The organism is Paenibacillus alginolyticus DSM 5050 = NBRC 15375, assembly GCF_000422905.1.
Lineage (GTDB): Bacteria > Bacillota > Bacilli > Paenibacillales > NBRC-103111 > Paenibacillus_E > Paenibacillus_E alginolyticus.
In genome coordinates, this window is record NZ_AUGY01000016.1 from 1 (window position 1) to 57671 (window position 57671).

Here is a 57671-nt window from a genome sequence, read left to right on the forward strand (position 1 = left end):
CAAGCTCGGTGTGTGCTTGGAGTTGCTCAGACAGTTCGCAATACGATTTCAGTTGCAACAGCTGAGCAACGACATGAAGCCCTATGGCTGAACCCGCAAACAGCTTCTTTGACCGATGATCCTGAAAAATAGACCGATAATCTAGGACATTGAGCACTTTGAGACATTGACAAACTACTAAAAATTCCTTATCGTTATCCATGGTTTGCTCCTTTGTTTGGGAGAATGATGGATAGCGCGTCATTCCCTAAACATAGGTGCTTTTTCTTTGTTTGTCTAGATTAATAAATACTTTATATTACAAATTAAGTAAATATTTGATGTGAGGTTTGATGCATCGGTAATGTATTTTTTACAACAATTCACACGCCAAAAGGCTATTTCTCAACTTGAAGTTGCATTTCGTACAACATTTTGAGCACTTTTGTTGCGAAATGGTCTATATTGGGCCAAATTGTTGTACACTATGCAACAATGAAGGGAGCAAGGCGAGATTTAGGCATAAATTGTTGCACTTACTACAACATCATTCAACAGCGAATATGAGAATTCATTCATCCAGCAACCTAAATTCTGCCTATAAGACGTTTGATCTCGACTTAAGACAAATCAATGTAGAGCAAGCGAATGAATCGACGGTCTCGCTTACTCAACCTCGAAACCCTGGGAGCTTAGGAATGGTTTCATGTGCTCTCGCGGCCGCTGCGCTTTGGCTGCCATATCCTTGGACCAGGTCGTATCGACCTTGCCGCCCGATCGGACCTTCATATAGTCGCGGATGCTCTCGTCGTATACGTCGACCGCTCCTTCGTTATCCGTATACCGATTTTCATGGTATACGGCTTCTCGCGGGAGCCGCGGGCGCAGCAGCGGCTCTTGATCCGGCATGCCGATGCACATGCCGAAGACCGGATACACCAGCTGAGGCAAGCCCAGCAGCTGGGAAACCTCGGCGGGCTTATTACGCAGCCCGCCAATATACACTACGCCGAGTCCGAGTGACTCGGCGGCAATGGCTGCATTTTGCGCAGCTAATGCAGCATCTACCGTGGCAACGATGAAATTCTCAGCGTTGCCAGTAACCGGAGTGTCCCCGTGACGGTGGACAGCCTGCGCGTATCGGTGCAAATCCGCGCACCACACAAGGAACAGCGGACACTCGCTGACGTAAGCTTGATTGCCGGCCAGCGCGGCAAGTTGGTTCTTCAACCCGTTATCCGTAATGTGGATAACGCTGTACGCTTGCATATTGCTGGATGAAGATGCAGCTTGAGCCGCTGCCAGAATAGCATCCAGCTGTTCTGAGCTTACTGGCTCATTCGTAAACTTACGAATTGAGCGATGCTTTTGCAATAAAGAAATGATTTCGTTCATCCTTCAACAACCTTTCTTCTATATGCAGCTTATATTTAGAAAGTCTCCACCGATGTGGTCGACAAACTGTCATGATTTGAGCAAGCTGACCTCGAACTCGACTTCATTGGACCCGATTGTCCAACATTCCGTCTCTGCAATTATCCGATACTCGCGTGGAATTTTCAAACAACTAGCATCTAATGCTTGCCAAAAGTGTGTATTGCCACGAAAACTCAACAGCGAAGCCAAGGATAAACGACTCCGTCGTCCTTCAGGGACGATCGCGTTTGTCAAGGTAGATGCGAAGCAAAAGTATATAACTTATACTTTCTTATCTACAAAATAAAAAAAGACCCAACCAACTGGGTCTTTTTCTTTATATCGACAACAATTTCCGTACTTTTCTATACAACAGCGTAAGTACCCACGGTATCGCAACAATCAGCACAAAAACGATCCCATTGTACACGTTAAAAAGCAAAATCGAACCGGGCATATTTACTTTATATTTCCATAAGGATAACAACGCTGGATGCATCAAGTAGACACCAAATGACACCGAGCCTAGCGAGATGAAGAAGCTTGCCAATTTGGTAGATTTCTGGAGAAGCCATTTCGCAAGCCAGATAAAGCTTACACCAATGCCAATGCTGTAGAGCAGCCATAAAATTTCGTACCACGTATTTTCAAACTTATAACCTTTTAGTCCCAATAGGTAAAGCATCACATAGGCCAAACCACTGAGGAATGCAGCTGGCAGCACCCAGCCCTTATTCCGATCCATCCAAGAACGAAAGGCCCCGTAGTTCATGCCAATTGCACCGCCAACGAGGAAATACCCGAAGTACGTTATGCAAAGCTCTGGTTTATGATCAATCGTACCGAACCAGTGGGTGTAAATGTAAACGCCCGCTTGAATGGCTAGCCCCCAAAGTGCCAGCGTTCGGCGAAACCATGGCGCATTTCTAACAGCCCATACTAACAGCGGAAACAGTAAGTAGAACTGTACGATTATGATCATAAAATACAAGTGATAACCGGAATCTGCCCATTTTAACTGTTCCAGAAAAACACGTAGATCAAACTTAATGGGATGCCCTGGCGTCCAAAGCCAAGGGTTATATATATAGTAGAAGAAGGACCAAACGATATAAGGAACTAACACTTGGCGGACACGTTTCCAGTAGAAAATGCCAGCCTGTTTCGCGCTCCAATTATCCGTATAAATGTAGAACAATACGATGCCGCTCAAAAAAATAAACAGCGGAACGGCGAAATAACTGATTTTGTTCAAAAATAAAATAACTAGCTCTGTGCTACTCCCCTTCAAAGCCGGATCCACTGTCCAGTCCGCGGTAACATGAATCAGAACGACGGCAAGGATGGCGAAGGCTCTAACGATATCGAGCTCCGTGATTTTTGCTTTTGCCATAACGGTTTCAAGTCCTCTTTTCCTAATAAATACCCTTTTTACTATAGACAGTTTCGAGCTATTTCGCAACAGTGTGCCTAGCAAAAAGATATCTCTCTTCCTCGATTGTTTACCAAGGATAAACGACTCCGTCGTCCTTCAGGGACGAGCGCGTTTGTCAAGGTAGATGCGAAGCAAAAGTATATAACTTATACTTTCTTATCTACTAAAAAAAGAGTGTATCCCAGGAGTAGACTTCTAGACGGCTAGACTTCTACAAGGGATACACTCTTTTATTTCAGCATTGCTTGTAACGGCTCGGCAATAATCCGCTGCACATCTTCCAGCACGATCGACAAACGGCGCTCCGCATCGAATAACTGGTTAATACGTGGATTGCGGGCGAGCTCCTCATATTGTTTCTGCAATTGTTCCATATGCTCCTGCGGCGGCATCTCGCCTCCAGCCATTTTCTGCTGCAGCTCATTTTGGCGATTGCGGAAATCTTCCAACATGCTTTTACTGGATGCATCGCCGTCAATGATGGAGCGGAACTCCTTCATATCCTTGTATTCGCTGCTTTCCTTAATTGCTTTTGCCAATTCGTAAGCCTTATCATGGACATTCATTTTATTTCCTCCTCATTTTCTATTAGTACGTCCTACCTACTTTCTCAACGAATAAATGGGCACTTTCGGACAGATGCCTAGGCACCAAGGGAAATATGTCCTCATATGATGGAGTAGTTTACTTTGCTTAAGCAAACAATGCCATTTTTGATGCTGGAAGGAGTGTTCGCTATTGACCCGGACGAAAGTTGGAATATCCATTCAAGGCACCAGCATCTATTTGGATGATCGGACCGTTGTTCTAAGTGAAGCCATTGCAAAAAAATGGAAAGTTCCGTCGAATCAAACGATTACTATGCGATTTGGCTCTGTCAAGCAGGATATCAAGGTTGTCACTGCCTCAACGTCGAACAGTTTACGTGTAAACCCTGCTCTCGCTTCCAAAATCGGACTGCATCATGGCGCTCAACTCAATCTCCATTATAGACAAAATACAAGAACCTTGTCGATTGGACCTTTGATTGGCGTAATGATTAGCCGTGTTTATGCAGGCTCAAATGATCGTCCATTCGGTGCTATCACCGCTTTTTGTAAAGAAATGACGGACGCGTGTGACCTTTTTGGGGCTATTGTGTGCTTTTTTCCGCCTGAAGAAATGCATGCCAATGCCCAATCCATATCTGCATATTCGTATTCCAATGGTTCCTGGAGCAAAAAAACGTATCCGATTCCCAATGTTATCTATAACCGGCTCACCTCGCGCAAATTCGAGAACAAGTCGAATGTTCAACAATTCATGAATGATGCCAAAGCACATTTTGCCACTGAAATCTTCAATGAGAAATATTTGGACAAAACGGAAGTATTCGAAGCTTTGCGCAAAAATAACAGCCTCCATGGATATTTACCCGAATCTTACCTCTTCAAAAACTATCAGATGCTGAAATCCATGGCTGCCCGCCATAGTGTCCTATTCCTCAAACCGATTACCGGAAGTCTAGGTAAGGGGATTATTCGCATTCGTAAAGAGGCAGGGGAAGCTTACACCTGTCATTATACGAATCTCGCCGGAGTCCGCAAACAATCCTTCGCTTCATTAACTGCTGTGTTCCAGGCTTTATCCGGCAAGCTTAAGACGCAACGTTATCAATTACAACAAGGACTTGATCTCATCACTTCCGACGGTAATCCTGTTGATTTCCGAGCACTTGTGCAAAGAGGGGCTTTAGGCGAATGGGCTATAACCTCGATTGTTGCCCGTATTGCAGGAACACAGCATTTTGTTTCTAACCTGGCACGAGGTGGAAGTTTAACAACTGTGGCTGAAGCACTGACCAAATCACCTTTTTCGTCAGCTATTCGCGTCTCTGTCATAGGACGTTTGCGCAAGGCATCTCTGGATATTGCCAAAGGTATTGAAACGAATATCCCTAATCATTTTGGAGAGCTTGGGATCGATCTTGCGGTAGATAAAATGGGGAAGGTTTGGTTGCTCGAGGTGAACTCCAAACCATCTAAAGACGACAATACCCCACTTAACAATGAACGAAAAATTAGGCCATCTGTGAAACAAATTGTGCAATATTCGCGTTATTTAGCGAAGTTCTGAGGTGAAAGCATGCAGCAAAGATCACATCGTCCCTTGTTAGGGATTATGGTTACGGAATTGAATCGAGAGTTGCCCTTTGGAAGTTCAGAGTTCTATGAGCATCTCACCTACCATGGTGCCGCCAAGGGTCTTGACGTGTTCGTTTTCTCACCGAATCGAATCGATTGGAAGCAAGAGCTGGTGCGGGGGTACGCCTATTTAAGTAAAAAACAAGAATGGGTGATGAAGCTCTTTCCTCTTCCCTCGATCATCTATGATCGATGTTTCTTTACCAACAAAAAGGACTATCGACAATACCGTAATCATGTGCGCAAGCTGCGTGAGACACCTCATATTCGCTTTCTCGGTTATGGCTTGAGCGGAAAGTGGGAAGTGGATCAAATCCTACAAAAAGATCCCACTTTGCAACTATATTTACCTGAAACGAACTTGCTGACAAGCGGCACTGAGTTGAGGAATTGGCTTCGTACAAAAAGCGATGTCTTTCTCAAACCACAGGGAGGCAGTCAAGGCAGGGGGGCATTGCACATTCACAAGATAAGCACAAAAGACGATAACCGTTCTTATCATATAAAAGGGCGCGATGCCCACAATCTCCCTTTAGAGCGTGAATTTGAAGATTTTAATTCGTGCTGGTTTTGGCTTCGCAGCCTGATTGGTATGCGACCCTATCTAATACAAGAATACCTACCTCTCCATTCAACAGAGGGAATGGCTTACGATGTACGCTCCCTCGTGCAAAAAAACGGCCGTGGTTTATGGGAAAGTACCGGCATGGCTGTACGTATTGGCAAACCCGGAAGCATCACCTCCAATCTACATGGCGGGGGTACTGCGGAAGATGTGTTATCGTTCCTTACCAAAGAGTTTGGTGACTCGAAGGCAAATGAGCTAATAACCACACTCGCCATGCTTTCAAGCCGGATTCCCCCTTTTCTGGAAGCTCATCACGGGCGGCTCGCTGAGCTTGGCATTGATTTTGGCATCGATACGTGTGGTCGCGTGTGGATTCTTGAAGTGAATTCGAAACCGGGAAGATCGATTTTTGCGCGAACGCGCAACGAAAAAGCACGCACAAAATCCATCGCAAACCCTATCCATTATGCTGGATTTTTACTTTGCAAAAGACTGAGCTAGCTTGGTTTATTGTGAAGTGCCCGAGCAGGCAGAAGGTTATGTCTGCCTGCTTTGACACGGAAAGCCCCGTAGGGCAACAAGTTTAGGAGGGTAACCTAATGAGTTTGACAACGTGTATGCTCCACGCCGTACAACGAACAGATAGATCGGTCTACTTAACAAGTGAACTCGTCAAAGCTTTACGGTTAACCGGCAATAAATCGATTACTGTAAAGGTCGGCAGCAAAAGCTCAACTCTACCGATTCGTTTGATCAAGAAGAGTGGTCAGCATATGTATATACCGCTTTCCCTGATGGCCTCTTTACGCATTCCTCGAATAGGGAGTGTACTAGTCGCCAATAACAGTAATAAAGAACTTCGCATCGGTCCACTTATCGGTATCTTAACTAACGTAGTGAGCGGTTCATCTCCATTTGGTACAAAAACCGGATTCATTCGCCAAATTATGAATACCGGCTCTAACAAGTCTTTTATTTTTGCTTTTAGCCCAAGTAGTGTGAACTGGGTCCAAGAAACCGTTACTGGGATTATCCCAAAAGAAGATGGAGGCTGGAGTCGTAAAACATTCCCTTTGCCTGATGTCGTTTATAATCGTCTGTCCAGCCGTAAAGCTGAGAAATCCGCAGGGATTGAGGGCTTTAAGGACCGATTTGTACGCAGAGGAATTCCCCTCTTTAACTGGAGCTTTTTTGATAAATGGGATGTTTACAAAATGTTAGATGGCGATGATGCTTTCCGTTTCGTCCCAGAGTCCAAGATCAATCCGTCTGCTGATCAAATTAAAGAAATGCTTGATAAACATAAATTCATTTACCTGAAACCTACGGCAGGGAGCTTAGGCATCGGTATTTTCCGTGTAACGTACAATCCCAAACGGGGTTACTTTGTTCGGTATCGCAAAGGCGGTAAAAATGTTCTCATCCGTTACGGAAAATTCGAAGGTTTAATGCAAATGCTTGGAACTGGACGTGGCCGCCTCACGAATTATGTCGCCCAGCAAGGCATACGTCTCATTGAAATTGACAGCTGCCCTATTGATTTCCGCTTCCATTTAACGAAGAACGGCAATAACAATTGGGTCGTAGCTGCGATCGGCGCAAAGAAATCCGGGAAAGGCAGCGTCACAACCCATATCCGCAATGGCGGTCAATTGATGACACCCGAACAGGTGCTTCGTCAAATTTACGGAACTCGTGCAGAGCAGATACTTGCTAATGCCAAGGAGACAGCCATTAAGCTTGCCGAAGGCATTGAGAATAACTATAATCATTTGCTTGGTGAGCTTGGTTTCGATATAGGGATTGATCAGAGCGAAAATATTTGGATGTTCGAAGCTAATGCTAAACCGGGGAGATCCATTTTCAAACACCCCTCGCTGAAAGAAGGAGACACTGCCACCTTACAAAATATTTATGAGCACTGCCTCTTTTTGAGTCGCTTCCGCTCTAGGAGGGAAAATTAATGGGCTTCTTCCTTCATGAGATCCGACAAAAGCCTACTCTTGCCATTCTCACAGTAAAGGATAGTAATCGTGTATTTCGCGGCAATCTGGACAATTTCCGGGATTTAATTCAAACTGGCGAACGATTTGGTGTTGATGTTTACATCGTGACTACGAAGGACTTCAACTTAACCAGTCCTGAAATATATGGCTATCGCTTTAATGACGAAACCAAAAAATGGAGCAGGGAACTCGTTCCCGCTCCACAAGTTGTATACAATCGTATTCCCTACCGCAAGATGGAAATGAAGCCTGAAGTCCAGCAGACCATACAATCATGCAATCGCAGCTCCAGCATACAGTTATTTAATCCTTCCTTCTTCAACAAATGGACCTTGTTCGGATGGTTAAGCAGTGCCAAAGAAAGCAAACCTTACATGCCCGATACGCAGCAATTGAACTCGGCTAATGATCTCACTCAGCTATTGCGTAAACATGCCGTTCTCTACTTAAAACCAGTAAAAGGTAAAGCTGGAAGAGGCATTATGCGCATTGATCGATTAACAACTGTAAATGGCCGCCGTAATTATCGGCTGAGCCGCCAAGAGGATAAGAAGATGGCTTATAGTTACCATCATTCCACAGATGAACTTTGGAATGAATGGAATAAACACCGTGGCACCCATGACTACATCGTGCAGCAAGGTATCGCTTTAACGAGATACAAAGAGCGCGCTTACGATTTACGCGCTTTGGTCCAGAAGACGTCCAAAGGTGTCTGGAGTGTGTCTGGTATTGGAGCTCGTGTAGCAGGTAGAGCCAGCATCACGACACATGTACCACGAGGCGGATCCATTGACGAGCCGCGCAAACTGCTTGCGAGTGTGTTTGGTGCTACGGAAGCCAAGAATATTTTGAAGCGAGTTCGCAAAGCCGCTGTGACACTCGCTGAACAAATTGAGAAGTCATCCGGCAATCAACTAGGTGAAATGTCTATGGACATTGGTGTCGATACCGCTGGTCATATCTGGTTCTTCGAAGCTAATTCGAAACCAATGAAATTCGATGAACCAAAAATTCGTCAAAAATCCCTTGAACGCATTATCCGTTACAGCCTTTACCTGATTAATAATGGGAGAAGAAGGTGATTATGCTTGTCTTCGAAACGACTGGGCGTACTCGCTATCTATTTAAGTAAGTCTCGGCTCGAAGAGCTTTCTTACTTTCAGCGGCTAAGTAAGGAAGGAAAGAAACTCGGTGTTCAAGTTGAGGTCTTTACACCGGATGACGTCGAAGGCGACAACGCCGTTCGTACGTTGACTTATGATTCCGGTCTGGGGAAATGGATTCGGAAGCGAACTTCTTTCCCCCCTGTTATTTATGATCGTTGCCGGTATAAAGCGGCAGCTAATTATCAGATGCTTAAAGCATTTCGTAATCGACATGCCAAGCTTATCTATTTAAGTAAACCTTTAGCTAACAAATGGTCGATGCATCAAATCCTTTCAGAGAATGAGAGCATCCGCCCCTATTTACCAGCTACAGTACGATTTAGCTCTGTGCAGGATCTGCTGAAGGTTCTAAAGAAGCATAAGCTAATCTACGTAAAACCGAAGAATGGCACGGGTGGAAGAGGAATATTACGAATTGAACAGCTCGGTTCAGATCTTTATCTATTGCAAGGAAGGAACCAGCAGCGAACCATCATCGCTCCATTCCGCGCTACGGAAAAACAGCTTGCGATCAAGCTGCACACCCTGAAATTGAGCCCAGATTATGTGGTGCAGCAAGGAATCCACTTAACTCTTAGGGATGGTCGTGTGCATGATTATCGTTTGCTGATACAGAAAAATGGCAATGGCGAGTGGGAAGTGACGGGGTGTGCGGGTCGTATTGGGCCTCAACGCAGCATCACTTCGAATCTTCATGGCGGCGGAAGTGCGGTAACCCAGGATAAATTGTTAGCCTACCGTTTTTCTTCTGAAGAAAAAATGAATGAAATTAAAAAAGAGATGAACAGCTTCGCGTTTACGCTCGCTAACTATTTGGAAACGAAATTCGGAAAGTTGTGCGAGTTAGGCATGGATATTGCCGTAGATCCCAAAGGTCATGTTTGGCTGCTTGAGGTCAATCCTAAACCATCACGAGAAGTTTTTCGCAAAATTGGCCAACATTCGATTTATCAGAAGGCGGTTACAAGGCCGCTTGAATATGCTGTCTGGATGATGAAACAAAAGAGAATAAAAAGAGAAGAACAAAAAGAACAAGAAAAGACCGAAGACAAACAAGCCGAATCTTAACGTAAACGATCGGAAGCGTCAGCTAAAGGCTATAGCCGGCTTCCGGCCTACATATGCTGAAGATGTCCCAAAGTTTGAACAAAAATTTGCTCAATATGGTCATCGTCTAGCGAGTAAAAAACTGTTTTTCCCACTTTTCGTCTTTTGACAATGTGCAGATCCCGCAAGTAGCGAAGCTGATGTGAGACTGCCGACTGCCCCATCGCAAGCAGCGTTGCAAGATCATGCACGCATAGCTCCCTTTGCAGCAGGTAATAGATCATTTTAACCCTGGTCGGATCGCCTAAAGCTTTGAATACCTCCGCAATCCCTACCGCTTGCTCCTCCGTAATTTGAGCTTCCTGACTAAGCTGTACCGAGTCAACACCTGTACAAGTACATGTGTCCTCGCCTTCACTTGCTTCTATCCATATTTTTTCCATCATCATCCCTCCTTCGTGTTTTGCTTTAGCTATACTTGTAGTTCCGGATGGACGTTAGTCGAATTTTCAATTTGAATAGTAGCATGAGTGATATGAAATCGTTCCTCTATTTGATGAATAGCTTCCTGAAGGACTACCTGACTATCACGATCATCTGCAATGAGTAAATGGCAGCTCAGAGAATCAAGGCCTGAAGTAATCGTCCAAATATGTAAATCATGAACATTGATAACACCATCAATGCCCTCAAGTACGCGTTTGACATCTTCATAAGAAACAGCGGCGGGAGTGCCCTCCATCAAGATATGAATCGTCGATTTCAGGACGGTCCAAGCCCCCTTAAGTATTAATAGAGACACAAGGATGCTAATGATTGGATCAGCAACATACCAACCGAAGATCAGCATAGCCCCACCGGCTAAAATAGCCCCTACAGAGCCTAAAGCATCACCTAGGATATGCAGATATGCGCTGCGCAGATTGAGATTGCCATGCACATCCCCTTTGCGCATAAGTGCCCAAGCACTAAGTAAATTAGCTAGTAAACCGACGAAAGCAATGAGCATCATTGAACCACTGGCAACAGCAGGAGGATCCATAAATCGCCCAACTGCTTCCCAGATAATGAGCCCGGCTATTACAAAAAGCGTGACAGCGTTGAAGAGAGCCGCTAAGATTTCAATTCTATGAAAACCATAGGATTTATAAGCTGAAGATGGCTTGGCCGCGAACCAAAGGGCGGTGAGACTTAATACAAGAGAGCCAGAATCACTTAACATATGGCCAGAATCAGAGAGAAGCGCCAAACTATTGGTCCATAATCCCCCTACGAACTCTAATATCATGATGCTCGCTGTTATACATAGCGCAATAAGGAGACCTTGTTTATTCCCGCTGTGACCATGGTGATGATGTCCATGATGATGCCCATGGTGAGCGTGATCGTGTCCTTGGTGACCAACATGACCGCTGCAATTAGCGTGATCTTTGTGTTGATGTGATTGTACTTCAGACTCATGATGCTGCATAGAATTCCCTCCCTGTGTCTCAACCCTTTAAAATGTTGTGCTGCCATTTGATTTATGATTGACATTTAATATATGAGCATTCACTCATATATCCATAATAGTGAGTAAAACAGGCTGATGTCAATACAGCTCATGCAAAAAAAAGATCGATTCATTGCTCAATTTCACATGAGCCTGAATCGATCTAACAAATGATTGTCTAATTGCTATGTCCCTGTTGCGACTTTGTTCGCGCCTGCATCTACTACATCCGGGTCAAACGTGATCGTTGCACTAAATAGCGAAGTGGATACCCCGAAATCTCCCGTTATTCCGCCGCCTGCACCTGTATAGGTTTTGGATGCGGATGTCGGAGCAATGACAGCAGTGTCGCCATTCACCAGATTTCCTTCATTCCTAATAACATTGAATATTCCTATAAAAGAAGGCATTTCTGATCAGCACCCTTTATCTATCAAAGTTCTACAGTGTATGCCCAACTCCCCATATTTGCGACAGCCTACGCTTAATTACAATATTCAAGCAGTTCAGCGAAGCTGCGGATACGTATATGCGCACCCTCCAGCTCTCCCGACTCTCGAAAACCTGCATAATCGCAAGCGACTACGGTTAGGTTGTTCTGGAGTCCTGCCTCTACGTCGGATGAGCGATCGCCAACCATCCAGGCTGATTGGATTTGATGTGTTTCCAGCAGTATTTTTACTAAATCCACCTTGGATCTCGTTCGATATTGCCCTGCACTGTACAATCCTTCGAATAAATGCGCTACACCTTTGGCTTCAATCACATGCCGCACATAATCTTCGAGTCCATTGCTTGCGACAAATAAACGAATTCCTTTATTATGTAAAGCTTGTAAGGTTTCAGCCACTCCTGTATAAAGATCGCCGTGCCCCTGCTGCAGTCCCTCCACTTGATACTTGATCAGCAGTTTATCTGCTTCCTGACGAGTTGCCATCTGCTCATTCGGCATAACCCGCTCCCAGATATGCTCAAGAAGCATACCTAGCGCCCCTAAGATTCGTTCTTCCGGTGGAGTTTCCCCAGTAAAAAGGCCTTTAGCTCGAAGCTCATCGAACGTCTTATGGTAAGCAGGCAGAAGTAAGGTCTCCGTCTGAAATAATGTTCCGTCCAAGTCAAAAAGCATCGCTTCGGGTAGATTTCTCTGATTACTCATAATCAAGCTCCTTCTATGCTCAAAATAATTATTATGATCTTAGATAAGAATGGCAAACATACCCATGTAAGTCAATATTCATATTTAGGAAAAAGCCTGTTGCCGATAAGAAAAAATTCAGTTATGATTGAAATGAGAGTAATTTGTTTTCAAAATGATATTTTTATGCAAAATACCATCATAATTAATCAAAATAGGTATCACATCTTGCAAAAACCCCTATTCGATAACTTATCTATGAAAGTGAGGAAGACGATTATGAATCTTCATATTTTTCAAAATCAACAAGAGCTGAATGAAGCTGGAGCTGGCATTATTACCTCGCTTGTCCAAATGCAGCCTAAAGCAGTATTGGGGCTAGCCACTGGTGGAACACCTGTTGGCATTTATGAGGAGCTTGTTAAGGCTTACGATAAAGGACGTGTTAGCTTTAAATCTGTCACTACCTTTAACTTAGATGAATATGTCGGCTTACCGGTAGATCACCCAGAGAGCTATCACGCTTATATGCAGCAGCATTTGTTTGCACATATTGACTTACCTGCTGCTGCGGCTCATATCCCCAACGGAAATTCAGCAGATCTAGATGCCGAATGCGAGCGTTACAACCAACTTTTGGAAGAAGCAAAACAGATCGATTTGCAAATTCTCGGCCTTGGCCATAACGGGCATATTGGTTTTAATGAACCTGATCATTCCTTAATCAGCGGTACACACCGCGTAGAATTAAAAGCAGAGACTCGCGAAGCGAATGCACGTTACTTTAATTCCATCAACGAGGTTCCGTCTCATGCCTTAACCATGGGAGTAGGCACCATTTTGAAAGCCAAAACGATCCTGTTGATCGTTCGTGGAGCCGATAAAGCTGAAATCGTGCATCGCGCACTTACGGGTCCGATTACAACGGAAATTCCGGCAACTCTTTTGCAAACTCACCCACACCTTGTCGTTCTTCTTGATGCTGAGGCGGGGAGGTTTTTTGAATGAGTGAACTTGTAATTTCGGGGGCAAAGATCGTAACTGAGCAGGGAATCATCGAGCAAGGCATCCTTCATGTGAAGGATGGCTTTATCGCTTTTGTTGGCGAAATGTCCCAATGGGACCCGTCCAATGCCGGTTCTGCCGCTAAGTTCTTCGATGCCCATGGAAGCTGGTTGTTGCCAGGATTCATCGATGTTCACGTTCATGGTGGATACGGCGCCGATTTCATGGATTCAAATCCAGAGACACTTGACATTATTACTCGGTTTCATGCCTTACACGGCACAACCTCCATGCTAGCTACGACGATGACAGCGACTCGAGATGCGATTGATCGGGTACTTGGTGAAGTGGACCGCTATAAGAGCCAGGAGATGCCATACGCTCAGCTGCTCGGCGTACATCTGGAGGGTCCATTCATTTCACCCAAGTGGGCAGGCGCTCAGGATCCGAACCTCATGGTACCTCCTCAGCTCTCATGGATCGAAGACTGGCACGCGCGCTACCCGCAGCTCATGAAGCAGTTAACCCTCGCCCCCGAACGCGAGGGAGGGCTTGAGATGATCGCGTGGCTGCGCGACCATGGCATCGTTGCCGCCTGCGGCCATACCGACGCGACTTACGCCGACATTCAGTCGGCGATTCGCGAGGGGCTATCGCATGCGGTGCATACCTACAACGCGATGAGGCCGCTGCATCATCGCGAACCTGGAACCGTCGGTGCGATACTCACCGACGAACGCATCAGCGGCGAAGTGATCGCTGATGGGCACCACGTGCACCCAGCAGCGATTCGCCTGCTGGCTAAGGTGAAGCAGCCGCATGGCTTGCTGCTGATCACGGACGCCATGTCAGCCGCGGGACTCGGCGACGGGCAGTACGAGCTTGGCGGGCAAGCCGTGACCGTACAGTCGGGCGTAGCCCGGCTGACGGAAGGCGGCGCGCTCGCCGGCAGCACGCTGACGATGATCGAGGCGCTCCGCTTTATGGTGCGCGAGGTCGGTGTCAGCGTCGAAGACGCGAGCCGCTTCGCAAGCGGCAATCCTGCGAGGCTGCTGCGCCTTGAGGCGTCGCACGGCTCGATTGCGCAGGGCAAGCAGGCTGACTTGGTGCTTGTCAGCCCTGAATTAGAGCTCGAACATGTTTGGGTATGCGGCAAAGAAATGACAGATTAATTTGGCTGATGAAGACCGTCGATTCATCGCCCCATCTTACTCCACATAGATTTGTTTTAAACCGGGATCAATCGTCATATATGCAGAATTTAGGTTGCTATATGATTGAATTCATATTAGCTGTTGAATGATGTTTCGCATCAAATGAGCTCAAAATGTTGTACGAAATGCAACTTCAAGTTGCAAAATAGCCTTTTGGTGTGTGAATTGTTGTAGAATATACAACATTGGTAACAACGATAGCCCTTCAGCCCTCACGAAAGCTGAATGTCTCTAAAATACTAGCCCCGACTTCGTTCTAATTGCGAAGACGGGGCTTTTTCAGTAGATAAGAAAGTATAAGTTTTATACTTTTACTTCGCATCTACCTTGACAAACGCGCTCGTCCCTGAAGGACGACGGAGTCGTTTATCCTTGTCTCACTTCTTTGAAGCTCTTGTAAATTGGCAGGAAAGTACCAACATTTGTCGAAAATCCCTAACACCATACTTGAGCTCGTACAAGAAAGGGTTTGACGCCTGACATGATTTATTTGATAAAAATCGCTTACACCCTATTATTCCCTCCTGGAATTATCATACTTCTCCTCCTGGCTGTAGCTTTATGGCTGAAGCAAAAAAAGGAGTACCTCGGTGCGCTTCTAGTAGGCCTATCCGTATTACTTCTAGGCGTATCCTCTATGCCTTATTTCGGCAATACGTTACTGAATTCCATTGAAAGAAGGTACACACCACCGGTTCAAGTGTCTGGCGATGTACTAGTTCTACTAACTGGAGGCGCCACCCTAGATCATGCAGACCCTCTTACCAAAGGGGAGGGATATCTGACAGGGAACACGGCTGCGCGTGTTTTAACAGTTGCTGAGCTATACCGAAGCACAAAGCTGCCTATTCTTTTGTCTGGCGGCCAAGTGTTTCGTGACACAGGCAATGAATCTCAGATTGCCAAACGGCACCTTCTCGCGCTCGGCGTTCCCGAATCGTCCATTTCCATGGACGATAAGAGTCGCAATACCGAAGAAAATGCTGTGAATACAACAGCTATTCTCACAGAAAAAGGCTGGAAGGCTCCCATTCTCATCACATCAGCCTTCCACATGGCTCGATCCGTTAAGCAATTCCAAAAACTCAAAATTGACGTAGTACCCTACCCTACCGACTATATTTCCCAGCAGAATCAGCAGCTTAGTATCAGTAAATTCATTCCATCTTCCAGCGGCTTATCCACCACAACGATAGCGCTGAAGGAATTCTTAGGCTTGTTTGCAGCCAGGAACAATTAAAAGGATAGCCTCTTGTCCCTTTCAGCCGAGGATGATACTCAGAATTGGCGAATAGGCTCGGATACCGCGCTTTCTTACATAAACAAAAAGCAGGCCGTCTCGGCCCGCTTTTTGTTTCCCTAATTCTTTCGACCTCGACGTCCTCGTCCTCACTACCTGCTCAAAAAACCTTCTGTGCCTCCCGATCGTCCTTCAAAATCTCAACAGCTTCTCTAAAACGCAGGGAATGTACAATCTCCCGCTCTCGGAGGAACTTTAGACTGTCCTGAAGATCAACATCGTCGGTTAGATCAATCAACCATTGATAGGTTGCTCTTGCCTTCTCCTCGGCGGCAATGTCCTCATAGAGATCCGCGATGGGGTCGCCTTTGGCTTGTATGTAGGTAGCCGTCCAAGGTACACCGGATGCGCTCTGATAGAAGAGCGCTCTGTCATGTGCTGCATAGTGGTCACCCAGACCCGCGGCTTTCAGTTGATCGATGGTTGCATCTTTTGTAAGCTTATACACCATTGTTGCAATCATTTCTAAATGGGCGAATTCCTCCGTCCCAATATCTGTTAACAGCCCCACCACCTTGTCTGGGATCGTATACCGCTGATTTAAGTATCGCAATGCCGCAGCAAGCTCCCCGTCAGCACCCCCATATTGTTCAAGGAGCAGTTTAGCCATCCGAGGGTCGCACTTATTGACTCTGACCGGATACTGCAGCTTTTTTTCATAAATCCACATGCGCTCTCCTCCTTCTCAGACTTGCCATGGCCATGGAGGTTCACACCACTGCCAAGGATGTTTGGTATAGCTTTGACCGAAATGCATGAGGGGGCCGAATTCCATTTCAAACTGTTCAGCAATTTGTTTCCTCTTTTGTGCGAATTGATTGTACTGTTGAATGGCACCCAGATCATCAGGATGAGTATCTAAATACAGCGTCAGCTCCACTAAGACGAAATCTACGGCTTGCAGATCGTGAAGCTGTCTGTAATACGAGTCTGGCAACATGGGTTCACTCATGTCAATGGGCCTCCTTCTACCGCTTTAGACTCATAAGGCCCGTAAAGCGCCGGCCAGAGCGTTCCTATTTTCAGTGCTTCATAGGGGCTATACTGTGGCATGCCCGGCGGTTGAAAGTGGATATATAATTGTGGCGCTGTGTTATAAAGCTTCACTCGAATGGGTGGACAAGGATCAAAGGGACCGATAAATGGATAATATTTTTTAAATTGCGAATGCGAATGCATATGCATATGCTTATCTCTCCTCCTCTTCAGTATTGGGAGCAAATGAATTCTAGCCTAGCGACAAAGGTCTATATGCTCGTTATATGCGGCATGACTTGGCCAAAATCACATGTTTTCCAACATTTCCATATTGGTTGGGTTAAACGTTGACGGCAACGATGAAATCAATCGTCCAGATATTGAAAAAAAATCCCTGCCGCATTGCCATTTGGCAACAAAGCAGGGACTTCTAATTTGGAAGCAGCTATCGAGGGCGCATTAATTTAGATAAGGAATAAGTTCATGAAGTTGACTAACAATCGCTAACGGTTTCTTATCGGAGGCTGGTGCAGTTTTACCATATTTATTGAGCCAAACGGCCTTCATGCCTATTTGCAGCGGGCCAGCTACATCTGCCTCCCAATTGTCACCTACGAATAAGGTGTCCTCTGGCAGCACATTGAAATAATCAAGCGCCAGTTGATAAATTCGCGGATCAGGCTTGGCGATTCCAACGACATTAGAGATCCACACCTGCTCGGGAGGAAACAATTCCTTCAGACCTAAACGCATTATTTTACCCTCTTGCATATCGTGGGGTCCATTCGTAATGATTCCTAGCTTATAGCGTTCCTTAAGCTTCATCAGCAGTTCCAGCACGTGAGAATCGGGCGCTAAGCTATTTGCATATTGTTGGATGTATTGGAGGTTGAAAGCATCTGCCTCATCTTCCGACATCGTGTACTGATGATCAGCTAATGTTTCGATCAGCCTTCGGTTACGATACGCTTCAACCGTGCAAATGCGCTGCTCATATAGGTAGTATAGCTCGTCGCTTTTCTTTTGAAATGCAGTGAAGAACACCTCGTTGTCATACTCTTTGGTCACTTCATGTTCCGCAAACATCTTTTTCATCACGACATTCCACGTACTTGAGAAGTCAAACAGCGTATCATCCAAATCAAATAAAATTAACTTCATACCCTACCACCCTGTTCATATGCTGTGGCTCAATCCAACTTAATATTTAAGTTCAACAGGCCAGCTTTACGCATAGCTTGATAAATAATAACAACCAACGGCCCTAGAAAGAGACCTGTTATTCCTAATAACTCGAAGCCAACGTACAAACTGATTAGAGCAGCGAGCGCATTAATTCCTACAGCATCACTAAGCACTTTAGGCTCTACAATACGGCGGAATATCGTCAAAACAAGGAATAGGACTAATAAACCTATACCCATTCCGGTGTGTCCAATCAGCAGTTGATAGACGAGCCATGGAATAAACACAAGTCCGGTGCCAATCACAGGAACGAACTCCATAACCATCACTAATAAGGAAATGGCTAGCGGATATTCTGCTCGTAAGACCAATAAACCAACAAAAGTGACCAAATAGGTCAACACGGCCATGATAAGCTGCGCTCGAATGAAGCCAAAAATAGCTTCCCGCAGGTAAGTCAGCACGTTTTCCATCTTTCTTTTGGAATACTCTTCAAACATGGACAGAAAAGACAACCTGAGCTTTGGTAAACTAAACATAAACAAGTATAAAGCAATGACATACATGAGCATTAAAATAAATAAATTCGGGATTTTTCCAGCTATATTTAAAAAGAAGCCAGAAATACCGCTTAATGCATTGGTTAACGCTCTGGTTAAGGTTTCCGTACTGCTTGCCAACCAAGTTTGCACTTGTGCCGCTATATCTGGTGACAAGGAATCATAGAACAACTGTGTGCGGTCGACAGCTTGATCCATGTACTTATTCACTTCATCCATATAATTTGGCGCTTTGCGGCCTAGGTCAATAAGCTCTGTGACGACATTTAACCCAATGAAATAAAATAAGGTCAGCGTCAGCAGCGTAAACACGGTACAAATGATCGTAGCTGCAATTAATCGGTTCACTCTGGCAGCACGCATGAGAAGCACGGTTAAAGGGTCCAAGAAAATAGCTGTCACGAGCGCTAGTAAGAATGGCAAACCTATGGTGAACAATCCGTACAATAGCAGCAATCCAAGCACCATGATTATGATCGACTTAGGCGACATCAGGACTCCTCCGATTATTCTTCTACTGGTTTGATAGGGTTGATTTTCGTTATGTGAATGCGCACGATACGCAGTCGATCTACTTCGGATACTTCAAACACGTGATTACCGAAAGCCACTCTTTTGCCTTTTACAGGCGCACCTTCAAGCTTCTTAAACAACCAACCGCCAATAGAGTCCACATCATCGTCTTCGATGTCCAAATCCAGCATATCGTTCAAGTCTTCAATCAGGACACGGCCATCTACGGACGTATACTTTTCTTTCACCTCAACACCGGGCCGTTCATCGATATCGAACTCATCGTGCATCTCGCCAACGATCTCCTCCAGAATGTCCCCTAGTGCTAGAAGTCCTGCAGTACCACCGTACTCATCAATGACGATAGCAAGTTGAGAATGTTTTTTCTGCATTAATTTCAATACGCGGCTGACTTCCATCGACTCTGGAACATTGAGAATTGGACGTATAAAGTTTTTAATTTCCTGCTCTTCATCCGGATCTGCTGTTAGTAAATCAGCAATATGAACGAAACCGACTATGTTATCCTTATCTTGATCAGCCACAGGGTAACGTGTATGCTTCGTCTCATGAACCATACGCAAATTATCAATGAAGCTTAGCTCAAGGTATAGACAATCCATATCTGTCCGCGGCAGCATCACCTCACGGGCAATGCGTTCTGAGAATTCAAAAATATTATCGAAAAGCACCATTTCATCTTGATCGATATGGCCGCTTTTGACACTCTCATCCATTAAGATACGAATTTCTTCTTCTGTATGTGCAGCCTCATGCTCGCTTGCCGGATCTACACCAATCCATGAAAGAAATTTATTTGCTGCACCATTCAGCACCCAGATAATCGGGCGAAACACCCTGTAGAAGAAGAGTAGCGGCGCTGAAAGCCATAGCGAGGTCAATTCCGCTTTTTGAATCGCGAATGATTTCGGAGCCAGCTCGCCAAGAACAATGTGGAGGAACGTAATAAATCCAAATGAAACAATGAAAGACAAGGTCGTTGTATAAACCGAAGTCTCTACTTGAAGCTTATGTAAGAGGGGCTCCATAATCAACTCCGCGATGGCAGGTTCACCAACCCAGCCTAGTCCCAGAGAGGCAAGAGTAATCCCCAATTGTGTTGCTGATAAATAAGTATCTAACTGCGACGTTACCTTGATGGCATACTTTGCTTTGCCGCTGCCTTCATTGACTAACTGCTGGATGCGCGATTGCCGAACCTTCACAAGCGCAAATTCAGCAGCAACGAAGAAACCATTGAGCAGGACTAATATAATGACGACTATCAGGTTAAGAGCAATGGAACCGAAATCAAACGAAGTGTGTGGCAAGCGTATATCTCCTTCAGTAAAATGATTAGATGATAGCTTTGCGGCTTTTGAAATCAACAGAACGGTAATACGAGTCGGCTACCAGCAGGTTAGGGCCACAACAAGAAGCGCTGCTGCAGAAGCAGTTTACGCGCTGGTTCAGCGGATTGTTTTCCCAACGGGCAAAAATGGTATCTAACGGGTCATCATGGATGTTGCCGAGAGGTGGTTCATTTGCAAAATCTGTAACGAACACCTCGCCTGTAAAAGTGCTAACATTCAAGCGATTGCGTCCATCCGGATCATTACGAACTGTTACATTCGGCTCCTCGCGAAGCCTTTTAACCAATATTCTGTCCTCTTGTAGATCGTTGCAAGCAAAGAATGGCAGTGTGCCAAACAGCATCCACATGTCACGATTCCGGCTGTCTAACAACCGATGAATGCTCGTTCTTAACTCGTCCAGAGATACCATGGGAAGATGAGAAGCGAAGGAACTGGCATACATCGGGTGAACCTCATGGCGCTTGCAGCCCATTTCGTCAATCAGCTTGTGAATCTGCGGTAATTTCTCATGTGTGCGTGTATTAATCATCGATTCCGCTGAGACATAAAGTCCGCCTTTGCTGAGCGCGACCGTGTTATCAACCATTCGTTCATACATCCGTGCCGCGGTGTCTTGACCAACCGGATGGCCGCTATTCACAAAGCCGACTTGATGGAAATCGTCAGCATTCAAATAATTGAAAGAAATATGCATGACATCCAGATAAGGAGCGAGAAGCTCATACCGGGCTAAGTCAAGCGTTAAATTGGAATTGATTTGTGTACGGATACCGCGCTCTCGTGCATATTTAAGAATTGGCAGCATATAGTCTTTGACGATCTTGATGTGATACGAAGGCTCTCCGCCGGTCAAGCTGATCGTTTCTAAATGCTCAACCTGGTCGAGCTGCTTCAGAATGATGGGCAAGGGAATACGAGGCCCTTCCGTCATGGTTAACGAATCCCCAACCGCGCAATGCTCACATCGCATATTGCACAAATTCGTTATCGTAAGCTCTACACTTGTTAGTACGTGTCTCCCGTATTTGCGATAAGACCGAATCGGGTCCCATGGATCGTAAGCGGGGGTTAGCTCCTGTAAGATGGAGCTTGTTCCATTCATATTCATGCTGTTTACACCTGACCTATCATTTCCTATTCACTAGCTAATTGTTCCTATCATGCCTATACCTATGCCCTTTATTGTAACTTATGATTCGCAAAAAAGGAAACGGCTGCAAGTTAATGAGAAGCTCCGCTACTCCTTCTCTGCTTTCAATTGCGATCTCATTCGCAGCCACTTAGGTGCCCACCAGTTCGCATCCCCAAGCAGTTTCATAAGGGCAGGAACGAGCATCACTCGAACGATAGTCGCATCGATCAGAACAGCGAGCCCTAGACCGAGCCCCAACGCCTTCATGATTTCAATATCTGTAAAAATAAAAGATCCTACAACTACAACTAAGATGAAAGCTGCACTTGTAATTAAGCTTCCCGTTTTCTTAAGTCCTTCAGCCGTACTCTTATCATTGTCTCCGCTTGCCTCATACTCCTCCATAATGCGAGAAATCAGGAATACTTCATAATCCATGGATATGCCAAACACGACACAAAAAATGATAACTGGCAGCGTTGCGCTGACATAGCCAATAGACGTTATATGCAGCAAATCAGCCAGGTAGCCATGCTGGAATACTAGCACAACAACACCGAGGCTCGCGCCAAGACTGAGCATATTCATTAATACAGCTTTGAGCGGAAGCAAAACGGACCTAAAGGCAAGCAATAAAACGATGTAGGTAATCCCCATCACAAAAGTTAATACTTTAGGTATCTCTTTCTGAATTCGATCTATAATATCCAGCCTATAGGCCGGTCCGCCTGTGACTGCAATACCAAGTCCATCCTTACTTAAGCTGCGAAGTTCTCGGACAAGGCTATCCGTCGAAGGATCATCGGTATCTTTCTCAGGCACCACAACCATCAGAGCTGTGTGATCTTTTGCCAATTTATTGCCTTCAATTTGTGCTTTGACACTTGAATCCCTTAGCATAGCTGCTAACTCAGCATCCGAATGTTGACCTAGGGAACTGATGAAACTCTGTACTTCTTTTACACCGGATACCCCTTTAACCTGCTCACTATAAGCCCGAAGCTGACGAATCGAACCCTCTTCCCATACTTCTCCTTCCGTATGAATAACAATTTGGATGGGACCCATCATCCGCGGATCATAGGCTGCCTTCAATAATTCCGAGCCATATCGGGACTCGTAGCTGGGAGGCAGCACTTCCGCATTCGGTACATTTAACTTGATATGACCCATAGGAGTCATGGTGTAGATTAGGGCACCGCCGACGATGACAACCAGCAGCACGGGCCGTTTCATTACAGCATAAGCGATTCGTTCCCAAAAACGGGACGTTTCTTGCTTGCGAAAGCGTTTAGGAACGACCTGAAGAGAGTTAATCCGTTCACCCAGTATACCGAGAAGCGAAAGCAGCATCGTATTCGCGACGATAACAGATATTGACACGACAATTACGCCGCCCAAACACAAGGAGCGAAAGAAGGTGAGGTCTACGAACAGCATGCCAAGCAGCCCAATCAGCACGGCTATACCAGAAAAAAAGATCGATTTCCCAGCCGTTTGACAAGTCATGGCCACTGCTTCAGCCACATTCTTCTGTACCTTGAGTTCCTCTCGAAAGCGACTGACTAGGAACAAGGCGTAATCAATGCCTACGGCAAGACCGAGCATCGTCACCATATTCGGGAGGAAGTTCGATAAGGATTGGTGCTGGGCGATAAAATAGGTTATCCCTAACGTAAGGGTAACGCTCATAAGCCCTACAATCATAGGCAATAGCGCCGCGACAAGAGTGCCAAACACGATTAATAAGACAATCAGTGCAATCGGTAAACCAATCGCTTCTGATTTGGCAATATCATGCTTACTCGCCTCCTGCATATCATGCAAAATAGCAGGTCCGCCAGTCACATATACTTTCATACCCGTTGGCGGATGCACGTGCTCTTTAAGCTCCGGATATTTCTCTAGAGCAGGGTCGGTATCTAGATTTAACGATACGGTAACGGCGAGTACATCCAAATGACCTTCGTTACGAGGTGTCCCGACAAATCTCACACTTTCCACATACGGCAGCTTCTTCAAATCGCTAAGCGAATCCATGACGGCTTGCTGATGGTCTTTGGCCGTCATATCGAGCCCTTCCCCTGTATAAACCAGGTTCAGCATCGTAAGTGGGACACCAAGCTCATCCCGCAGTTGAATGAAGCCGCGATCGGACTCACTGCCTTTAGGCGTAAAGCCGTTGTCTTTGAGCATTCCCGGTGTTTTCTGAGCAAAAATAGCAAAGCTGAGAAGCAGAAGTACGCCAATAACCAGCACGAGCCATCGGAAACGATGCATCGCATATCCCCATCTCCAAAACTTCCCTTTCACAGCTGATTCTCTCACACGCATCCCCCTAATTTGCAAAAAGAACCTGGAATCCCAGGTTCTTCATGCTTGTAATCTATATTTTATCTTAAAATATGGTTGGCATACTTTCATCCGGATCAAATTCGCCTACTTTAATTTCCCCAATTTCTGAAATTAATGTAGAAAGCTTCGTTGACAGGTCAATTTCGTACGGCTCCTTGAGCTCTTGACCGGATTGATCCTGCAGCACGCGAACGATCGGCCTATGAGGTACGGTTACGTTTAACTTGGATACAATGCCAAACTCCCCCGTATTCAATCGAACAGTTATGCCCAATGGGTAAATCGCAATTTTATCACGGAATAAAGCAATCTGACTTTGATCATACATCGTTCCAGAGCCCGTGAACAGTTGTTCCATCGCTTCATGCGGCAGTAAAGGTCTTCGATAGACTCTTGTTGTCGTCATAGCATCATAAGAATCCACTAATCCAACCCATTTGGCAAACTCATTGATATCTGTACCTTGAATCCCACGCGGATAGCCGCTTCCGTTAATTCGCTCATGGTGCTGAAGAGCACAATGCGCTGACAGAAGAGGAATGTTCGGTTCGTCTTTCAAAATGTTAAAACCGTATGTCGTATGATTCTTCATCTCTTTAAACTCTTGCTCTGTCAATTGCGAAGGCTTACGAAGAATACCCAGCGGTACTTTCGTCTTGCCAATATCGTGAAGTAGAGCGCCTAACCCGAGTGTTTCGAGGTTCTCACGACTGTATCCAAAGCTAATTCCCAGCATAATCGCATAAATACTTACATTCACAGAATGCTGAAATAAGTAATTATCTTTAACGTTCATATTATTGAGCATAACCATAGCCCCTTGATGAGCGCTTAGATCGTCAATAATCATTTTCATCACATCACGAAAATTACGTCCGATATCATAATAATTAACGGCACCGCGTTTGTTCGAATCTTCCATAACTTTCTTAAAGGTGTTACGGATTTCGAGAACAGCCTTGGATCTCGTTTCATCCTGAATAATATCCTCTTGAATGATGTCATTGGTGCGAGAATCTTGAATATATATGTAGTCGATTCCGTATGTAAAAAGTCGATCAATGAGTCTCTGTGAAAGCTCAACATTAACGGCCAGCAGGACCATACCATCGTCGTTGTAAATATTCTTGGCCAACCTCATTCCAGGATGACACATGTTGATCGGCATTAACAGCATTTCAGGACCCCCGAATAGGTGAGCGTTACTTTCTATCTAAATGTAATAGATTTCACAAAAAAGTTCAATAAAAAAAACCGCATCATTCGACGCGGTTCGATAAATGAAAGAGTGATTATTATTTTAAGAACATATAAAGTGCGAATAGGATGGCTACTGCAAATCGATAGTAGGCAAAATACGTTAACTTCATATTTTGAACAAGTTTGATGAAAGTAACAACCGCTAACAAAGCGACGATGAATGCAACGATAAAACCAACTACAAAGAAAGCTAAGTCATTCGAAGAGAGAGCGTGGTAGTTTTTGAGAAAGTAAACACCAGAAGCTCCAAACATAATTGGAATCGCCATGATAAACGTGAAGTCTGCAGAAGCAGCGCGGCTTACGCCGGACAGCATTCCACCTGCAATCGTCGATCCAGACCGGGAGAATCCTGGCCAAATGGATAGCAATTGCCACAAACCGATGAAGAATGCTTGACGATAAGACAAATCATCCAAAACTACAGCACTCGGCTGTTCCTTTTTCTTCTCTGCGATAATCAACAGGATACCGCCTAGAACAAGTCCAATCAGCACGGTTGTTGTGTTAAACAGCTTCTCATCGACGAAATTATGAAACATGACTCCAATGACACCAGCTGGTATGATACCGATAAGAATGTGCAGCAAGTTCAATTTCTTCCCCGTCTTACTCTCGCTTTTCCTTTTCACTAACCCGAATAAAGATAAAATTCGTTTCCAATAAATAAGGACGACGGCCATGATAGCGCCAAGTTGAATGACAAAATCAAAGGTTTTCATTACATCATCATTTTGTGTGTTTAATAGGCTTTGTGCTAAAATCATATGCCCCGTAGAAGAAACCGGTAAAAACTCGGTCAATCCCTCTACAATCCCGATAATGATCGCTTCAAAAATAGTATGCATGTTTTCCCCCTATGAATTGAGAGTTTATAGATGTACTCCTGTCCAATTATCTATTCTACCTGTAAGTTGGTGGATCTGACAACTATTTCGACAAAAGTTGTGGTTGTTCGACTTATTCTATACGCGCAGGAGGTCTTCTATCCGTAAATCTTTGGAAATGACTGCTTAGGATTGCGTCTTCATCCCGTAGCTCAGCAGCTAGTACATCACGGATAAATTCAGGCAGCATATACGTCACCTGTTTACCGCGACTGAGTGATAAATAACCTGAGCCGAATGTAAACATGTCAATTGTGCCAACGACATAGTCACGGCTAGGGTCTAAAGGCTCATCGCCTACGTTCACAGCGATGATTCGTTCGTAAGGTGCACGGGTGCTGTCGGTCATGACGGTTAATCCGTCGACACACAGCACACCCAGCACCTCGCCCCGGAAGCCGAAGCCGCGAATCGGCTTCTCCATGAACTCGCCAAGCAGCGACTCTTCGAGCGCTTGGAGCAGATCCGCCCCGCTGAGCAGCAGCCGGCAGGGATTGATCGGACCCGGGCAGATTTCCAGCAATCTGCCGCGTGTCAGGCGCCCCTCCTTCAGTCCCTGAAGGAGCTGGCCGCTATTGACCAGCCCGATCTCGGCGCTGGTCCAGCGGCGAATCCCTGCGGCAAGCAAGTTGCCGAGCGGGGATTCGCCGTACCAATCAAGGCGCAGCGGTTCCCGCAGCTGCGCCACCTCCTCATCCAGCGCCGCTGCGCTGGCGATGCGGTAGTGCTCCAGCAGCGTGGTCACGCTGCTGTCTTCTTCACTTGCGTCTGTCATGGGGACGACGCGGCCGTTTAATTCTACGATCCGGCGCTGCGCCGGATCATAGGCAAGTTCAATATGGCCGGCATACTGACCGAACTTGCCGGCCGCGCAAATATAGGTGCCGCTGAGCAGGAGCGGCTCCTCAAGCACATGATGCGTATGACCGCCGAGGATCACATCGATGCCTTCCAGCTCCTCAGCCATCCGTTGATCCGAACGCAATCCCAAGTGGGACATGACAATAATGATATCCACCCTTGGGCGCAGAAGCCTCGCATAGGTCTTTACAGCTTCGATTGGGTCCGTTACATGCCATCCAAGCAGTTCATAGTACGCTTGGTAAGCTGCTGTTACCCCAATGATTCCAATGGTGAGACCCGATTTCTTAATCGTGAGTGTAGAAAGCATCCAATCCGGCGTCTTATTCGTCGCCACTTCTACAATATTGCTGCCGATAATTGGGAATTTGGCATGCTCTTTCACAACCGTTCTTAACAATTCCGGTGTGAACGTTAGCCCTTCATTATTACCCATGACCATCGCTTCGTAGCCAGTCGCGTTCATAATTTCCAAGTTGGCAGAACCATTCGTGCCTTCCGTTTCAGGGCGCATCCGGTCCATATGATCGCCAATATCAAGTGTCAACACCTGATCAGCCGGCCACAGTCGACGTACGCGATCAAAGTACGCGCTAATTTGGGGCATCTGTTCAAAATGACTATGAATGTCATTCGTATGTAAAATAACAAGTCGTTGCAAGGGCTCAGACACACCGATCACCTCTTTTCGTTGTAAGCCAGATCCGAAGCATGTCTAATCTTATGCAGCAGAATCCCCTATCATTTCTTGAATTTCAGCTCATCAAGTGCCACTCTGTTTTTAAAGCCAAAAGTCGCTTCTTCTCCGAGCGCCTGATCATGAAGAAACCATATTTTCACAACACTTTTGACATTGAGACATTCACTGCTGCCATCAGGTACATAAAGGCGAATCGGATAACCTTTCTTGAGCGCCTGTCCATCTTGGGAGTATAAAAACAAGGCAGAATCTAATTGAGACCAAGGCATAAGTGCTTGAAACTCGTCTATCGCCTCCACTTTCACATGTGTAGGTTCTTCCGTATGCTCCCTATTACGGCTGCTCTTCCAGCTTCGATACCACTTCTTCAAATCAAAAGCTTCTCCCTGCACATTCGGTACACGCTCCTGAAGCGCTAACTGCTGCTCAGCAAGAGCAACCATTTCGGTTGTCGTGAATACTTCATTCTTTATATATAGGTCTGACACTTGTATGCGTAAATCAACTTCCATCCATACATTTCCCCTCTCCTAATTAAGCTCCATTTCTTATCCAAAAGGCTCTACCCATTATACCATTTTCATGTCAAAATATGATATGCTGTAAGGAATTCCACTAACTAAGCCATTAGGAGCAGAGCCATGAACGTACACATCCAACTCTTTGCAGGTCTGGTAGACCTATTCGGGACTTCCGTCCTAAAAATAGATATCGAGCAAGAATCCATTTCTATAGAGCAGCTCAAACAACAGATCACAGCAGCCTATCCGGAAGCATCTTCTCAACTGACGACCTGTTTTTTTGCTAAAAACCAAGCTTATGCGGGAGATCAGGAAATGGTCACAGCTGCAGATGAACTTGCACTAATTCCTCCTGTTTCGGGCGGACAACCTTCTATGTATGAAATCACCCATGATACGATTGATGCAGCCGAGGTAGCTTCTAAAGTCAATCTCCCTAACCACGGCGCTTCGCTCGCTTTCATCGGGACAACAAGAGAGATGACTTATGGACAGCGGACCGTCCTTTTGGAATATGAAGCTTACATACCGATGGCACTCAAAACCATGGAAACCATCGGTGAAGAGCTAGATAATCAATGGCCAGGCACGCTTTGTGCAATTACACACCGTTTGGGCAAGGTCGCTATTGCCGAAGCTAGCGTCGTTATTGCCGTTTCATCTCCGCATCGGGCCCATTGCTATGAAGCGAGTCGGTATGCGATTGAGCGCCTAAAGCAAATCGTACCTATTTGGAAAAAAGAAATATGGGAAGATGGTTCGGAGTGGAAAGGCAGCCAAACAGGTCCTTGGAACCCGCTCCAAACGCCACAATTCGAATAAATCAGACTGGAGATGACCCTTCTTGGACACACATTTACATACAGATCATAATGATGACGTTGATACACGCTATTCTAGACAAGTTCTGTTTTCCCCCATTGGCATAGAAGGACAGCGCAAGCTCGGGGGAAGTCGAGTTGCTATCGTAGGCATGGGTGCGTTAGGCACCGTTCTTGCCAACCATATGGTTCGCGCAGGGGTCGGTTACGTACGATTGATCGATCGTGATTTTGTCGATACTAGCAACCTCCAACGACAAATGCTCTACGATGAAGAGGATGCTGCTAGCACAACACCCAAGGCGATAGCAGCTGCAAAACGGTTACAACTTGTTAATTCACAAGTAACGATTGAGCCTCATGTAACCGATCTGAATTCCTTGAATGCTGAACAGTTGTTAAGTGATGTAGATTTAATTCTAGACGGTACCGATAACTTCTCGGTTCGCTTCCTAATTAACGATGTGAGTATCAAACTAGGGATTCCTTGGATTTATGGCGGTGCGGTCGCCTCTAGAGGAGTCTCTTTGACGATCATACCGGGTCAAACCCCCTGCCTTCGCTGCCTTTTCACACAAGCACCCGCAGCAGGTACGACTGAAACATGCGATACAGCTGGCGTTATTGGCGGGATCATTCATGTCGTAGCTTCCTTTCAAGCAACGGAAGCTCTTAAATTGCTTGTTGGCGCGAACGATCAGCTTAATCTCCGAATGCAGCAATGGGACTTATGGTTCAACCAGAACTCAGCAATTAGTGTAGCCGGCGCTCATAAATCAGACTGTCCCGCCTGTGCAATGAAACAGTACGATTACTTAGAAGTCGGTGTGGAAAGTGACACGATTCAATCCTTATGCGGTCGCAATTCCGTCCAGATTCATCCGGTAATCCCTTCCGACAAACCGCTTGAATACTGGGAAGAACGTTTAAAACCACTGGGTCCAGTTGACAAAAATCGCTTCCTTTTAAAATTCCAACCAGCTCCAGATTTGCAAATGATCATCTTTCCTGATGGCCGTGTTCTCATCCAAGGAACCGAAGATTTAATTCAGGCTAAAAGTCTTTACAGTCGATATATTGGGATGTAGTATAACTATATACCTACGGATTATAAGACTAGGAGAGGGGCTTCTATGCGTATACATGTGCTTCAACTTATTGTTGGTGATAAACTAATTTCAGATTCCTACAATATGGTAGGACTTCATCTTCTTTCATCAGGCACAGTTGTCGATGCGGGAGATATTTTGATGCTCAATCGCCACAATGTGGATTATGTCGATATACAGCCTAGAGGAAGTGAAGCCATTAACGTACTTGATGAGCCTACAGTCCGGCACGCAAATAACAAGCAATTACTCACTTTTAACGGTGCAATCTCCAGTATAAAAGATTTATTTTCGGTCGTCGAAAACGGTGGATCCATTCAAAATGAAACTATAGAATCCGCTTTCAATCCGATGATCCAAAGCTTTCAGGAGGAGAAAGACGTTGTTTCTTTACTGCTCTCTTTGAATAGCAAAGATGATTATACATACCAGCACAGTGTGCAAGTAGGCATGTTATCTTACTATATTGCCAAGTGGATGAAAAAAAGTGAGAAAGAAGCCCTACAAATTGGAAAAGCAGGCTATCTTCACGATATTGGCAAAAGCAAAATTCATTCGGACATTCTACATAAGCCCTCAAAACTAACCAATGATGAATACAGTGAAATTCAGAAACATACGATATACGGCTATGAAATCATCAAAAATTCTTTAAATGACAATACCCTTGCTCTCGTTGCTCTTGAGCACCATGAACGTATGGATGGTACAGGCTATCCTTTACGCAAAAAGAGTACAGAAATCCATTCGTACTCGCTGATCATTGCGGTTGCAGACGTTTATAGTGCTATGATCTGCAACCGAGTTTATCAGCAAAAACGTGATCTCCTGGTCGTACTGAAGGAACTGCACCGCATGAGTTTTGGCCAACTAGATCCGAAAATAACGCAAATATTTATCCGCAACATGATTCCTAATTTTATCGGTAAGAAAGTGTCACTCAGTGACGGACGCGTCGGAACGATCGTCATGACAAATCCAACTGATTTCTTCCGACCGCTTATTAACATTAATAATCAATTCTTTGATCTGTCACAGCTTGGCGACGTAGAAATAACGAAAATCGCGATCTAATTAAATAATAAGACTGCTGACCGCAATTGCGATTCCAATATAGACAGCTGCTAGCAGGGTGCCTACAGCTACATTCCCATCCTTTAGTTGATCAGATAGCTTCACACCAGGCGTGAGCCAATCAAAGATCCAATACGTAGCAACCAAACATACATACCCTACCGCGAACCATAAACTCATATGCCAAATCGATGAATTTGTGTAAGCTGCAATACATAAAACAATCGCCGTGGCTACAAATTTACCACCCATGGTGATGCCGACGGCTACATTGCCGTTGTTAATTTCTTCCATATCGCGGTAGGGTGTCATTAAACTAAACACATACATACCTGCGAATTGCAGCAGGACAATCACAAATAAACTAATGACAATATCCAAAACAATCATTCTGCCCACCCCCGAAACTTCGCCATGGATTGATCAAAATTGCTGTAATCATGTACTTCCTCCAGAACAACCTGTACTTCCTTCTTGTTTTTAAAGTTTACATAGCGTTCCTCAGGAATGGGCTGCTTCACTTTCTGACCTGTTGGTAGATCAGCTACCGCGAAATAGCGGAATTTGCCATCCTGCTCTGTTTTGTAAACCCCTATTAATTTCACATCCGTCTTAATTTCTATTTTTAACTCCCCTGCATCTTTTTCTGCTTCTTCTTTCGTTTTAAACGTCTTAATTGGCTTCCATTGCGAAAGTGTTACATCGTTCTTCCCTTGATTATCCGTTTTCATTGTTGCCTGCATATAGCTCAGCACCCACACTTGGTCCCCTGTAGCAAAATTCTGATCGTTTGAAATCCGTTCATTATTCGGCAGCAGAACCATATCGCCATCCAATAAATCCCCGACTTTTGCCTGCTGGACTTGATAATCCCAAGGTACTTCACCGTTCATACTGCTTGTGCTTGCTGGACTTCCCACTGTCGCCTTGCTCAGGACAGCTGGCTTCTTATTGAAAGCACTGCTAATGCCCCAAATGATAAGGATGCATACAACGAAGCCCGCGGCCATAAGCCAAAATCGTCCTTGTTTCAAGGTGCTTTCACTCCTATCGCTACAAATTGACTCGCATTTCCTGTAATCATCCCACCTGCTCTCCCTAACAACCCGCACGGTGTTCCATTGAGGACAAAGAGACCTGTTAATAAGTGTTTATTTCCATGATCAAAAGATAGCTCGGGCAAATCGGCTCGCTGCTGATAAACACGCTTGAAAAACACACTCGTATCAAAGCCAACTTCATCTTTGACCTCTAATTCCCCCTGTGTGTTATACAATTCCACAGAGCCGCCTTCTCTACCGAACATGGATTTGGATACGTAATCACCTGTAAGCTCGGGCGTCATATAGGTAGGCAGCATGTAGGTCCCTATTGCCTTATGCTCGTCAGAGGTGAACAATTCTGCGCCTTCCTCATGCAAGCCCCATATGACGGCTTGCAAGCCTTTTGACTGCAAGATGACCGCGTGTAATGGATTGAAAACATGGATGAATTGTTCTTCAATCGCATAAGATAAGGCCTCTCCTCCATCATCAATGCCCATCCATTCCTTCGGATATAGCGCGAACAATTTCGTGATGATCTGGTTTTCTCCAACCTTAACAACGCCTTCGTCAATCCATAAATCCAAACAGTCGACACAAGTCATATTTCTTCCGCTATGCGCTACAAGAGCATCAATCGTTCCTGTATCTTCAACATGCTTGCCATACGCGATGCAGGTCGCAAAGTCTGGCGCTTCGATCTCCCACGCTGAGCTGATTAGTTCTTTCATTGCATGGTTTGGTGATTCTATTCCCATTTGATCACATAACCAGGGGGTAGCGATCGCTGCTTCTACATATCCCGTAGGTGTATCTGCATTCAGCTCTAATAACTTAATTTCACCTTGCTGATTCACAGTAAAATCAAATCTGGCATATCGGCTAATAAAGCCTGCGGCACCAGGTTCGAGCCGATCTAACCCATCCCATAGCACTTCAGGAATAGACAAAAGCTCATATAACTCCCTTTTTCCATTCACATAACGAACCGTCTTATCAAACACGCGCCACAAAGCTCCAGCCGCATGGATAAGTTCATCGTATGCTTGTCGCTCCATGACCACAATTTGGTCAATCCAGTACGCTTCCTCCTCCATATCTGCCCATGTAAAACCAAGGCTCGCCAGCTGCAGCACCCTTTGATCTCTGTCGGCAGAAGGCATCCCTATGACTTCATATATCACAACAATTAACCTCCTGAGCTGGAGCTTGACGAAGAGCTGAAACCACTTGATTTACCGCCAATACTTCCGGAAGAGGTTGAGGTCGATTTGGAACTTGATGTTGTTCCGCCACTCGTACTGTTTGACGAAGACTTATTCGATGTAAAAGAGCCGGTTCCACTCGAGGTTGTTGGTGTCTTCGTTGTGGATCGATTCGAGAACGAACTCGGTTGATAGGTTTTCGTCACATACGGTGTATTGGAACGATAATAATAAGAGCGATGATTGCTTCCCCAACTACTCGATGAGTAAGGACTTACCGTATTAAAGATCAGATGGTACAACAGGAGATCATCCCAGCCAAAACCACCGCCGCCGGTTACCTGATTCACAATGATGGGGGTCGCACTTCCTCCTCCAGAGCCTGTTGAGCTTCCCCCTGCAGATGGCGTAGGAGATGGAGAAGGCGATGTCGTTTTAAGATCTGATAGCACGGGCACAGGCAAATTCCAGTCAACGGAAGGGTCATAATAGGCTTTGACGTCTTCTGAAGACCATTCAACCAGCTTTGATGCTCCTGCTCCCCCAGCACTCGGATTAGGAGACTCTTCGGCATGCGCTGATAGCAGCAGCATTTGACTAACGAGCATGATGCCTAAAGAGGTTGAAAGCACTTTGAGCGGTCGTTTCACTGCCTGTTCCCTCCCCCTTCTGAGCTTACCGTAACCAACAGAAGCTCAAAAATATTAAGATCTAAGTTCAATCTTCCTTCGATCATTTCATATTCCTTACCGCCAATAAGAACAAAATTAGCTACATTTAAGGCTTGTATGAGCTTTTCATCCCATGGACGTTCACTAATTTTTTGCAGTTGTCCGTCCGCTAATTTTTCGAAGAGCGTAATCGTCATCGATTCATCTTCCTCCATCCAAATCTTTATACTAGATAAAACGCACGAGGTGACCATTTGTTTCAATTTAGCGAAAATAAAAAAGTCTATCCAAAGGATAGACTTTATAGCATTAATATGCAATGCGTCTTGCTCGTAGGAACGTTGATTTCCAATACGGTTTATCAATGTTACTGATCTGGACGCCATCCTTTGGCGCAGGCGAAGAATGCAGCATTTGCATGTTACCTATATAAATACCTACGTGCCCAATTGTTTTATTAGTTTTGAATCGACCTGGTACATAGAAAAACATCAAATCACCTTTGCGCAATGAGTTCCGGCTAACCAACTGTCCTTGCAAGCCTTGTTGACGTGCAAGCCTTGGCAGCTTTACGCCATATTTTCCAAATACATATTGAGTAAACGTCGAGCAATCAAATTTTCCTGTTTGCGGATAAGGTCCTGTACCGAATAGATATTTCACACCTAAATATTGCTTGCCTTTGTTAATCACTGCATTCATATCAATGTTCTTAAGAACTGGAATTACTTCTTCATGACTAGTGGAAGCCCACACCTCAAGGTCACCCTCATCTTGTGGCATAGATGCCGGGTTAGCTCCCGTACCTTCACCTTTGAAAGGATCCGTTGGATCATCGCCAAACTTAAGCTCCGCTGTGTTACCGCGGGGGTCAGTGTCATCTTCACGCTCAATTGGAGCAGCCGGAGCTGCATGAATCAACAATTGGCCATTCTGTACTTCATATGACATATCTTCTTGAAACAAATCTGCCAAAGCGGAGACTGGCAAGTAAGCCGAATCACCTTCCTTGATAAAGGGTTGGCTAACTCGGATTTCTGCACCATCCTTCATGGCTTTCGTCGAATTCATCGTCACTTCGAAGTTCGCGTCATTATCGCCAATTAACAGCTTCTGATTTCCTGCTTCCCAGTTTGACTGGAACTTTAGGGTTTGGATGAGTTCACGTGCAGCTACATAATTTACATTGTTAATCACTTTAATCGGTACAACAGCGTCATCATTACCTAATTTCGTTCCTTGTCCTGCTTGTGACAAACTTTGAGACTGCATATTGCCTGTACCTGACTGTGCGGTAGGATTCTGCGTTGGTGCTGCATTATTGGGGCTGACATTTCCCCTCCCACAAGCGGTTGTAGTTGCCATCATGACTACTATGCTGCCAATTGCTGCTACCTTCAGCCTTTTCCACATCGCTTCTACTCTCCTTTAAGGACACATAATTATCCTCTATAGAGTGAGATAAGCGGCTTGCAAATATGCATAAAAGGTTATCTGGACGGCTTGGATCATCTTGGAAGCATTAGATGAAATGGTACGCTACCAATCTCATACCGAGGAAGGGAGAGAAGAAGGTAATCCCATCCCATTTGTCGAATATGGGAATATATTGAATGAAGGAGTGATCGAGATGGCAGGTTTTTTGAATGGACTTTTAGGCAATTTTTCAGAGGTTTCCGTAGATGAGCTTACAAGGCAATATGGCGTCTATCTCATGCCAAGTGAGAAGGTGACAACAGGATTCAAACTAGTTCGAGATACATTTATCGTGACGGATGAAAGAATCATTCTGATCGACCATCAAGGTGTTACCGGTAAGAAAACAAGGATCGCTTCCATTGATCTTGACTCCATCTATGATGTCACGATGGAAACAGCCGGCACAGGCTTCGATGATAGTGAATTAACGATCCATTACATCACATCTCCTTATTACAAAGCCAACAATGCCGTGACAACTGCCTATAAATTTGAGTTCGGAAAAAAATTCAACCTACAACCTTTCTATGTTGCTATTCTGACTCTAGCAACACAGAATCGCAAACGTATTAACGCTTAATCCGAGAGACTAACATTCACTAAAAAAAGCGTGCCCGAGTAATTCGGGCACGCTTTTTTGTACATATAGATTAACCGATAGAACCTTCCATCTCAAATTTAATGAGACGATTCATTTCAACGGCATATTCCATTGGAAGTTCTTTCGTGAACGGCTCGATGAAGCCCATAACGATCATTTGCGTTGCTTCAGCCTCAGTAAGGCCGCGGCTCATGAGGTAGAACAATTGGTCCTCAGAAACCTTGGATACTGTTGCTTCGTGCTCAAGCGTAATGTTGTCATTCATGATTTCGTTATAAGGAATCGTATCTGACGTTGACTCGTTATCGAGAATCAAGGTATCACATTTGATATTCGCTTTGGAACCTTGGGAGTTGCGCCCGAAGGAAGCTAGACCACGGTACGTTACTTTACCGCCGTGTTTGGAGATCGATTTGGATACGATCGTCGAAGTTGTATCAGGCGCCAGATGCGTCATTTTCGCGCCAGCGTCTTGGTGTTGCCCTTTACCAGCTACAGCGATGGAAAGAACCATCCCTTTAGCGCCGCGGCCTTTCAGCACAACAGCTGGGTACTTCATCGTCAGCTTGGAACCAATGTTACCATCGACCCATTCCATTGTAGCGCCTTCTTCTGCAACCGCTCGTTTGGTAACGAGGTTGTAGATGTTAGGTGCCCAGTTCTGAATCGTTGTGTAACGTGCACGGGAGTTCTTGAGACATACGATTTCAACTACCGCACTATGAAGGGAGTTTGTGCTGTAGATAGGAGCTGTACAGCCCTCTACGTAGTGTACAAAGCTTTCTTCATCGGTAATGATCAATGTACGCTCGAATTGCCCCATGTTCTCGGAGTTAATTCGGAAGTACGCTTGTAATGGCACTTCACATTTTACGCCTTTAGGGACATAAATGAAGGAACCACCGGACCATACAGCACTGTTCAATGCCGCGAATTTATTGTCGCTCGGCGGAATAATAGTTCCGAAATATTGTCTGAATAGCTCTGGGTACTCACGAAGCGCCGTATCGGTATCTGTAAAGATAACGCCTTGGTCTTCGAGCTCCTTTTGCATGCTGTGGTAAACAACTTCAGATTCATACTGAGCCGATACACCAGCTAAGAATTTTTGTTCCGCTTCAGGAATACCGAGCTTGTCGAATGTTTCTTTAATTTCTGTAGGAACTTCTTCCCACGTTTTGCCTTGCTTCTCAGACGGTCTTACATAGTACTGGATATCATCGAAATCTAGATCATCCATGTTTCCGCCCCAACGCGGCATTGGCATTTTGAAAAATTGTTCCAGGGATTTCAGACGAAACTCTAACATCCAGTCTGGTTCGCCTTTAATTCTGGAGATTTCTTCAACGATTTCACGAGTTAAGCCTTTACCCGATTGAAAAATCGATTTGTGCTCATCTCTAAAACCATATTTATAATCCTCGAGATCTGGCATTTGTTTAGCCATGGTTGATTCCTCCTTAGAATTTTTGTGCTGCAAAAACTGCTATTCAATCTATGCATCGCTTTTGCGTTAGTTATCGTTTTTTTGGGAATGTTCAATCCCTTTGCGAAGTGCGTTCCATGCCAGGGTTGCACATTTAATTCGTGCTGGGAATTTATTTACTCCAGATAACGCCTCAATATCTTCATATTCAAATTCGACAGGTTCACCCTTCATCAAGCCAGAAAAACCATCAGCCATCTTCAGAGCCTCTTCGATGGTCTTACCTTTGACCGCATCCGTCATCATCGATGCGGAGGATAAGCTAATCGAACAGCCTTCACCTGTGAATTTAGCCATCTTCACGATACCATCTTCTACTTGCATTTGCAGGGATATCTTATCGCCACAGGTCGGGTTATTAAGATCAATGGTAACTGCTTCGCCAGACTCAAACTTCCCACGGTTGCGCGGTGTTTTATAGTGATCCATAATCACTCTACGGTATAAATCATCCAATTGCATGGCCGAAGTACTCCTTTGTTTTTTGTAAGGCCATCACAAGACGGTCAATATCTGCTTCTGTATTGTACAGATAGAAGCTGGCACGAGCCGTACTGCTTACTTCCAACCATCTCATTAATGGCTGAGCACAGTGGTGACCGGCGCGTATAGCAATCCCTTCCGCATCCAGAACGGTTGCCACATCATGAGGATGCACATCGCCTAGATTAAACGTTACGAGTCCAGCACGGTTCGCAGTAGGGCCATAGACAACCAGATCTTCAATCTGGGTCATACGCTCCATTGCATAATTCGTGAGCTGAATATCGTGTTTATAAATATTGTCCATACCGACTTCTTGAAGAAAATCGATGGCCGCGCCGAGGCCAACAGCTCCTGCGATGATGGGTGTTCCACCTTCAAACTTCCAAGGCAGTTCCTTCCATGTTGACTCATAGAGATCCACATGATCAATCATCTCGCCGCCAAACTCAACGGGCTCCATATTCTCCAGCAAGGCCTTCTTTCCATACAATGCCCCGATTCCGGTAGGGCCACACATCTTGTGACCGGAAAGCGCGTAGAAATCGCAATCCAGATCTTGTACATCCACTTTCATATGCGGTGTACTTTGTGCGCCGTCGACCATCATCTTCGCACCATGTTTATGGGCGATTTGGGCGATTTCTTTGATCGGATTAACGACACCAAGAACGTTGGATACATACACAACCGAAACGATTTTCGTACGATCGGTTATCGTGTTTTCAACGTCAGTAAGCGAAATCGAACCGTCAGGCTGTAAAGGAATATATTTTAAAGTAGCACCTGTTGCCTTAGCAGCTTGCTGCCATGGAATCAGGTTACTGTGATGCTCCATCGGTGTAAGGACGATTTCATCGCCTTCACGCAAGACAGATTTCGCATAACTGCTTGCTACAATATTGATTGCTGTTGTCGTTCCTCTTGTGAAAATGATTTCCTGCTCACTGGATGCACCAATGAACTTAGCCACTTTGGCTCTGGCTCCTTCGTATGCATCCGTTGCACGGGAACCTAGGGTATGAACCCCGCGGTGAACGTTCGCATTGTCCCACTCATAGTAGTGCTTCAGTGCTTCAATCACCTGAATAGGCTTTTGGGAAGTAGCAGCACTGTCCAAATACACCAGAGGATGACCGTTCACTTCTTGCTTCAGAATGGGAAAAAGTTCACGTATCTCCGAGGTAATCATTGTCCCAGCTTCCTCTCCACTAAGCTTTGCAGCTGTTCTTCAACGCTTTTAATCGGAATTTCGGAGACGACTGGCGCCAAGAATCCATAAATAATTAAGCGCTGAGCTTCTTCCTTCGTAATCCCACGAGACATTAGGTAGTGAACCTGCTCTGCATTCACTTGACCAACACTCGCTGCATGACCAGCTTTAACATCATCCTCATCAATAAGAAGAATCGGATTTGCGTCGCCGCGCGCTTTCGGGCTGAGCATAAGTACTTTCTCTGTTTGTTGACCGTTACAGCCTGTTGCGCCTTTTTCAATCTTCGTAATCCCGTTGATGATCGCTGTTGAGCCATCTCTCATTACAGCACGAGTAATCATGTCGCTTGTCGAAGCTTTGCCCCAATGAACAGCGCGTGTTGTCAGGTTCAACTTCTGCTCCTGAGTTCCTACACAGATCACTTTCGCATCGGAGTCGGAACCTTTGCCTTTGAGGATCGATGTTGTATCCGAAAGTGTGTTGCCGTAGTTCATTTCACCAACGACCCACTGAATGCTCGCATCGTTATCGATGATTGCACGGCGGTAAGTCAAGTCCGTAACGGATTCTTCCAAGTTATGAACGGATGCATAGTTAACGCGCGCACCTGGCTTTACGAATACTTCAACGATTCCGTTTTGTACCATCGGAACACTTGATACGGCAGATACATAATTATCTACATAAGTTACTGAACTAAACTGTTCAGCAATAATCAAGACATGCGGTGCAAAAGTCGCTTCAGCATCATCAGTTACAAATAACGCTTGCAGTGGAAGGTCCACACGAACGTTTTTCGGTACATAAAGGAAAATACCACCGTTCCATAATGCAGCATGCAAAGCTGTTAATTGATTTTCATTAGCTTCTACAGCTTTCATGAAGTATGGCTTCACCAAATCCGCATGCTCGCGAATGGCTGTTTCCAAATCGGTGAAAATAACGCCTTGTTGTTTCAATTCCGCCGAAACTTGGTTGAACACGATACCGGAGTTGCGTTGTACGATCAAGTTTTCGGAATTGGCTAATCCTTTAGCAACCTCAGGTAACGCATCCAGTGATGTCAAAGGGGCTTGCGATTTATAGGAACCATAGGAGGAGATGCTCCAACGGTCAATTCTCGTCTTTTCTAGCGCAGGTAATTCCAAAGAATTCGCTAACGCTAACCCTTCTGTACGAAGGGCAGTCACCCACTCCGGCTCTTGTTTGCTGCGGGAGAGCTCGATGACAGCATTAGTATCTATGGAAAGTGTTGTTTGACTACTCATGGTTTCCTCCATTTATAGGGATCTTTGACCCTTAGATCAAAGTCTCTCCTCTCTTTAGTACTTCGGTCCAGGCGTGTTCATTGGAACTTTGAACTCTTCCGTGTCTTGACCAACTGTTTCATCAACGATGCCGAGTTCTTCTTTGATCCAATCGTAACCTTCCGCTTCCAGACGCTCTGCAAGCTCAGGACCACCGGATTTCACGATACGACCTTGCATCATAACATGTACAAAATCAGGCTTAACATAGTTCAGCAAACGTTGGTAATGCGTAATGATCAAGAAGCCGCGGTCTTCGCTGCGCATAGCATTAACACCTTCAGCTACGATGCGCAATGCATCGATGTCAAGACCGGAGTCAATTTCGTCCAAAATAACGAATTTAGGCTCAAGCAAAAGCATTTGAAGAATTTCGTTACGTTTCTTCTCACCGCCGGAGAAGCCTTCGTTCAGGTAACGGTGCATGAACTCTGGGTTCATTTCTAGCTGCTTCATCTTTGCTTCCATTTGACGAATGAACTTGATCAACGAGATTTCGTTGCCTTCGCCGCGACGAACGTTCATTGCGCTGCGCAAGAAGTCAGCGTTCGTTACGCCTGTGATTTCGCTTGGATATTGCATAGCCAAGAACAAACCAGCGCGTGCTCTCTCATCAACAGCCATTTCAAGAACATCTTCACCATCTAAGGTTACAGAACCCTCAGTTACTTCATATTTCGGGTGCCCCATCAGAGCAGAAGCCAAAGTACTTTTACCTGTCCCGTTTGGTCCCATGATGGCATGAATTTCTCCGCCTTTGATTTCCAGGCTAAGACCCTTCAAAATTTCCTTTCCTTCGACGTTCGCTTTTAGACCGTCTATTGTAAATGTTGATGAATTCGCCATTTCTTAAGCCTCCATAATGTGTTGGAATGTACAAGCTAAACGACAACCATTTCAAATGATTATCATTGATTCTCATTAGAATAATTCTATTATAACTTACTATGTTAAATCAAGAAAGGGCAATTGCATGAAAAAGAAGGTCATTTTCTGAAAATGCTACCTTTTAATTACACCAAAGTATGCTTAATTTCAGCAACCCTCGCTGCAAACTCCTCATTACTCAAGACGGGAACCATGAAAGACTCTTCTGGCATGTCCACCCCAAGCTCAATCCATGATTTGCAGCCTATATAGACTTGTTCGATCGGAATTTGCAAGGGTTGTACCAATGTATATACCCTTAACAGCATAATATGAAGCGGATTTTTGCGTTTCCACTTTAATCTTTCTTCCGTGAAATTTTCCGTCCAAATGTGAAAAGGATACAGTTTATTCAACTGATCTTGATCACTGACCTCCATATCTTCAACCATTCGAGCAAAGCTGTTAATCGTTACGTGTGTATCCGCTGCACTCCAGCCTACAAGGGAATCATCGATAACCCCGCGATAATCTTCCTTCAATAATTCTTTTCGCTGATGTTCATATGTTGGATAGAGAAAGAAATCTGCGGATTCCACTTGAAAATCTTTTGTTTCCTCAACAATTCCTCCCTTGCGCATAATAAAAATTTGCGTTCCATCTTCCAGTGCTTTAACAGCCGATGCCCATTCTTTCAGGGCCTTTGGTTTCCCCATGACGCAAACACCTCGTTCTCCTCATTAATCTTATTTATTATAAGGAATCTAAGGAAGCAAAACAATGTGCCGCAGCTTGGGAGTGACTGTCGATTCATCATTAAGCCTCCTCGCAACTGGTAAACATAACTCCAAAATTTGATTTTAGAGTTGTTCAGGCAGCTTTGTGAGGATTTATAGACTATAGTAGTTACCAATGTTGTATTTTCCTCCTTCAACAATTCACACGCCAAAAGGCTATTTTGCAACTTGAAGTTGGAGTTTGCACAACGAAGGGGAAAGGCGAGATTTAGACAGCAAATTTTGCACTAAGCTTTATCGACTGCCCTCTAACTCAAAAACATATAAATTCTGACGTATTAAAAAGGGATAGCCGTATAGGCCATCCCTTTACATGTTTTTATTTCGAAGTTTCAGCGTAATAGGTCGGCTGCATACGGGTAAACTGGTCTTGATTTTGTTTCATGGGGTTAGGATCAGCAGCTGTGCTAGGAGAGTCTGCATCGAAAGCCATTAGGAGCAAGAAGCAGCAAGCGGCCATAATGAGCAGCAGATTCAGGATTTTCATCACATTGATATCCTCCAGAACTGTTCGTTTTGCTCCAAGTATAGCCAAGTTTCATCAACCAGATGTTTGTTCAGATTAAAGATTTTGTAAAGGTCGATTATCCTAGGAATGACTGAAGCATCCAGCGGTGCTTTTCCAAGGAAGTTTGAATGGCCAAAAACATGTCGGAGGTCGTATCATCTTGAACCTCTTCACAAGCCTGCATGCCCGCTTTTAATTCTTGCGTAAGGATCGTGAAATCTTCGATAACAGCTTCAACCATTTTCGTGGCGGTTTCTGTACCCAAAGCCTCTTTTAAGGAGGACAATTCCATAAAAGCTTTCATTGTAGCCGCCGGCTGACCACCGATAGAAAGCAAACGTTCAGCCAGCTCGTCCACGTGAAGGGCAGCTTCATTGTACAACTCTTCAAATTTAACATGCAGTGTGAAAAACTGATTGCCTTTCACATACCAATGGAAGTTGTGCAGCTTAACATAAAGCAAACCCCAGTTTGCAATTTGCTTATTCAGAATAACTTGGATAGATTGGGTTAAGGACGTTGTCACCATATTTAGGCCTCCTGATCTTTGTTTATTCGGTAATATTCTGTTCATGTACGCGTTAATTTACGTTAGAAACACTTATTTTATGTAATTTGTGCAACATTTCTAAAGTTAGTATTTCAAGCAGCTACATTTTGTCTTATACTAGGAAAAGACGATTAAAACACAGTAAGTTAGTTGGAATTAAATCCAATGAATCATAGGAGGTTACTACATGTCCACTTATCATCCTTTAAGTGAAGCTCAAGCTATTGAATACGCACGTCAAATTCCAAATTTGTTTCAACCGGGCTCAGATTTAACTAGTCATGAAATCGGCGACGGCAACTTAAATCTCGTTTTTCGCATATCGGAAACAGCTACAGGAAAAAGTATTATTTTAAAACAAGCCCTTCCTTATGCCAAAGTTGTCGGCGAATCCTGGCCGTTAACGCTGGACCGTGCACGAATTGAAAGTGAAGCGCTATTGATTGAAGAAGCCCTGAATCCTGACCTTGTACCTCACGTTTATGCCTATGACGCCGATTTGGCGCTTACCGTGATGGAAGATTTGAGCGATCATGTCATTATGCGCAGAGGGCTAATTGAACATAACCAGTACCCGCTCTTTGCTGAGCATATCGGTCGTTTTCTAGCAAATACATTGTTTTTCACTTCCGATCTAGGCAAAAACCAACAAGAAAAGAAAATCCAGCAAGGTCGATTCATCAACCCCGAGCTTTGTAAAATTACTGAGGACTTGATCTTCGATGATCCGTACCGCGATGCGGATACGAATAATATCGAAGCGCATATCCGCGATGCGGCAGAACAGCTTTGGGCGGACAGCGAACTTCACTTTGAGGTAGCTATCCTTCGCAACAAATTCCTTACGAGTGCACAAGCGCTCCTTCATGGCGATCTGCACACAGGAAGTATCTTTATCAAACCCGATTCCACGAAGGTAATTGATCCGGAGTTCGCTTATTATGGGCCGATGGGCTTCGATATCGGTGCAGTTCTCGCGAACCTGCTCCTCAATTTCGCAGCTCAAGAGGGCTGGAGTACGGATAGTGAGAGCCGTACTTCCTATCGTGCGTATTTGCTTCAAACAGTGAAAGACGTATGGACTCATTTCGAAACGAATTTCCGCGCTTTATGGGATGAGCATGGTGTAGATCGTGTATTCCAAACGCCTGGCTATCAAAACTTCTTCATGGCCAATTTGCTTCAAGACACAGTCGGATTCGCCGGAGCCAAAATGGTGCGCCGCATTGTGGGACTTGCACATGTGGCTGATATTGATAAAATCGAAGATGCAGCTGCAAGAGAGCGTGCACAGCGCTTGGCATTAGCCATTGGCACTTCATTCATTCGTACTAATCGTCAAGTGAAATCCATCGATGAGCTTATTGCCATCGCCACCCAAGAATCTACTGCAGAAAGAGGACTTGTCCTATGACAAACACAAACAACAAAGATTTAGACGTGCAAAACCTTGAGAATCAAGGTGCCTTGCAATCCTTGCGTTGGAATGGCAAGCAGCTTGATCTGCTCGATCAACGGCTGCTGCCGGAAGAGATTGTGTATTTGCCGCTGGAGACACCGATAGAGGTGTGGGAAGCAATCCGGCATTTGAAGGTTCGCGGCGCACCAGCGATAGGAATCGCCGCCGCGTATGGGGTCTACCTCGGCATCCGTGAAGTGGATGCTCCACTCGACGGGCTTCTGGCGGAGGTCCAGAAGCAAGCGGACTACCTGGCGACATCGCGTCCGACAGCCGTGAACTTGTTCTGGGCGCTCGATCGCATGCGAGCGCAAGCCGTAGCTTTGGCAGCTGCTGGCGGAAGCCCATCTGCCTTCAAGGAAGCTCTCCTGGACGAAGCGCAGAAGATTCAAGCTGAGGACGAGGAGACGAACCGCCTGATCGGCGAACATGCGCTAACGCTGTTCGAGGATGGATTCGGCGTGTTGACGCACTGCAACGCCGGGGGCTTAGCGACAGCCAAGTACGGCACGGCGCTAGCGCCGTTCTACTTGGCTAAGGAAAAAGGCATGAACATCAAAGTGTTCGCCGATGAGACCCGGCCCGTGCTTCAAGGCGCACGGTTGACCGCCTTTGAACTGCAGCAAGCAGGCGTTGACGTGACGCTGATCTGTGACAACATGGCCGGCGCGGTCATGTCGAAGGGCTGGATCCAGGCTGTCATCGTAGGGACAGACCGTGTTGCGGCAAACGGTGACGTTGCCAACAAAATCGGCACCTACAGCGTAGCCGTGCTGGCGAAAGCGCACGGCATTCCGTTCTACGTGGCGAGCCCTCTCTCCACGATCGATCTGAATACGCCTACGGGAGGAGACATCCCCATTGAAGAGCGTCATGAGGATGAGATTACGCAAGGCTTCGGGAAACGTACAGCTCCACTTGGGGTGAAAGTGTTTAATCCAGCCTTCGACGTGACACCTAACGAATATGTGACAGCCATTATTACCGAAAAAGGTATTATACAAGCTCCTTATACAGAGAACTTGCGGAAGCTGTTCGAATAAAAAATAAGGCTGTTCCCTGCGTAGACAACTCTACGAGGGAACAGCCTTATTCTTTTAAACAGGATTTAATTGTTGATCACGATATTGATTCGGCGTGACACCATGTGCTTTCTTAAAGACATAATGCAAATAATTACTTGATGCAAAGCCATTGCTTTCCGCAATTTTGTCAAGGGTCAACGAGGTTTGAAGCAGCTCGCTGCAAACGTGTTTCAAACGCACCTGTTCCAAGTATTCGCTGAACGAGATGCTCGCCTGCTCTTTGAAAATGCGCTGAAGCTGCCTTGAACTGATCTGTAAGCGTTCAGCTACGCCTTCAAGCGTCAGTGGACGACGGAAGTTATCCTCAATAAACTGAATAGCAAGCTGATACCGATAGCTCTTCATATCACGTGCAGGCAGGTTCAACCCCTGCTGGTCCGCTTTATAGGCCCCCACTGTTCTTAACAGCATTTGCACAATGGATTGCTTAATGATCGTGTACTGCCCTAATTGATTGCTTCTCCAAGCTTCATAAGCGATAAGAAAGCATTTCATGGCTTCCTGTCGGTCTAAAGCAGGAACATGAGGAAGCTCGCTCAGTTGTCTTAAGCAAGCATCAGCCTCAGCAATCTCCCAAGCTTCTCCCCATGCTTCAGAAACGGGCTTAGAATCTCGCTCATCTTCACCTTGATCCAGCTTTACAATATCCACATGCAGACATAATTCACCCATCGCTTCCCGCTCATCGGACTCTTGACGATGACTGACGCCTGGTGCTGTTACATAAAGCATGCCTTCTTGAAGGGGATGCGTAACGCCGTCCAGAATCACCCTGCCTTTGCCATAGGGGATGTAATGAATTTCATACTCGGAATGTTGATGAAAATCTATGATCGTTCCTGCAGGAAAGGAAGTCAGATGACAGCGCAGTACCCGAAGTCCATAAGAACCCCACCTGAAACTTAACTCCAAGCGATCCAATGCCATTGGATTCTCTACCATGGGTTCGAAGTAAAATGGCTGGCTCATCCGTAAACCCTCCTTTCCTACCTGCTAAAATTACTGGTTTAGTGAATCAAGTCGTACTTGCTGTTTGGCTGCAACGGAACGATTAGAAGCTTCCATCAGCTTCGTGAGATCCACAGCTAGCCCAATATTTTCAACCGCTTTAGTCCCATTTTGAATATGCGCTACCCATTGATCGAACGCAGATGGCTTCGCTTCTGGACCATTCTCATAGGCTACCCATTGCGTGCTTGCCTCTGCAAGCTTTTTCGTACGAAGCAGGACTCTTCCGTCATGGTCGGAATAAAGAACACTGCCATCCGTACCGTGAACTTCAATCACAAACGGCGAAGCTGCGTTCACAAAACCAGCTTCAACGATACCTAATGCTCCATTTGCATACTGAAGGGTTGCTACAGCATTATCCTCAACTTCTCTGCCTGTTACATAGCCATAAGAAGCGCTTACAGCTTCAGGAAGACCCAACAATAAACGAGTTAAATACATTGGATGACAACCGAGATCAATTAGTGCGCCTCCGCCACATTGTTCTGCATTGTAGAAATGCGCTGGCAGCCAACCGTTCGGATTTTCATTCGTGGAAATGCCGCCATTGTGTGATAAGCGTGTTCGAACGAGTGTAATCTGACCCAATAATTCTTTTTGGACAATTTCTTGAATCGCTAACGTATACGTTGGATTCAAACGAGGCAATGAAACGGTCAAGGTCACACCCGCTTCATTAACAGCATTCAGAATCTCATTCACTTCATGTAAGGTTGGTGCAATAACTTTTTCTGTGAAAATATGTTTACCTGCCTTCGCAGCAGCGATCATTACGTCTCGGTGTAGGTTGGTCGGTGTATCCACAACAACAGCATCAATTTCCTTATTCGCTAATAACTCAGCTAGATCTGAGTAAAAGCTCACTCCACGCTTCGCAGCCTCATCTTGCCCACGTTCTGGAAGCTCATCCCAAACCGCAACAATCTGAGTATCTGGATGTCCCTCTACCTGTTTTGCATAGTCATTTGCATGTACGTGCCAAAAACTTAACATCGCTACTCTAATCATGTTAACCTCCAAATAAGTGACTTGGTCTCATTGTAACATGCCATAACATCTTGATAAATTTCGAATTAGCGACAGATAGAGGTGCAAAATAGCGACATCTTTTATTACTTAGTTACAGGAACCGCATTGTAATACTCTTCCATTGTCAAGCCTTTGGCTGCTAGTTCTTTCGAAACATCTATACCCACATAGCGAATATGCCATGGCTCGTATTGATAACCGGTAATCGATGATTTTCCTTTGGGATAACGAATAATAAAACCATACTCCGCCGCATGTGCTTCAAGCCATTTCGCTTCCTTGGTCCCACCGAAGCAATCTTCGGCCGCGCATTTCCCGTCACTGCCCGTTACATCTATAGCTAGCCCAGTCTCGTGCTCACTCGTTCCAGGAACAGCGCTGTACATTTTGGCTTTCTCCTCGCCGTCTTTAAGCACATAACGCTGGAAAATAGATTTCTGCGTCGCATAAGAGCGATACGCCGAAACGCCAGCAAGGTGTATGCCATCCTTATCAGCCCCAGCAAAAAGCTTTTCGATCGCACTGGCAGCGTCTTTGCGCATTTTACGTTTTTCATTTTTCTCAGCAAAAGTAAAAGGTATGTCGGGGTATACCAAATCCGTCGGCTCGTAGCTAGAAGGCAATGAATTTTGCTTATTTACTAGAACAGTTATACTCTCTGGTTTGGCTACAACTTGAATAGCTCCACTCTTTGGCGGAACAGCTGAAGTTGATGGGGAAGCCGTAGGAGTATTTGAGGGTTTCGGAGTAATGGAAGGCGATGGAGAAGGGCTCGGAGAAGGTGTAGGACTTCCCGCACTAACCGGCGGAGTCGCCGTCGCAGCAGGGCTAACCGAAGGAGCTACTTCCCCCTTACTGCATCCTGATGCTATGGATAACGCCACAAATATGGCGAGTGAGTATGTCATCTTGTTGTTCATGATCTTTGGAATGCCTCCTCAACTAATAAAAAACTTACATAGAAATAGACTTCTGAGCTCGTGCAAAAGTTGCATCGCAAATGAGAAAACCTCTATCGAGGCCAATCAAGGATGTGCGACCGCGTTTAGAGGTAGTTTTATCGCCAATAAGAACGCGGTTTTCGGGATCCGAAAACTTATACTTTCTGGCGTGGACAAAAAGGCTGTAATTTTAGGTTTTGAGCCTAGATTACAACCTTCTTATTTTATGCGTATTCGTATTAGGTTACAAGTTTATCATTCGTAAAATAATTCCTTTGCTCTTCTAACCTTGACTTGATGCAATCGCTTGCTCCAAATCATAGATAATATCTTCGATCGCTTCCGTACCAACGGACAATCGAATAAGTCCTGGAGACACCCCCGCAGATACTTGTTCCTGCTCATTCAATTGTGCATGCGTCGTGCTTGCCGGATGAATAATCAACGACTTGGAATCTCCAACATTCGCTAAATGTGAGAATAGTTTTACAGCATGTATCAGCTTCTTGCCTGCTTCAATACCGCCTTTGATACCAAAGCTCAAGATAGCGCCTTGGCCCTTCGGCAAGTACTTCTGAGCAAGCTTATAGGAAGGATGGCTTTCTAAGCCCGCATAACTAACCCACTCTACGGAGTCATGTGACTCTAAATATTCAGCAACTTTAAGCGCATTGGAACTGTGGCGTTCCAAACGCAGATGCAGAGTCTCAAGCCCTTGCAATAATAGGAACGCACTATTAGGAGATAAGGAAGCACCTAAATCTCGAAGCAGCTGAACCCGTGCTTTAATGATGTAGGCAATTGGACCGACAGCTTCGGTATAGACGACACCGTTATAACTTGGATCAGGTTTCGTCAAACCAGGAAATTTACCGCTTGCAGCCCAATCAAATTTACCGCTGTCTACAATAACTCCCCCAATAGTAGTTCCGTGTCCACCAATGAACTTGGTTGCAGAGTGAACAACAATATCGGCCCCATGCTCAATCGGTCTAAGCAGGTAAGGACTCGGGAATGTATTATCAATAATTAAAGGAATGCCATTTTCATGTGCTATAGCCGCTACAGCCTCAATATCGAGAATATCCCCCTTAGGATTACCGATCGATTCCGCATAAATGGCTTTGGTCTTGTCCGTAATTGCACCTCGGAAGTTTTCCGGATTGCTCGGATCAACGAATTTCACTTTAATGCCTAGTTTAGACAATGTATTTGAAAATAAATTATATGTACCGCCATACAAGGAAGAAGCTGAAACAATTTCATCTCCTACTTCGGCAATGTTCAAAATTGAGAAGGTGATGGCTGCTTGTCCTGATGCTACAGCAAGAGCGGCTGGGGCACCTTCCAACGCGGCAATCCGCTTCTCAAATACATCGGTCGTAGGGTTCATAATACGCGTATAAATATTGCCGAATTCTTTGAGCGCAAATAAATTTGCAGCATGGTCCGTATCGTTAAACAAATAGGACGTCGTTTGATAAATCGGTACAGCCCTTGAATTGGTCGTCGGATCAACCTGTTGACCTGCATGAATCGCTAGCGTTTCCGGTGAATACTGGCGTTCTGAATCTGACATTGCACATGCCTCCTAGGATAAAAATAAAATGAATTAAAGTTGCCATGGATAAACTCGATAATTCCTACTGGAATAGTATACAATTATTCTAATGGAAATATCTTTGTAAAGTCAATATAACATATTGGGATTTATTTCTATATCATTTTCGATAGGCTGTGGATACTCATAGCTGGAACGGCCTTTTTCAAGATTAGTCTGGCGGAAGAAGGACAATTCGTCCATCTTCCATCGCAACGCGAACTTTATTCGTAGTAGAAGCGCCTATAGATTCTAGGAAGTTAGCTGGAATTTGCAGTCTACCTGCCTTGTCAATGACCGCATATTCGACATGAGAATCGCCATCAGCTGCAATGATACCTTGCTCAAGCTCCAGCAATTCCTCTTGATATGATTTGCGCCGCAGTATCTCCGAGGAGGTTTTACCGTCACGTATCGCAACGACGCGGTCTACTTTCTTAGCTAGAAGCGGATCGTGGGTAACGATTACAACCGTTAAACCGAAGCTGCGGTTCAGCTCTCGGAACAGATCGAGAATTTGATTCGCCATCTTCGTATCAACTGACCCTGTCGGTTCATCAGCAAGCAAGAGCCTCGGCTGATTTGCGAGCGCAATAGCAATTGCTACCCGCTGCTGTTCACCGCCAGAAAGCTCATTTAGCTTATTTCTTCTTCGGTGGCTCAAACCTACAGCTTCCAGTAAATCTAATGCCAGGTGGCGCTTGCGTCGTCCCTGCAGCAGGATGGGCAGCTCTACATTTTCTAAAGCTGTCAAATAGGGAATCAGGTTGCGGGCATTATTTTGCCAGACGAAGCCCACGGTCTCCCTTTTATACTTCACCAGATCGGATTCTTTAAATTTCAACAAATCCTTCCCATCCACATGGAGATTGCCTGCCGAAGGTCGATCTAACCCTCCCAGCATATTCAACAGCGTCGATTTGCCACTGCCACTGTTGCCGATAATCGCCATCAGCTCTCCCTCCTCAATGTGGAGATCAAGCCCTTGTAAAGCGACGACTTCAATGTCAGCCGCTTTATAAATTTTAACTAGATTTTCACAGTGAATCATCCTTAATCCTCCCCAAGCTTAACGGCTTGATGAATTTTAATTCTGGACAGCATTGTTCCGAGTAGGAGTAGACCCGCCCCTATCATCACAGTGACAATGACGTACAAATGCAGCTGATCCTTCGGATCAAAGCTCACTTGAAAAGGCGGCACTTGACTGGAAGAATCGAAAGTTAATTGGAATAAAGGAACAAACAATCGGCTGGCCGTATTCCCCGTAATCATGCCTATTAGAACAGCTGCGCCAGAAGTTAATAATTGTTCAGCGATAAGCATTCCAAGCAGCTGCGCAAAAGAAATACCCATCGCCCGAAGCACACCGAATTGTAAGATCCGTCCGGACAATGAAAGCACCCAATACAGGAGAAACCCAATAAAGCTTATGCCAATCGCAATCAGGAAACCAAGCGTCATAACGCCATTCACAGCCAGCTGGAATGGATCATTCTTGGAGAGAACCAACATTTGTTTCGTATCTATCAAACTTGAGAGGGAGATATGTTTAAGCTCTAATTCCTCATACAAAGCTTGACTGGTCATATCTGGTTTTAGCTTAAGCCAGACATCATACGGCTCTACAGCCATGTTATTTTGAATGTAAGACAGGTGCCCAACAACTAGCTTCGGTGCATCCACTTTACTTTGCTTCGTCGTGTCAGAGCTGCTCCCTGTTTTGGTTCCAGCGGTTAAGATCGGATTGGGATTCCAGCTCGGCCAGTAATCAATAATCCCATACACAACACAAGTGGCTCCCTCCACATCATTCCATCCTAAATGCACCACATCGCCCACTTTGGCTCCAGTTTCCTCTGCAATCGACTTGGAAATCAGCACGGCTTTGGAATTGCCAGCCAGTAGGTTTAAATACTCATAAAAGTGATGATCGAGCAAATGGTCGCGGAGCCAAGCCGTTTGACCAAATTCATCGGTATCAATGCCCATGAATGCTGTTTTTTTCGTTTCTTTGCCAAGCGCGAAATAAGCATCTTTCTTATTAAACACCCGAGCCGCTGATTCTACGCCTGCCAACTGTGTAAAGGGCAAGAACGGAGGTTCCGTATATTGGACACGCTTCTTAACAAGAGGGATTGAACTCGCTTCCCCCGGAAAGCCAGACGGCCCTGATTGCGGAGGCGGTGCATCATTGTCCCATTTGGTTTGCAGAACAATATCCGCCCCATTCTTATAACGGATCTTCTCTTCAATATTTTTATTCATCGTCCTCGCTGCGCTGGCACTAAACAACCCTGTTGCAAGTGTCATGATGATAAACAGCATAATGAATTGATATTGTGTGGTTGATCTGGCAACTTGGAGCAGCGTTGAATACAAATAGGGAGGCCACCATTTTCGGCCGATGAGATAGAGCAGCTGAATGACCCATGGATATACTCGCAGTAGGAACAGGCCCATGGCGAAAATGAACAAAGCCGGGACTACGAAAAGAAGTGGATCTACTTTCATGTCCATAGAGTCAAGACCTAAGGCTACCAGATCATTCATCCGTCGGTTAAAGCTTTGTAATAAATAAATAGAAACGGCCAATAAGACAACATCGAGAAACATTTTATGTACAAAAGAGAGCTTGTTCTTTCTCGCCATCGTTTGTTTATGGCTAACAATTGTAGCGCGTGTGGCAAGTACAGCGGGAATAAGAGTCATACCAACCGATGCGGTTACGGCAATTAAAGCGTATTGATAAGCCTCCTTATTCAGCTTGACCTCCATCGCTGCGCGCTGGACAAACGATAGGAATCCATTCGATGCACCCAATATTTTCGTTAATTGCAGGCCAATAAGAGGGCCGACTAGAAGGGCAACTCCTCCTAATAAAATACCTTCTAACACATATCCCAGAAGAATCTGAGTCCGGCTAGCTCCTCTGCTGCGCAGCACGGCAATCTCTGTTTTCTGTCGTTCTGTAATCAAATTGGCAACCATGAATAAATAGAAGGCCAATAAAATACTAATGGGCACATTAAGCGACCACAGCATAATTCTGAGCTTTTTCTCCTTCTCACCATACAATTTCAATGTGGTAATCGCTGGATTTTTGACCGTATATGTGTTGAAATGACTGCTTAAGAAGCTGGTTATCCTTGCATGAGTGTTGGCGTAGGCTTCAAGTCCTTCCAACTTCAATTGATGATAATCCAGCATGTAATTCCAATAGGAAAATGTGTTGGGAAAACTTTTGTTCTTCGTAAAATCTTTCTCAAATAAGCCAAAGGGAAGGAAAAATTTTGTGCGCGAGTCGCTCATATTATTCGTCCAATAAAGATCCGCATAATCGGCACGATCGATGACAGCAACCGGCTTTATTCGAATGGTTTGTTTTAATTCTTTGTTAACGATGGTTAATTCATTGCCTAGTACGATTTTTAATTGCGTCAACAGCTCCGGGAATACCCACGCTTCATAAACACCATCCACAGGTTCCGTAGAAGGCATGACACCGTCAACGATGCGAATATGCTTTTCCAACTCTGACATGGCTGTTAATTCAGCAGACCGGTTCACTTTAGTATCTACTTTACTTGGATCGCTAGGTGTAAGCTCGAAATTTACGGTGCTGCGCGTTATCGTGGATAGGAGAATCGGCAAGCCAAACTGCTGGCTTTGTTCTGCCATAAAGGCATCTGTTTCCGCTAATAGTTGATCTCCGTTTTCTTCCATTAAGTAGGCAGAATTATACGCATTCCCTGGATATTGCTGCGTGTTGGTTTGTAGAACTTCCAAATCTTTGATCAGCATGCGCTGTAAAATGGCGTGTGTATAAATGGGCATTGAGCTAGCAAGTGCGACAGATACAATAAGCCCTACTAATAAACTAAGCTCTAGCCAGCGGTTTTTGACCATTTTACGGAGAATCATCAGAAATAAAGCCATTGCTTTCCTCCTAAAGAATGCTAATTATTTAAAATAACATTCTGACCTTCCTTTAGTCCGGTTCGGATTTCCACTTCTGTCGGTGTTACAAGCCCTTTCTCTACATCGACTTCCTTTCGACTTTCACCAACCAACACTTGAACGTAATCCCTACCTAGGTAGCTCCGAAGACCTGTTCTTGGAATGACGATGACATTTTCTCTTTTCTCAACGATAATCGTTATGTCTCCTGATGCACCGATCACCGCTCCTTCGGTTCCATCAGGAACCCCAACAATAATCGTTTTAGCATTTCTTTCAGCTTGCGCTTTATTGTCGGTTGGAGGAGAACTTGAAGGCGTTCGCAGCACTTTACCTTGTATTTTATTTCCAGAGGATCCGATCTTCACTTCAACATCCATGCCGACTTCAATACCGGAAAGAGCACCTGTATCTGTAGATTCGTAAGATAGCTGCAGCTTTGTAGGATCAGCGAGGACTACAAGCGTACTGAAGGCATCCACGACAGCTCCCTGCTGTGCATCGGTTAAGTAAGTTACAACTCCCGCGGAATCGGCCGTCAGCATCGTCTTGTCCAGTTGGTCTTGGAGGGCTGCCAATTGAAGCTGCGCGGCTTCAACATCTATGGCTTTCAAACGGTTCAGCAGCGCTTGGTCGGGATCAACCTGCCTCGTTTGCACACTAGCAATCTGGGCTTTCTCCAGATTCAGTTTTTGGAGAGCAATCCGAGTTTCCAAATCACCCTTTTCCAGTTCGGCAAGCACATCCCCAGGCTTAACAGTATCGCCTAGTTTAACGCGCAATGCAGCTAACCGATGACCTGACTCTTTAAAATAATAGTTGGTTGTGCTGCTGGACTTAAAAGTCCCAACAACACTGACCTTCCTCGTTATACTGCCTTTCTTCACTTCGTAAAGGTCGAAATTTTCTTTCACCGGTTTGACTAAAGGCGGTTTAAGCGCTTCCTCTTCTTTGGGCAGCAGCGAGCAACCTGCTAATAAAAGCACAGCACTTGTTATTAGAACAAGCTGGGAAACGAGTTTATTAACCTTCATCGACAATGGTACCATCCTCCAATGCATACACTTCATCTACAATTTCCATAATTGCGAGATCATGCGTGGTCAAAATAATAGTCATTCCATCCTGCACCAAATCCTTGAAAAGTTTAAGCACCTGGAGTCCCATTCTACTATCTAGCTCAGCTGTAGGCTCATCTGCCAAAATTAACTTCGGCTTATGCGCTATGGCCCTAGCAATCGCAACCCTCTGCTGTTCTCCGCCAGAAAGTTCGTAGGGACGATGCTTCATTCTCGGCTTCAATCCTACGAAATCTAACGCCTCTTCGGCCAAACGCTTGTATTGATTGGGGTGAATACCCGAAATACGCAATCCAAACTCTACATTCTCGTAGGCGGACATATGAGGCACCAAGGCAAAGGATTGAAAAATAAGACCGATCTGCTTCCGCCTGACTTCATTGCGCTTGGACTCGGATAGACGGCTAATCTCCATCCCTTCTAAATAAACCGTACCTTCCGACGGATGGTCGAGCGCCCCTAATATATTAAGCAGCGTTGTTTTACCGGATCCGGATCTCCCGCGCAATGCGACTAATCTGCCTCTAGGAATACTTAAATCAGCTCCACGCAATGCGTGAACAGCTCCCGATCCTTTCCCAAAAACACGCGTAACGCCAATTGCTTGCACCATGGGTACTTGATCTTCATACGTTTTCAAAGCTAGCACCTCTTTAGAATTGGAATCGAAATGACCAGGCATAGAAAGAGAAATGCACTTCTTTGGAAGCGCTTAAATGAATGAATTGAATGGATGGAATAAATCACCTTTATTCTCAATATAAGATAGTTACTTTCATTATAAATCTATCTTTTGTCAAAAAGATACAAATAAAAAAGAGGATCAACATGTGATCCTCCCCGCTTGCTTCTATGCTTTTAAAAAGTGCTATAGCACTTTAGACAAAAATGATTTCGTGCGTTCCTGCTTGGCATTTTCAAAGATTTGCTCTGGCTTTCCTACTTCGACAATAACGCCTTGTTCCATGAACATTACGCGGTCGCCGACCTCGCGAGCGAAGCCCATCTCATGTGTGACGACAACCATGGTCATCCCTTCTTTGGCCAGCTGCTTCATGACAGCAAGCACTTCCCCAACCATCTCAGGATCAAGCGCTGATGTTGGCTCATCGAACAGCATAATCTTCGGCTCCATAGCGAGCGCCCGTGCAATAGCAACACGCTGAGCCTGACCGCCAGAAAGAGAGTCTGGAAGGGCATTGGCTTTATCCGCCAGCCCTACTTTATCAAGAAGCTCCAGCGCTTTCTTACGTGCTTTATCTTCCGGCCATTTTCTCACTTGAAGAGGCGCTAGCATGATATTATCAATGACCTTCATATGCGGGAACAAATGAAACCGCTGGAAGACCATACCGAGTTCCATACGGATCTCATTGATCTTATTCATCGGATCCATAATCGATTTACCTTCAATCAAGATACTGCCGCTATCCGGCTGTTCTAGCAGGTTCAAACAACGTAGAAATGTCGATTTCCCTGATCCGGAAGGTCCTATCACAACAAGAACCTCTTGATTCTGAATGTCTGCACTAATATCTCGCAGGACGACATTATCCCCGAACGATTTTTTAAGATTTCTTACTTCAATCATAGCGGTCATAGCTCTACACTTTCCTTTCCAGATAAGCAAGCAGCTTGCTTAGAGAGTAAGTGAGAATGAAATAAATAAGAGCAGCTGTCAAATAAGGTTCCCATACTTTAAAATATTGGCTGCGCATCGCATTGGACCAATACATCAATTCTGGCGCTGCAATGACAGCGAACAGGGAAGAGTCCTTAATAAGCACGATAAATTCGTTCCCAAATGGAGGAATCATACGTTTAATCGCCTGAGGCAAAATAACCGATTTCATGGTTTGGTAATGGGTCAATCCTAGCGAATGCGCGGCTTCTGTTTGTCCTTTATCGATGGATTGAATACCAGCTCTGAAAATCTCGGCCATGTAGCCTGCTGAATTCAGAGATAAAGCAACGATTGAAGCGATGATCGCATTCGTTGTTCCTATGAATAAG

57 protein-coding genes (1 of these 57 running past the window's edge) are annotated in these 57671 nt (G+C 45.1%); 14 read left to right on the plus strand and 43 right to left on the minus strand.

Features of this window, described 5'->3' with window-relative positions; all coding sequences use genetic code 11:
* Positions 1-645 precede the first annotated feature (645 nt).
* The 3 genes from nfsA to G519_RS0108805 all read right to left on the minus strand — a co-directional run bounded on the left by nfsA (position 646) and on the right by G519_RS0108805 (position 3396).
* Positions 646-1374 (minus strand): oxygen-insensitive NADPH nitroreductase, encoded by a 729-nt coding sequence (gene nfsA, locus G519_RS0108795; protein WP_029194358.1) that lies wholly within the window; start codon positions 1372-1374, stop codon positions 646-648.
* Between the two features lie 358 nt (positions 1375-1732).
* Entirely contained in the window at positions 1733-2788 is a 1056-nt protein-coding gene (locus G519_RS42340) for an acyltransferase (RefSeq protein ID WP_036632471.1), read from the minus strand.
* Between the two features lie 272 nt (positions 2789-3060).
* The gene (locus G519_RS0108805; protein WP_029194359.1) at positions 3061-3396 is read right to left on the minus strand and encodes a YlbF family regulator; all 336 of its coding nucleotides are present in this window, start codon (positions 3394-3396) and stop codon (positions 3061-3063) included.
* Between the two features lie 172 nt (positions 3397-3568).
* On the opposite strand from G519_RS0108805, the gene G519_RS0108810 reads away from it, so the two are divergent.
* The 5 genes from G519_RS0108810 to G519_RS42345 all read left to right on the plus strand — a co-directional run bounded on the left by G519_RS0108810 (position 3569) and on the right by G519_RS42345 (position 9824).
* Entirely contained in the window at positions 3569-4945 is a 1377-nt protein-coding gene (locus G519_RS0108810; protein WP_029194360.1) for a YheC/YheD family endospore coat-associated protein, read from the plus strand.
* A 9-nt stretch (positions 4946-4954) separates the two neighbouring features.
* Positions 4955-6082, plus strand: coding sequence for a YheC/YheD family endospore coat-associated protein (locus tag G519_RS0108815; RefSeq protein WP_029194361.1), 1128 nt, complete (start codon positions 4955-4957; stop codon positions 6080-6082).
* A 98-nt stretch (positions 6083-6180) separates the two neighbouring features.
* Complete coding sequence (locus tag G519_RS0108820; protein WP_029194362.1) at positions 6181-7545, plus strand: YheC/YheD family endospore coat-associated protein; 1365 nt, start codon at positions 6181-6183, stop codon at positions 7543-7545.
* The gene (locus G519_RS0108825; protein WP_029194363.1) at positions 7545-8672 is read left to right on the plus strand and encodes a YheC/YheD family endospore coat-associated protein; all 1128 of its coding nucleotides are present in this window, start codon (positions 7545-7547) and stop codon (positions 8670-8672) included. The genes G519_RS0108820 and G519_RS0108825 overlap by 1 nt, the downstream gene beginning before the upstream one ends.
* 6 nt (positions 8673-8678) lie before the next feature.
* A complete protein-coding gene (locus tag G519_RS42345) occupies positions 8679-9824 on the plus strand; it encodes a YheC/YheD family endospore coat-associated protein (protein ID WP_051253268.1) in 1146 nt (381 codons plus the stop codon).
* Positions 9825-9871: 47 nt separating this feature from the next.
* Here G519_RS42345 and G519_RS0108835 read toward each other — a convergent pair whose 3' ends face one another.
* From G519_RS0108835 to G519_RS0108850, 4 genes are all read right to left on the minus strand, one after another.
* Positions 9872-10246 carry an ArsR/SmtB family transcription factor gene (locus tag G519_RS0108835; RefSeq protein WP_029194364.1) on the minus strand — a complete coding sequence of 125 codons (375 nt, stop codon included), beginning with the start codon at positions 10244-10246 and terminating at the stop codon, positions 9872-9874.
* 29 nt (positions 10247-10275) lie between these two features.
* Positions 10276-11274, minus strand: coding sequence for a cation diffusion facilitator family transporter (locus G519_RS0108840; protein ID WP_029194365.1), 999 nt, complete (start codon positions 11272-11274; stop codon positions 10276-10278).
* Positions 11275-11480: 206 nt separating this feature from the next.
* The gene (locus G519_RS0108845) at positions 11481-11705 is read right to left on the minus strand and encodes a spore germination protein (RefSeq protein WP_029194366.1); all 225 of its coding nucleotides are present in this window, start codon (positions 11703-11705) and stop codon (positions 11481-11483) included.
* A gap of 74 nt (positions 11706-11779) precedes the next feature.
* Positions 11780-12451 carry an HAD family hydrolase gene (locus G519_RS0108850; protein WP_029194367.1) on the minus strand — a complete coding sequence of 224 codons (672 nt, stop codon included), beginning with the start codon at positions 12449-12451 and terminating at the stop codon, positions 11780-11782.
* 258 nt (positions 12452-12709) lie between these two features.
* Here G519_RS0108850 and nagB point away from each other — a divergent pair, with 258 nt between their 5' ends.
* From nagB to G519_RS0108865, 3 genes are all read left to right on the plus strand, one after another.
* Entirely contained in the window at positions 12710-13438 is a 729-nt protein-coding gene (gene nagB / locus G519_RS0108855; RefSeq protein WP_029194368.1) for a glucosamine-6-phosphate deaminase, read from the plus strand.
* Positions 13435-14607, plus strand: coding sequence for an N-acetylglucosamine-6-phosphate deacetylase (gene nagA, locus G519_RS0108860; RefSeq protein WP_029194369.1), 1173 nt, complete (start codon positions 13435-13437; stop codon positions 14605-14607). Before nagB ends, nagA begins: the two co-directional genes overlap by 4 nt.
* A gap of 523 nt (positions 14608-15130) precedes the next feature.
* Positions 15131-15889, plus strand: coding sequence for a YdcF family protein (locus G519_RS0108865; RefSeq protein WP_029194370.1), 759 nt, complete (start codon positions 15131-15133; stop codon positions 15887-15889).
* 160 nt (positions 15890-16049) lie between these two features.
* Here G519_RS0108865 and G519_RS0108870 read toward each other — a convergent pair whose 3' ends face one another.
* The 12 genes from G519_RS0108870 to G519_RS0108925 all read right to left on the minus strand — a co-directional run bounded on the left by G519_RS0108870 (position 16050) and on the right by G519_RS0108925 (position 28268).
* A complete protein-coding gene (locus G519_RS0108870; protein WP_029194371.1) occupies positions 16050-16619 on the minus strand; it encodes a manganese catalase family protein in 570 nt (189 codons plus the stop codon).
* 15 nt (positions 16620-16634) lie between these two features.
* Positions 16635-16901, minus strand: a complete 267-nt coding sequence (locus tag G519_RS0108875) for a spore coat protein CotJB (protein WP_029194372.1) — start codon at positions 16899-16901, stop codon at positions 16635-16637.
* Positions 16898-17134, minus strand: coding sequence for a spore coat associated protein CotJA (locus tag G519_RS0108880; RefSeq protein ID WP_244280065.1), 237 nt, complete (start codon positions 17132-17134; stop codon positions 16898-16900). Before G519_RS0108880 ends, G519_RS0108875 begins: the two co-directional genes overlap by 4 nt.
* 252 nt (positions 17135-17386) lie before the next feature.
* Positions 17387-18088 carry an HAD family hydrolase gene (locus G519_RS0108885; protein ID WP_029194374.1) on the minus strand — a complete coding sequence of 234 codons (702 nt, stop codon included), beginning with the start codon at positions 18086-18088 and terminating at the stop codon, positions 17387-17389.
* 29 nt (positions 18089-18117) lie between these two features.
* Positions 18118-19164, minus strand: a complete 1047-nt coding sequence (gene ytvI / locus G519_RS0108890; protein ID WP_029194375.1) for a sporulation integral membrane protein YtvI — start codon at positions 19162-19164, stop codon at positions 18118-18120.
* Between the two features lie 14 nt (positions 19165-19178).
* Positions 19179-20516 carry a hemolysin family protein gene (locus G519_RS0108895; protein ID WP_029194376.1) on the minus strand — a complete coding sequence of 446 codons (1338 nt, stop codon included), beginning with the start codon at positions 20514-20516 and terminating at the stop codon, positions 19179-19181.
* A 25-nt stretch (positions 20517-20541) separates the two neighbouring features.
* A complete protein-coding gene (gene yfkAB / locus G519_RS0108900) occupies positions 20542-21663 on the minus strand; it encodes a radical SAM/CxCxxxxC motif protein YfkAB (RefSeq protein ID WP_409372004.1) in 1122 nt (373 codons plus the stop codon).
* A gap of 135 nt (positions 21664-21798) precedes the next feature.
* The gene (locus G519_RS0108905) at positions 21799-24027 is read right to left on the minus strand and encodes an MMPL family transporter (RefSeq protein ID WP_127527836.1); all 2229 of its coding nucleotides are present in this window, start codon (positions 24025-24027) and stop codon (positions 21799-21801) included.
* Between the two features lie 64 nt (positions 24028-24091).
* A complete protein-coding gene (locus G519_RS42350) occupies positions 24092-25225 on the minus strand; it encodes an HD-GYP domain-containing protein (RefSeq protein WP_051253269.1) in 1134 nt (377 codons plus the stop codon).
* Positions 25226-25343: 118 nt separating this feature from the next.
* A complete protein-coding gene (locus G519_RS0108915; RefSeq protein WP_029194379.1) occupies positions 25344-26156 on the minus strand; it encodes an undecaprenyl-diphosphate phosphatase in 813 nt (270 codons plus the stop codon).
* A gap of 112 nt (positions 26157-26268) precedes the next feature.
* A complete protein-coding gene (locus G519_RS0108920; protein ID WP_029194380.1) occupies positions 26269-27729 on the minus strand; it encodes a bifunctional metallophosphatase/5'-nucleotidase in 1461 nt (486 codons plus the stop codon).
* A 68-nt stretch (positions 27730-27797) separates the two neighbouring features.
* Entirely contained in the window at positions 27798-28268 is a 471-nt protein-coding gene (locus G519_RS0108925; protein WP_029194381.1) for a molybdopterin-binding protein, read from the minus strand.
* Positions 28269-28397: 129 nt separating this feature from the next.
* On the opposite strand from G519_RS0108925, the gene G519_RS52940 reads away from it, so the two are divergent.
* Genes G519_RS52940 through G519_RS0108940 form a run of 3 tightly spaced genes read left to right on the plus strand, consistent with a single transcriptional unit; the run spans position 28398 to position 31281 of the window.
* The gene (locus tag G519_RS52940; RefSeq protein ID WP_029194382.1) at positions 28398-29099 is read left to right on the plus strand and encodes a molybdenum cofactor biosynthesis protein MoaE; all 702 of its coding nucleotides are present in this window, start codon (positions 28398-28400) and stop codon (positions 29097-29099) included.
* A 22-nt stretch (positions 29100-29121) separates the two neighbouring features.
* Complete coding sequence (locus G519_RS0108935; RefSeq protein ID WP_051253271.1) at positions 29122-30186, plus strand: ThiF family adenylyltransferase; 1065 nt, start codon at positions 29122-29124, stop codon at positions 30184-30186.
* Positions 30187-30231: 45 nt separating this feature from the next.
* Positions 30232-31281, plus strand: a complete 1050-nt coding sequence (locus tag G519_RS0108940) for an HD-GYP domain-containing protein (RefSeq protein WP_029194384.1) — start codon at positions 30232-30234, stop codon at positions 31279-31281.
* On the opposite strand, the gene G519_RS0108945 is transcribed toward G519_RS0108940, so the two are convergent.
* The 6 genes from G519_RS0108945 to G519_RS42360 form a co-directional block, all read right to left on the minus strand.
* Complete coding sequence (locus G519_RS0108945) at positions 31282-31671, minus strand: DUF350 domain-containing protein (protein ID WP_029194385.1); 390 nt, start codon at positions 31669-31671, stop codon at positions 31282-31284. It abuts the gene before it with no gap.
* Complete coding sequence (locus G519_RS0108950) at positions 31668-32315, minus strand: hypothetical protein (protein ID WP_051253272.1); 648 nt, start codon at positions 32313-32315, stop codon at positions 31668-31670. The genes G519_RS0108945 and G519_RS0108950 overlap by 4 nt, the downstream gene beginning before the upstream one ends.
* Positions 32312-33487 (minus strand): glutathionylspermidine synthase family protein, encoded by a 1176-nt coding sequence (locus tag G519_RS0108955; RefSeq protein WP_036632480.1) that lies wholly within the window; start codon positions 33485-33487, stop codon positions 32312-32314. Before G519_RS0108955 ends, G519_RS0108950 begins: the two co-directional genes overlap by 4 nt.
* Before the next feature lie 26 nt (positions 33488-33513).
* Positions 33514-34179, minus strand: coding sequence for a hypothetical protein (locus tag G519_RS42355; RefSeq protein WP_036632460.1), 666 nt, complete (start codon positions 34177-34179; stop codon positions 33514-33516).
* Positions 34176-34397 carry a hypothetical protein gene (locus tag G519_RS0108965; protein WP_029194388.1) on the minus strand — a complete coding sequence of 74 codons (222 nt, stop codon included), beginning with the start codon at positions 34395-34397 and terminating at the stop codon, positions 34176-34178. The genes G519_RS42355 and G519_RS0108965 overlap by 4 nt, the downstream gene beginning before the upstream one ends.
* Before the next feature lie 112 nt (positions 34398-34509).
* On the minus strand, positions 34510-35613 hold the full coding sequence (locus tag G519_RS42360; protein WP_036632462.1) for a C40 family peptidase: 1104 nt from the start codon (positions 35611-35613) through the stop codon (positions 34510-34512).
* 100 nt (positions 35614-35713) lie between these two features.
* Between G519_RS42360 and G519_RS0108975 the strand changes: the two genes are divergently transcribed.
* Positions 35714-36259 carry a PH domain-containing protein gene (locus G519_RS0108975; protein WP_244280067.1) on the plus strand — a complete coding sequence of 182 codons (546 nt, stop codon included), beginning with the start codon at positions 35714-35716 and terminating at the stop codon, positions 36257-36259.
* A gap of 70 nt (positions 36260-36329) precedes the next feature.
* Here G519_RS0108975 and sufB read toward each other — a convergent pair whose 3' ends face one another.
* The 8 genes from sufB to G519_RS0109015 all read right to left on the minus strand — a co-directional run bounded on the left by sufB (position 36330) and on the right by G519_RS0109015 (position 43473).
* A complete protein-coding gene (gene sufB, locus G519_RS0108980) occupies positions 36330-37727 on the minus strand; it encodes a Fe-S cluster assembly protein SufB (RefSeq protein WP_029194390.1) in 1398 nt (465 codons plus the stop codon).
* A gap of 66 nt (positions 37728-37793) precedes the next feature.
* On the minus strand, positions 37794-38228 hold the full coding sequence (sufU, locus tag G519_RS0108985) for a Fe-S cluster assembly sulfur transfer protein SufU (RefSeq protein ID WP_029194391.1): 435 nt from the start codon (positions 38226-38228) through the stop codon (positions 37794-37796).
* Entirely contained in the window at positions 38215-39441 is a 1227-nt protein-coding gene (locus G519_RS0108990; RefSeq protein ID WP_029194392.1) for a cysteine desulfurase, read from the minus strand. Before G519_RS0108990 ends, sufU begins: the two co-directional genes overlap by 14 nt.
* A complete protein-coding gene (gene sufD / locus G519_RS0108995) occupies positions 39438-40733 on the minus strand; it encodes a Fe-S cluster assembly protein SufD (RefSeq protein ID WP_029194393.1) in 1296 nt (431 codons plus the stop codon). Before sufD ends, G519_RS0108990 begins: the two co-directional genes overlap by 4 nt.
* A 54-nt stretch (positions 40734-40787) precedes the next feature.
* Entirely contained in the window at positions 40788-41618 is an 831-nt protein-coding gene (gene sufC, locus G519_RS0109000; RefSeq protein WP_029194394.1) for a Fe-S cluster assembly ATPase SufC, read from the minus strand.
* A gap of 167 nt (positions 41619-41785) precedes the next feature.
* Positions 41786-42355 carry a DUF1802 family protein gene (locus G519_RS0109005; protein WP_029194395.1) on the minus strand — a complete coding sequence of 190 codons (570 nt, stop codon included), beginning with the start codon at positions 42353-42355 and terminating at the stop codon, positions 41786-41788.
* A 400-nt stretch (positions 42356-42755) separates the two neighbouring features.
* Positions 42756-42926: a hypothetical protein gene (locus G519_RS50070; protein ID WP_154669559.1), complete on the minus strand. Its 171-nt coding sequence runs from the start codon at positions 42924-42926 to the stop codon at positions 42756-42758.
* Positions 42927-43020: 94 nt separating this feature from the next.
* Positions 43021-43473: a Dps family protein gene (locus tag G519_RS0109015; RefSeq protein ID WP_036632463.1), complete on the minus strand. Its 453-nt coding sequence runs from the start codon at positions 43471-43473 to the stop codon at positions 43021-43023.
* A 208-nt stretch (positions 43474-43681) separates the two neighbouring features.
* Between G519_RS0109015 and mtnK the strand changes: the two genes are divergently transcribed.
* Positions 43682-44908, plus strand: a complete 1227-nt coding sequence (gene mtnK / locus G519_RS0109020) for an S-methyl-5-thioribose kinase (RefSeq protein ID WP_029194397.1) — start codon at positions 43682-43684, stop codon at positions 44906-44908.
* On the plus strand, positions 44905-45996 hold the full coding sequence (mtnA, locus tag G519_RS0109025) for an S-methyl-5-thioribose-1-phosphate isomerase (RefSeq protein ID WP_036632464.1): 1092 nt from the start codon (positions 44905-44907) through the stop codon (positions 45994-45996). The genes mtnK and mtnA overlap by 4 nt, the downstream gene beginning before the upstream one ends.
* 54 nt (positions 45997-46050) lie before the next feature.
* On the opposite strand, the gene G519_RS0109030 is transcribed toward mtnA, so the two are convergent.
* The 10 genes from G519_RS0109030 to G519_RS0109080 form a co-directional block, all read right to left on the minus strand.
* Positions 46051-47007 (minus strand): AraC family transcriptional regulator, encoded by a 957-nt coding sequence (locus G519_RS0109030; protein ID WP_029194399.1) that lies wholly within the window; start codon positions 47005-47007, stop codon positions 46051-46053.
* A gap of 30 nt (positions 47008-47037) precedes the next feature.
* Positions 47038-48057 carry a Gfo/Idh/MocA family protein gene (locus G519_RS0109035; RefSeq protein ID WP_029194400.1) on the minus strand — a complete coding sequence of 340 codons (1020 nt, stop codon included), beginning with the start codon at positions 48055-48057 and terminating at the stop codon, positions 47038-47040.
* Positions 48058-48161: 104 nt separating this feature from the next.
* On the minus strand, positions 48162-48998 hold the full coding sequence (locus G519_RS0109040; RefSeq protein ID WP_029194401.1) for a M15 family metallopeptidase: 837 nt from the start codon (positions 48996-48998) through the stop codon (positions 48162-48164).
* A gap of 304 nt (positions 48999-49302) precedes the next feature.
* Positions 49303-50598 (minus strand): homocysteine synthase, encoded by a 1296-nt coding sequence (locus G519_RS0109050; protein WP_029194403.1) that lies wholly within the window; start codon positions 50596-50598, stop codon positions 49303-49305.
* A gap of 193 nt (positions 50599-50791) precedes the next feature.
* Positions 50792-51670 (minus strand): ABC transporter ATP-binding protein, encoded by an 879-nt coding sequence (locus tag G519_RS0109055; RefSeq protein WP_029194404.1) that lies wholly within the window; start codon positions 51668-51670, stop codon positions 50792-50794.
* Positions 51671-51672: 2 nt separating this feature from the next.
* Positions 51673-54558, minus strand: a complete 2886-nt coding sequence (locus G519_RS0109060) for an ABC transporter permease (protein WP_029194405.1) — start codon at positions 54556-54558, stop codon at positions 51673-51675.
* A gap of 20 nt (positions 54559-54578) precedes the next feature.
* Entirely contained in the window at positions 54579-55613 is a 1035-nt protein-coding gene (locus tag G519_RS0109065; protein WP_036632483.1) for an efflux RND transporter periplasmic adaptor subunit, read from the minus strand.
* Positions 55603-56271: an ABC transporter ATP-binding protein gene (locus G519_RS0109070; RefSeq protein WP_051253279.1), complete on the minus strand. Its 669-nt coding sequence runs from the start codon at positions 56269-56271 to the stop codon at positions 55603-55605. The genes G519_RS0109065 and G519_RS0109070 overlap by 11 nt, the downstream gene beginning before the upstream one ends.
* Positions 56272-56526: 255 nt before the next feature.
* Positions 56527-57249 (minus strand): amino acid ABC transporter ATP-binding protein, encoded by a 723-nt coding sequence (locus tag G519_RS0109075; protein WP_029194408.1) that lies wholly within the window; start codon positions 57247-57249, stop codon positions 56527-56529.
* 13 nt (positions 57250-57262) lie between these two features.
* Positions 57263-57671, minus strand: partial view of an amino acid ABC transporter permease gene (locus G519_RS0109080; RefSeq protein WP_029194409.1) — the 3' portion only. Its footprint extends 239 nt past the window's final position; 409 of the gene's 648 nt are visible here — the last part of the coding sequence; its start codon lies off the right edge, out of view — the gene reads right to left on this strand; the stop codon is at positions 57263-57265.

Coding starts and splice junctions, on each gene's coding strand:
- nfsA (WP_029194358.1), bottom strand. CDS start 1,374: ATGAACGAAATCATTTCTTTATTGCAAAAGCATCGCTCAATTCGTAAG.
- G519_RS42340 (WP_036632471.1), bottom strand. CDS start 2,788: ATGGCAAAAGCAAAAATCACGGAGCTCGATATCGTTAGAGCCTTCGCC.
- G519_RS0108805 (WP_029194359.1), bottom strand. CDS start 3,396: ATGAATGTCCATGATAAGGCTTACGAATTGGCAAAAGCAATTAAGGAA.
- G519_RS0108815 (WP_029194361.1), top strand. CDS start 4,955: ATGCAGCAAAGATCACATCGTCCCTTGTTAGGGATTATGGTTACGGAA.
- G519_RS0108820 (WP_029194362.1), top strand. CDS start 6,181: ATGAGTTTGACAACGTGTATGCTCCACGCCGTACAACGAACAGATAGA.
- G519_RS0108825 (WP_029194363.1), top strand. CDS start 7,545: ATGGGCTTCTTCCTTCATGAGATCCGACAAAAGCCTACTCTTGCCATT.
- G519_RS0108835 (WP_029194364.1), bottom strand. CDS start 10,246: ATGGAAAAAATATGGATAGAAGCAAGTGAAGGCGAGGACACATGTACT.
- G519_RS0108840 (WP_029194365.1), bottom strand. CDS start 11,274: ATGCAGCATCATGAGTCTGAAGTACAATCACATCAACACAAAGATCAC.
- G519_RS0108845 (WP_029194366.1), bottom strand. CDS start 11,705: ATGCCTTCTTTTATAGGAATATTCAATGTTATTAGGAATGAAGGAAAT.
- G519_RS0108850 (WP_029194367.1), bottom strand. CDS start 12,451: ATGAGTAATCAGAGAAATCTACCCGAAGCGATGCTTTTTGACTTGGAC.
- nagB (WP_029194368.1), top strand. CDS start 12,710: ATGAATCTTCATATTTTTCAAAATCAACAAGAGCTGAATGAAGCTGGA.
- nagA (WP_029194369.1), top strand. CDS start 13,435: ATGAGTGAACTTGTAATTTCGGGGGCAAAGATCGTAACTGAGCAGGGA.
- G519_RS0108865 (WP_029194370.1), top strand. CDS start 15,131: ATGATTTATTTGATAAAAATCGCTTACACCCTATTATTCCCTCCTGGA.
- G519_RS0108870 (WP_029194371.1), bottom strand. CDS start 16,619: ATGTGGATTTATGAAAAAAAGCTGCAGTATCCGGTCAGAGTCAATAAG.
- G519_RS0108875 (WP_029194372.1), bottom strand. CDS start 16,901: ATGAGTGAACCCATGTTGCCAGACTCGTATTACAGACAGCTTCACGAT.
- G519_RS0108880 (WP_244280065.1), bottom strand. CDS start 17,134: ATGCATATGCATTCGCATTCGCAATTTAAAAAATATTATCCATTTATC.
- G519_RS0108885 (WP_029194374.1), bottom strand. CDS start 18,088: ATGAAGTTAATTTTATTTGATTTGGATGATACGCTGTTTGACTTCTCA.
- ytvI (WP_029194375.1), bottom strand. CDS start 19,164: ATGTCGCCTAAGTCGATCATAATCATGGTGCTTGGATTGCTGCTATTG.
- yfkAB (WP_409372004.1), bottom strand. CDS start 21,663: ATGAATGGAACAAGCTCCATCTTACAGGAGCTAACCCCCGCTTACGAT.
- G519_RS0108905 (WP_127527836.1), bottom strand. CDS start 24,027: ATGCGTGTGAGAGAATCAGCTGTGAAAGGGAAGTTTTGGAGATGGGGA.
- G519_RS42350 (WP_051253269.1), bottom strand. CDS start 25,225: ATGCTGTTAATGCCGATCAACATGTGTCATCCTGGAATGAGGTTGGCC.
- G519_RS0108915 (WP_029194379.1), bottom strand. CDS start 26,156: ATGCATACTATTTTTGAAGCGATCATTATCGGGATTGTAGAGGGATTG.
- G519_RS0108925 (WP_029194381.1), bottom strand. CDS start 28,268: ATGGAAGTTGATTTACGCATACAAGTGTCAGACCTATATATAAAGAAT.
- G519_RS52940 (WP_029194382.1), top strand. CDS start 28,398: ATGAACGTACACATCCAACTCTTTGCAGGTCTGGTAGACCTATTCGGG.
- G519_RS0108940 (WP_029194384.1), top strand. CDS start 30,232: ATGCGTATACATGTGCTTCAACTTATTGTTGGTGATAAACTAATTTCA.
- G519_RS0108945 (WP_029194385.1), bottom strand. CDS start 31,671: ATGATTGTTTTGGATATTGTCATTAGTTTATTTGTGATTGTCCTGCTG.
- G519_RS0108955 (WP_036632480.1), bottom strand. CDS start 33,487: ATGCCTTCTGCCGACAGAGATCAAAGGGTGCTGCAGCTGGCGAGCCTT.
- G519_RS0108965 (WP_029194388.1), bottom strand. CDS start 34,397: ATGACGATTACGCTCTTCGAAAAATTAGCGGACGGACAACTGCAAAAA.
- G519_RS42360 (WP_036632462.1), bottom strand. CDS start 35,613: ATGTGGAAAAGGCTGAAGGTAGCAGCAATTGGCAGCATAGTAGTCATG.
- sufB (WP_029194390.1), bottom strand. CDS start 37,727: ATGGCTAAACAAATGCCAGATCTCGAGGATTATAAATATGGTTTTAGA.
- sufU (WP_029194391.1), bottom strand. CDS start 38,228: ATGCAATTGGATGATTTATACCGTAGAGTGATTATGGATCACTATAAA.
- G519_RS0108990 (WP_029194392.1), bottom strand. CDS start 39,441: ATGATTACCTCGGAGATACGTGAACTTTTTCCCATTCTGAAGCAAGAA.
- sufD (WP_029194393.1), bottom strand. CDS start 40,733: ATGAGTAGTCAAACAACACTTTCCATAGATACTAATGCTGTCATCGAG.
- sufC (WP_029194394.1), bottom strand. CDS start 41,618: ATGGCGAATTCATCAACATTTACAATAGACGGTCTAAAAGCGAACGTC.
- G519_RS0109005 (WP_029194395.1), bottom strand. CDS start 42,355: ATGGGGAAACCAAAGGCCCTGAAAGAATGGGCATCGGCTGTTAAAGCA.
- G519_RS0109015 (WP_036632463.1), bottom strand. CDS start 43,473: ATGGTGACAACGTCCTTAACCCAATCTATCCAAGTTATTCTGAATAAG.
- mtnK (WP_029194397.1), top strand. CDS start 43,682: ATGTCCACTTATCATCCTTTAAGTGAAGCTCAAGCTATTGAATACGCA.
- mtnA (WP_036632464.1), top strand. CDS start 44,905: ATGACAAACACAAACAACAAAGATTTAGACGTGCAAAACCTTGAGAAT.
- G519_RS0109030 (WP_029194399.1), bottom strand. CDS start 47,007: ATGAGCCAGCCATTTTACTTCGAACCCATGGTAGAGAATCCAATGGCA.
- G519_RS0109035 (WP_029194400.1), bottom strand. CDS start 48,057: ATGATTAGAGTAGCGATGTTAAGTTTTTGGCACGTACATGCAAATGAC.
- G519_RS0109040 (WP_029194401.1), bottom strand. CDS start 48,998: ATGAACAACAAGATGACATACTCACTCGCCATATTTGTGGCGTTATCC.
- G519_RS0109050 (WP_029194403.1), bottom strand. CDS start 50,598: ATGTCAGATTCAGAACGCCAGTATTCACCGGAAACGCTAGCGATTCAT.
- G519_RS0109055 (WP_029194404.1), bottom strand. CDS start 51,670: ATGATTCACTGTGAAAATCTAGTTAAAATTTATAAAGCGGCTGACATT.
- G519_RS0109060 (WP_029194405.1), bottom strand. CDS start 54,558: ATGGCTTTATTTCTGATGATTCTCCGTAAAATGGTCAAAAACCGCTGG.
- G519_RS0109065 (WP_036632483.1), bottom strand. CDS start 55,613: ATGAAGGTTAATAAACTCGTTTCCCAGCTTGTTCTAATAACAAGTGCT.
- G519_RS0109070 (WP_051253279.1), bottom strand. CDS start 56,271: ATGGTGCAAGCAATTGGCGTTACGCGTGTTTTTGGGAAAGGATCGGGA.
- G519_RS0109075 (WP_029194408.1), bottom strand. CDS start 57,249: ATGATTGAAGTAAGAAATCTTAAAAAATCGTTCGGGGATAATGTCGTC.